The organism is Rhizobium mongolense subsp. loessense (assembly GCF_900099775.1).
GTDB lineage: Bacteria > Pseudomonadota > Alphaproteobacteria > Rhizobiales > Rhizobiaceae > Rhizobium > Rhizobium loessense.
This window is the reverse complement of sequence record NZ_FMTM01000006.1, coordinates 172755-229830: the sequence shown is the minus strand read 5'-3', so window position 1 is coordinate 229830 and position 57076 is coordinate 172755. Positions and strand designations below refer to the sequence as shown.

Here is a 57076-nt window from a genome sequence, read left to right as displayed (position 1 = left end):
GCAGTGCGACGCGTTTGACCGAACCTGGCGCCAGATGAAACCAATCGTCGGCTGCACGGTAATTCGGGACATCAACGTGTACGGACTGCGCAAGGCGATCGGCCTGCAGCTCAAGGGTCCAGCTCCCGCCATCTTCTACGGCCTTCACATCGATTGCGGCATCGTGAAACGCCTTCGACCGTCCGAGCGGGAAATGGAATGCTTCGGCAAGCAGGCCGCCATCGGCGGAGCGCAGCCGCGCGACCGTTACGTCATGGGAAGGTGGACCGAAACGGAAAGCATAGGTCGTGTCGAAAAATGCACCGAAAAGCGCGGTCGCGGCGAGCTTTTCGGTGGATCTTGGCGCAAGTATCAGTGCTTGGCTGCCGCCGACGGCTCTTTGCTTGCCGTCTCGCAGGCAGACGACTTCAAGCTCAACCGGCAGGTTTTCGCCGGTTTCGTTGATGACATGCACGTCAAGACCATTCGTGCCCTCGTCCGTCAGCAGCACTTGAATCGGGCGGAAGGCGCGGCGCATGGCGTACCAGACCGGTTTAGGCTCACCGGTGGAATCGACAACGCCCCAACCGGGACCAGGCAGAATATCCTGAAGCGTCCAGACAAGCGCACCGTTGCAGTTTGAACCCTTGCGCCGCCATTCGGCGAAGGTTTCCGTCAAAACCTCGCCTGTCACGGCGCGGGACAAATCGAGGTAGCGCTCCGGATTTTCCCGGCGCAACGCCGCTGGGTCGACGTCATAAAGTTCCTCCAGGTAGAAGTCGCGAACATCCTCGAAATCCCATGAGGCGCCGCGGTCCCGCGGAACGCGAGCTTTCCACAGCGGACTATGGACTGCCGGGACATCCAGATGCCGCTGCAATGTTTTTTGTTGCGGTGCATGGGCGAAGGCGAGGGTTTCTGCAGCAAACCGAACGTCGGCGCGGCGAGCATCCTCCAGCGGGCGCATATAGGCACCAATGCCGTAATAATGAGTGACGCCGGCATTTGGCGAGAAGGGCATGGCCCCACCGCAAGGGGAGTTCGGCACATAGGGTACGTCTGGGCGCATACGCTCTGCAATCGCCGGGATGACGTCCTCCGTCAGCGGCCCGCGCCAGAATTCCTGCGGCAACCCAAGCATCGCCGCCTGTTGATAAATCTCGCTTCCGCCGCAAAGAACCGCGAGCGAAGGAGAAGCCTGAACTCCATGGATAAATCCCTCGACTTCGGCATGAACGTGGCCCGTGAAAGCCTTGTCGCTTCGCGGATAGTCGAAATTGGCGAACATGAAGTCCTGCCAGACAAGAATGCCGAGCTCATCGCAAAGCTGGAAGAACTCTGGCGTCTCATAAGCCATCGTGCCGCCGATGCGGATCATGTTCATACCGGCGCCGGCAGCGAGGCGCAGAAAGGGCTCGTAGTCCGCGCGGGCACCCGGCAGGCGAACGATGTCGGCTGTCGTCCAGACACAACCGCGGCAAAAGACGGGCTCGCCATTCACCCGAAGGCCGAATCCGTCGCCATCGACGCCACGATCGATTTCGATCCGCCGGAAGCCGGTCTTTCCGAGCGAATATTCGGTGCCGTCCGAAACGAGCGTCAGTTCGTAAAGATGCGGAGTCCCGTGCGTATGCGGCCACCACGGCGTGACCTCCGGCAGCTTGAGGATCGCCGAATAATGATTTGCGCCGATCTTCTCGAAGCCTTGCTCCACCGCTCCGCAGCGAAGCAGCATCTGGGGATTTTCGGCATCTGCGTGCAACGAAACGCTGAGGCGGCCGATGCCATTTTCCAGCACAGCCCGGATCGAGACATTGTCGATCGACATCGCGCCGCGACGAACAAGCGTAATCGGCCGCCACGGACCGACAGCATGAATTTCCGGGCACCAGCCAGGCATGTGCCCAAGCAGCGTCGTACGAAAGTTCTTGAGCCCCTGCGGCCCGATCATCTGAGGACGCCAGCGGGCGCGAGCTCCGGGCTCGCTCAGCCGGGGAGCGAGTGCACGGCAACAAAGGACCAGATCATCGCCGCCCATCAGCGTGACCGGAATTTCATGCGCCGTAAACATGCTCTCGGAAGAGAGGATTTCCTGCCCATTCAGAAAAACATGGCAGAGCGTCGCGAGCCCTTCGAAACGAAGGATAACATCGCCAGGCTGGGCGTCGAAGAGCCGGCAGACGTACCAGGCATCTTTCGTATTCAGCGGCTCCGGATTTTCGCGATCGAAGAGACCGGCGCGCTCCAAAGCGTCAGCAACAGTTCCAGGAACAGGTGCGGCAATGAACCGCGAAGACGGCGGAATGTCATGCGGCGTCAAGCAAGCTCCCGGTTCCGTCAGAACCAGATTCCAGCCTTCGGAAAGCAGGGCCTCTTCCGCACCGACGCTCGCCAACCGCCCCCCCATGCTCAAGTCCCCGGTATCAAAGTCGATCGGAAATCGAAGTCATCATGGCATCCCATGCATCTGCCGCCGGATCAAGTGCCGCCTGCAACGCCTCGAACTTCCTGCGCGTGACGGCACGGGCAAGCTGAAACTGAACCGACTTCGCCACTTCGGAGATACGCCGGGCATTCTCTTCGGCTTGAGCGAACCTGCCCGGAGAAAGCCACGCGAGGTGGTCTGCGGCCAACTCGAAATTGGCGCCGAACTGGCGCAAGGTGTTGAAGGCATATTTGTGGAAGAAGCCGAAAGGGCGCTCGGCGACAACTTCCACCTGCTGCGGAAATTGCTTGGCAAAGGCACGGATCGGGTTTTCGGCAGGCCGGCGCGAGAAATGGACCTTGAAAAGACGGTGCGCCACATCGCCGATATAGTTCTCGCCTGCAAACGCCTCGGGAAATTTTGCAAATTCCGTATAGGGCAGGAAGGGCGAATCCCCCTCCGTCAGGTGCATCTGGAAGAGACCGTCGAAGTCCTCGCCTTCAAGCTGGAAATAGCCGGCATTGTGAAAATACTCAACGCGCTTGGCAGCAACATCCAGCCGATTGATAGCGACGGTCGTCTTGCCGTGTTCGGTACGATAGGCGGTACCGTGGGTATCCGGCATATAGAAGGAGTCCATTTCGATCAGGCAAAGTCGTCCGCGCCTGATCTGCGTTTCGACGTGGTGCTCGACGCGGTCGAAGATCGCGAGTTCGGTGACACGGATGCCGTAAAGCGCCTCCAGGTCTTCAAGCGGCACCTTGAAGAAGGTGAACTGATCGCCCTCGAAATCCTGCGTCAGGGTAAAGCCGAGCATCGCTTCAGGCGGCAGCCTGAGCGTGTTCAGCACTTCGATCCAGAGGTCGATATAGCAGTTGGTTTCCGGCCACATGCGCTCGTTGGAATGCAGCGCATGCTGGCGGTAGCCATCTGGACGGATGGCCGGGAAAACGGAGGACATCGAACCGCTCAGCCCCAGAGGGTCTTGCGAACATTCGCCGGCCATTCCGTCACGTTAAGCCCGTGATGATGGAACAGCGCAAGCGCGATGCGCTCGAGACCGAAGCCGACGCATGCAGTGTGCGCGACATCGCCGTCCTCGAGTTTCAGGTCCCACTTCAGACCGAAGGAGTCCTGATGATAGTTAAAGCTCATGCAGGCTGTCGGCTTGGCGGCCGACGTGATTGGGATCAAAAGCTCGAACTTCAGGTTCTGATCACGCTGGTTGTTGACCATCATCTTGCCGCCGCGGCCAAAAAATGGATCGTTGGCGACATCGATGAAGACTTCGAGGCCGACCTGCTTCATCATCTCGACGCCGCGATCCATCCAGCGCTGACGGAAGTCGGTCACGTGGCTTTCGGTGCCCATGCAGACATATTCGCGCATGCGGAAAAGCTGCTGGCGGGCGGGATCCTTCGACGGTTCATGGCGAAAGCAATAGGACTGCAGGTCGAAGAGGCCGCCCTTGGCGGGCAGATTGCCGCGCTTGGCGATAGTCGGATAAAGGGGATAGCAGGCGGCAGGCGTCAGCACGATATCCGTTGCTTGCTGGCCCTTCGTCCAGTCGTCGCCGACTTCCATGCACTGCAGCAGGTTCATGTGATCGAGTTCACTGCCACAGAAGCTGTGGACGGTACCCGCAAGCTGCGGGAAGCTTTTCATGTAGCCGCTCTTTTCGAAAAGCGCGCGGTTCATGCCCGGCGGGAAGCGCATGGCTTCTGCGCCATCCGCACCGCCGAATTTGTCGATCAGACGCTCGAAGGCGGTGATCACGTCTTCGAACTGCCCGCTACGGCCATAAAGACCGTCGACGCCGGTATCGATCAGTAGACCGGATTCGAAGAGTCGGTCTAGAAACGAGGTCTGCATATCCATGACTGTCACCCCAGTAGGCTAGTGTCCTGCTTGTGGACGAGAAGCATGCTCGACGTGTTGCCGAGGATGCGGTCATTCGAGATCATGAGCTGAGCGGAATGAGCGTCGCGCAAATGCCGGCCAATGCTGAAGGGCGTACCGTTCTTGTAGCCCACGATACCGCAGATCAGCATGGCGTGGTTGACGATCTCCAGGATCGTTTCCGACGAAGCGATCTTCACGTTGTTCATGGCCACCGCAAAGCCCATCGAGGAAAGCTTGTCCGGATCGGACTTGGCATCTTCGTAAGCCTTGAGACCCGCCACGACGTTCGACTTTACCATCTGCAGCAGGGTGGAGACTTCGGCGAGCCGCAGCGCACCGGGGGGCGGAACACCAGGAGATTTACGGGCGGCGGCGCGCACGAAAGCCTGCGCGCGGGAGACGGCGTCGACCGCAATGCCATACCAGACGCCGCTCCACAGCAGATGCGACGAAGCGAGCATCGACTGTGCGGCGATTTCGGCGAAAGGCTTCGGCAAGATCTGAACGGCAGGCGCTTGTCCCTTGAAGAGGAAGCCGTCGGAGCAGGTGCCGCGCATGCCCAGCGTGTTCCAGATGTGCGTGCGCTCCAGTGTGTACTGGTCCTTGAGAAACGCCGTCAGGACCTGATCTGAGGGTGCTGAGTCCGGATGGCTGCGAGAGGTTATGAGGATCGCATCGGCATGCGAGCCGTACGAGATCACGGTCGCGTCCTTTTCGAGACGGCAGCTGTCGCCGCTGACCTCGATGGCGCAGATGCTGTTGCGCAGATTGCCGCCGATCCCGCCTTCGGTCGTCGCCGATGCGATCAAAAGCTGCTCAGCGGCGATGCGCCGCATGAAACCTGCATGCCATTCACTTTCGGTGCCGTGCTCGACCAGGCTTGAAAGCTTGATGTGGTGCATGGCGAATACCATCGCACTTGCGGCGCAAGCCTGGCCAAGAACCGAGCAGAGTTCGGCGACTTCGGTCGTCGAAGCCCCCTCGCCACCAAGGTGGCGCGGCACTTGAATGCCGAGCAGGCGCTCGGCTTTCATCGCATCGACGGCCTCGCTTGGAAAGCGGCCTTCGGCGTCGACAGCGTCGGCATATTTCGCGGCGATTTCGGCAACGCGCGCGGTTCTGACGGTAAAACTCTGTTCCGTGATCTTGACCGGAAAGTTCATCACGCGACCTTCCGGTTGTCCTTGATGATATCGACGGTCTTTTCGATCGCGGAGATGCTGGCAAAGGACTTGCGATTGAGGAGATTGTCCGGGAATTCGATATCGAAGGCTTCTTCGATGCCAAGCATGAGCTGCACGGAAGCAAAGGATGTCAGGCCGGCCGCATAGAGATCGGCATCGTCGGCTAGCTGATCGATAGAAACAGGAAGCTTGCCGAATTTGGCGAGCAGTTCGCGGATAGTCTTGTTCATCCTCAGCAACCTCCAAGATTGTCATGATCCAAAGTGGCGATTATCGCCTTCATCATGAGCGTTCTTTTAGGCCGGAAAACAAAACATTCCGCTAACTTGTCTGGTTAAATATGAGGAAGGCTCGCGGTTAAAATTTTAGAGAGTACCTTGCCTCGAAGGCCTTTATCTTTTTCTTGACAGACACTTAGGCATTACTCCTGCCTCAGGAGCCAAGATTGGTCTCCCGGCTGAAAGTGCAGAAATGATACGCCACCCGTCTTCACGTCACTCGGAAGGCGGGTAGGAATGCTCTGCGCCATGGTAATCCAACACGGAAAAACAACCATCCGCCGTCTTCCGGACAGAATTTTCGCCAATCACTGCCTTTCCGTAGCCACCCGGGATATCAAGGATATAGGCCGGCTGACAAAGGCCAGAGATGCGGCCGCGCAGGGAAGAAACGATCTTCTGGCCCTCTTCGATCGTCAGGCGGAAATGGCTGGTGCCGGGAGCCAGATCGGGATGATGCAAGTAGTAGGGCTTGATGCGCGTCTCGACGAAGGTCTTCATCAGGTCCGCCAGAACGCCGGCATCGTCGTTGACGCCCTTCAAGAGCACGGACTGACTGATCATGACGATCCCGGCATCGACGAGCCGGCCACAGGCTGCACGGGCTTCGATCGTCATTTCGCGCGGATGGTTGGCATGGAGCGCGATATAAGTCGTCTTGCCGCTTGCTTTCAACGCGGCGATCAACGTCGCATCAATCCGCTGCGGATCGACAACAGGCACGCGTGTATGGAAGCGGACGATCTTCACATGATCGATGGCCGCAAGCTCCCGCATCATCTCTTCAAGCCGCCGCGGCGAAAGGACGAGCGGATCGCCGCCCGTAAGGATCACCTCCCAGATCTCCGGATGGTTGCGAATATAGGCCAAGGCAGCCATCATCGCCGTCGGATCGAGCGTACCGAGACCTTGAGGACCGACCATCTCTCGCCTGAAGCAGAAGCGGCAATAAACCGGACAGACATGCACGGCCTTCAGCAGCACCCGATCCGGATAGCGATGCACAATGCCTTCAACCGGGCTGTGCGCATGATCACCGATCGGGTCGGCGCGCTCTTCAGGTGTTACGACGAGCTCGGCCGCATCCGGCACGAACTGGCGCGCAATCGGATCGTCGACGTCGGCTCGATCGATCAGCTTGGCGACGGTCGGCGTCACGGCGATCGCATATCGTGCAGCGACCTCTTCCAGGGCCAGCCGGTCGCGATCGCCCAATAACCTGGCTTTCGACAGGTCATCGACGCTTTTGATCGGCCGGACCATATTCATCATCGATACTCCGCAACTGGCGCCCAGAGCACCTGGTCGATGCGCGAGGCTCCTGTCGCCAGCATGACCAGCCGGTCGAAGCCGAGCGCGATGCCGCTTGCTTCCGGCATGATCGAAAGCGCATCGAGGAAATCCTCGTCGATCGGATAGCGTTCGCCATAAACGCGCGCTTTTTCTGCCATCTCGAGCTCAAAGCGGCGGCGTTGTTCTGCCGCATTGGTGAGCTCGCCGAAGCCGTTCGCCAGTTCAACGCCGCAGGCATAGAGTTCGAAACGCTCCGCAACCCGCCGATCGCGTGCCGAGGGACGGGCGAGTGCCGCCTCGCAAACCGGGTATTCATCCAGAATGGTCACACGGCCGAAACCGAGGTTCGGTTCTATCTTTTCAACAAGGACGCGGCTGAAGAGGTCCGCCCAGCCGTCGTCGGCGGAAACGCGCATGCCATTCCGGCGCAGTTCGAACGCCAGATATTCTCGATCCGTCGAACCATCTGCGGCGACCGACGCCAAGAGGTCAATGTCCGCATAGCGCCCGAACGCCTCTGCGACGCTGATGCGTTCAGGCCCGGCGAAAGGGTCGGTTTCGGCGCCCCGATAGGTCAGCTTCGGCGTCTTCACGGTTTCGGCGGCCAGCGCCAGAATCCGCACGCAGTCCATCATCAGCGTTTCATAGCTTTCGCCGGCGCGATACCATTCCAGCATCGTGAATTCGGGATGATGGAATGGGCCGCGTTCGCGGTTGCGATAGACATGCGCGAAGCAGGCGATGCGCTGCTCACCGGCCGCGAGCAGCTTCTTGCAGGCAAATTCCGGCGAGGTGTGCAGGTAGAAGGATGTCGCTTGCCCGTCCGTCGTCAGCGCCTCGGTTGCAAACGCGTGCAGATGCGCCTCGTTGCCGGGCGAAACCTGCAGCGCCGCCGTATCTACCTCGATGAAATCCTCGCGCGCGAAGTAGCCACGCAGCGCCGCCTGGATCGCGTTCCGTCCAATCAGGAAGGGGCGGCGGTCCGCGTGGACGCTGGGGGTCCACCAAGGAGACGCTTTGGCGCCGGTAAGGTTCATTCTCAGCTTTCTTCACGAGGCCGGCCAACGCGAGGGCTGGCGTTTTGCCGGATTTTAGGTTAGTTGCGCCCCCAACGAAAACAATTTGCGTCATCGGGACCATCCAGACAGTCCCTCTACGACGCCAAAAGCCGAGTTACAAGGAAGTCTTATGGTCAAGGTCATCGCCTCTTCGGTCCGCAAGGGCAACGTTCTCGACGTAGACGGCAAACTCTACGTCGTTCTCACTGCGCAGAACTTTCACCCCGGCAAGGGTACGCCGGTCACCCAGGTCGACATGCGCCGCATCGTCGACGGCGTGAAGGTTTCCGAGCGCTGGCGCACGACCGAGCAGGTCGAGCGCGCCTTCGTTGAGGATGTGAACTTCCAGTATCTCTATGAAGACGGCGAAGGTTTCCACTTCATGAACCCGGCGACCTACGATCAGGTTGTCGTCGACAACGAAACAATGGGCGACCAGAAGGCCTACCTCCAGGAAGGCATGACCTGCATTCTGTCGATCCATGAAGGCATTCCGCTGGCACTCGAGCTGCCGCGTCACGTCACGCTTGAGATCACCGAGACGGAACCGGTCGTGAAGGGCCAGACAGCGTCTTCCTCCTATAAACCGGCGATGCTTTCGAACGGCGTGCGCACCCTGGTGCCGCCTCATATCAACGCGGGCACGCGCGTCGTTATCGCAACGGAAGACAACTCCTACGTCGAACGCGCCAAGGATTGATCCTTCGGACATTTCAGACAGAAAGGCCGGCCGACGCCGGCCTTGCTGTTTTGACTACAGATGCGGGTTGCGCGGCCGGTATTTTTTCACCAGCCGCTGATTGACCTCCGCAGCGCCCGGCATGTTGGCGCTGAGATAGACCGGTGCGTCGCCGGACTTCGAAAGCGCTGAGGCAACTTCAGCGAAGATTGCGTTCAGCACGGTTGCTCCGACAGCCGTCGACACCGGGCCTACCTTGAGACCGCTTCCAGCCAGATCGAGCACGGCATCGCCGGGCGGCAAGCCGTTATCCAGCACGACATCGGCGATATCCGCAAGCCGGCGGCGGCCATTGGCGATCGCGCTCGAATAGGCAACCGAGGTAACAGCGATCACCTTGGCGCCGATCTCGCGACCATAATCCGCAGCCTCGATTGGTGCGGCATTCACGCCCGAGTTCGAAGCGATGATGATAACGTCGCCTGGCTGCATGCCGTAGCGCTCCAGCACCGGCCGAACGAGGCCTTGCGTGCGCTCGTAGACCGAGCTGATGACCGCCCCCTCATGCAGCATCGCGGAGCCGATGAGAACCGGCACGGTAAACGCAAGACCGCCGGCGCGATAATGCACCTCCTCGGCCAGCATATGCGAATGGCCCGTACCGAAGACGTAAACGCGCTTGTCATGATGGGCCGCATCGAGGATGACTGCTGCGGCCTTCGCCATGGGTTCGGCAAGGCTTTTCTTCAAAGCCTCAAGACGGCCGATCAGATTGGAGAAATAGGCATCCGTAACCGCCGTCATGGCATTTCCTTTGCGTCAGGCCGCTTCGCCGTCGATCCAAGTGGCCGTGACTTCGATCGCATCCGTCAAATGCACGAAGTCGGCGCGCGCTCCCGGCGAAAGATGGCCATAACCGTCGAGCCGGAGAAACCGGGCCGGATAGAGCGTTGCCATGCGCAGCGCCTCGGCAAGCGTCAGATCAAGATAGGTGACGCCATAGCGGATGGTCGACGCCATATCGACGTCCGATCCGGCAAGTGTGCCGTCCGAAAGCACCAGCTTCGAGCAGAAGCCCCCCTGCTCACGCCGCACGGTGCGGCCGTTCAGCATGAAGCTGTCCTTCTCCGAGCCCACCAGCGACATGGCATCCGTCACGAAGAAGAGCTTGCCTTCCCCGCGCTTGGCGCGAAGCGCAGTGCGCAGCGCTTTTGGATCGACATGATGGCCGTCGGCGATTATGCCGCACCAAGTCGACGGATGGTCGATCGCCGCGCCAACCAGACCGGGTGCGCGATGGCCCATCTGGCTCATGGCGTTGAAAAGATGGGTGACGCCGCGTACTCCAGCATCGAAACGCTCTTCTGCAGCTTCGCTCGAACAATCCGAATGACCGATGCTGACGATGATGCCAGCCTCGCTCAGTTCGCGAACTTGAGCGACCGTCACCTGTTCGGCCGCCATCGTCACGAGCAGCGTACCGATCGCCTCACGGGCGCGGATGAGAGCTTTGACATCCTTGCCTTCGACCGGGCGCATCAGTTCGGCCAGATGCGCGCCTTTGCGGGCAGGCGCCAGATGCGGACCTTCCAGATGAAGACCGGCCACGCCGCGATTGGTTATAACCGCATCCTTCGCGGCCTCGATCGCAGCCGCCGTCGCATCCGCCGTATCGGTGATCAGCGTCGGAAGCAGCGCCGTCGTGCCGTAGCGGCGGTGACCGTCAGCAATGATAGACATCGAAGCTGCCGACGGCTCATCGTTCAGCATACGCCCGCCGCCGCCATTGACCTGCGCATCGACGAAACCTGCCGAAAGCACGCCGCCGGCAAGCGAGATCGTCTCGCCTTCGGGCAACCCGTTGCACGAGACAATCGCCTCGACCCGGCCATTGGTAACGATCAGCGCCTTTTCGTCGTGGAATCTCTCGCCGTCGAAGATCCGGGCACCGGTGAAAATCTTGCGGGGTATCATATCGTCTCCGTGACTTTGAGCAGGTTCGCCGGCTTGTCTGGATCGAAACCCTTGCGGCGCGTCACCGACTCGATCAGGCGATAGTAGACGAGAAGCGACACGAGCGGATCGAGTAGGCCGTTGCCCGTCGTCGGCACGAGCAGATTGACGCCGGAAAGCGGCTGCGCTGAGAACGGTACCGTCGTTGCGCCGAGCTTTTGTAATCGCTCGAGTGCCTGAACATTGTTGGCATAGGCCGCATCATCAGGCATGAAGGCGACGATCGGGAAACCCGGCTGCACGAGGCGCATCGGGCCATGCATCAGCTCTGCCAGCGAGAAGGCTTCCGCGTGAAGGCCGGACGTTTCCTTGGCTTTCAGCGCGGCCTCGAGCGCGATTGCAAAAGCTGGCCCGCGGCCTGCCGTATAAAGCGAGGTTGCATTGAAGAGGACGTCTTCTGCGGCGGCCGTATCGATACCCGCAGTCGCCGATAGAGCCTCCGGCAACCTCTCCAATGAGGCTTGCAGATCGGCCGTAGCGCCGATGGCAGCCGTCACACCGGCGAGCGCGGCAACCGAGGCGATGAAGGACTTGGTCGCGGCAACACTCTTTTCCGCGCCCGCATTGAGGTCCAGAACGATATCTGCCTGCTTTGCAAGCGGGCTGTCGGTGACGTTCACAACGGCGATCGTCGTCGCGCCGCCGCGCTTGGCGGCATCCTGAAGGGCAACGATATCTGGGCTGGCGCCGGATTGCGAAACCGTGAAGTGAACCCCACCCTTCAACTGCAAGGCCGCACCATAGACGGAAGCGATCGATGGGCCGACGGACGCCACGGGAATACCGGCAGTGATCTCGAAGAGATATTTGAAGAAGGTCGCAGCATGATCCGAAGAGCCGCGCGCTGCCGTCGTCACCACGCTCGGGCGAACCGAGGAAAACAGCTTGGCGATTTCGGCGAAAACCGGCTTCTCCTTTTGAAGGAGCGTCGCGACCACGTCCGCCGACTGGCCCGCCTCCTGCAGCATCAGCGACTGGTTCTCACTCATAGGTCATCTCCAATTTTCAGTTCGGCTACGAAGTCATAGGCATCGCCGCGGTAGTGCGAACGGGTGTATTCAACGACGCGCTGGTCTTCCAGGCGCGAAATCCGTTCGATCAAGAGCGCCGGCGCACCGGTCTTAACATTCAGCATCGAGGCTGACGAAGGATCGAGCGTCACGGCGGTCAGCCGCTGCAGAGCGCGCACCGGCTTGTGGCCGTTTGCGGCCAGCGCATCATAAAGCGATCCCTCGCCACCGGCATTGCCGCCGAGGAACTTGATCGGCACAACCGCCCGCTCGATCGCCAGCGGCAATCCATCCGCGAGGCGCAGTCGATCCAGGCGCAGAACGGCCTCATCCTGCCCAAGCCCGAGAAGGAAGGATTCTTCCGGCGATGGCGAATTGATCGTGCGGGACAATATTCTTGCCGCCGGCAAACGGCCGCGCGAGCGCATATCGGCCGAGAAAGACGAAAGACGCCAGAGCGGCTGCTCCATGCGCTCCACCTTACTGGAAACGAAGGTACCGCTGCCGTGACGCGATTCCAATGCGCCAGAGCTCATCAGATCACGATAGGCGGTTCGCACCGTCACGCGGCCGAGCTTCAGAGCTTCGGCGAGATCGCGCTCTCCAGGAAGGGCCGCACCCGGCCTGAGAAGGCCTTCCTGAATGAGGCCGGTCAACGCCAGTGCCAGCCGCTTGTAGAGCGGTCCCGTCATCGTTTCGTCGCGCAGACCGCGGGCGTTGAGCTCCGTTATCAGACTGGTTCTATCCATGGATTAACCATAGAACCTATTTAGAACCACTTTTCAAGCTGAATCTATGACGCAAAGATAAAACCCTCGTGACGCCATGAAGGTTTACGAATGACGGAATGCCCGCGAAGATCAGCTTTTCGTGAAGATGTAATCCGTTTCCTGCCGCAGCACCTCGCCGGGGCGTAGCACCGCATTTGGAAAGCCCTGATGATTGATCGCATCCGGCCAAACCTGCGTTTCGAGGCAGAAGCCGGCGAAGGGCCCGTACTTCCGACCACCTATGCCCGCTACCGCAACGTCGAGCTTGAAACCGGCATAAAACTGTATGCCCGGTTCGGTGGTCCTAACCTCCAGCGAGACCCCGGAGTTGACGCTGCGTGCCAGTACGACGGTCCGCTTGGCCGTGCGTTGGGTCGAAAGGCAGAAATTGTGGTCGTAAAGCGCCTGCTCGCCGCCGTCATCGAACCGCTTCATCGGGGCCATTTCGCGGAAATCGAAAACCGTGCCTTCGACATGTCGGATCTCGCCGGTCGGGATTTGTTTCTCGTCGGTCGGTAGATAATGATCGGCAGCGATCATGATATCGTGGCCGAGCGCATCTTCACGACCGTCGAGATTGAAATAGGCGTGCTGGCAGAGATTGGCGAGCGTCGGCTGGTCTGTGGTCGTCTCGTATGCGACCGAGAGTTCGCCGTTACCATGCACACGGTAAGTCGCCTGGACCGTGCAGTTGCCTGGATAGCCTGCGCGGCCGTCCGGGTCGACGATCTTCAAGACGGCACAGTCTGCATCGTGCTCGACAATCGTCCAGTTGCGCTTGGCGATATTGTCACTGCCGCCGTGCAGGTGCGAAACGCCCTTTTCATTGAGCTCGAGTTGGTAGGCCTTGCCGTCGAGGGTAAACTTGCCGCCGCCGATGCGGTTGGCACAGCGACCAGGCGTTGCACCAAAATAGGAGGAATGGGACGGATAGCTGGCAAAGTCGTCGAATCCGAGCAGGAGAGGCGCATCATGGCCGTCGAGCCGGAGATCCTGGATGACTGCCCCCCAAGTCATGATCTTGGCTGTAAGCCCGCCGCCCTTGATCTCGACGCGATAGACGGTTTCGCCGTCTTTCGTCGTCCCGAAAACTTCCCGTTCGAGCTTTTCCGACATAGTTCGCCATCCCAAATCTGTGTTGGTTTCAGGCCCGCGAACCTGCCTCCATTTGCCGAGGACCGCAACCATCAAACACAAAAAAGAGACGCCGCCGCAACAAGATCAGAGGCGGCTGCGGTTCAGATTTTTGTACCGATTTCGTCGAGATCATAAGGCGTGGTCTGGTAGATTTCGTTGATCCAATTGCCGAAGAGCAGATGCGCATGGCTGCGCCAGCGGTTCTGCGGTGCAAGCGACGGATCGTTATGCGGGAAATAATTATGCGGCATCTTGATCGGCACGCCGGCATTCACGTCGCGGAAATATTCGTCGGACAGCGATGTGGAATCGTATTCCACATGATTGAACATGTAGAGCCGCTTGCCTTTTTTCTCATGCACGAGACACACGCCCATCTCATCGGATTCCATGAGGATTTCGAGGCTTGAGGATTTGTCGATATCGGCGCGCCGGACCTCGGTCCAGCGCGAGACCGGCACTTCGAAGTTATCGGAAAAGCCGTTGAGGTAGACGGATGAAGGCTTGAGGTTCTTATGGCGATAGACGCCGAACGCCTTTTCCTTCAGCTCGTATTTCGGAACCTTGTGGAAATGGTAGATCGCCGCCATTGCGCCCCAACAGACATTCATGCTCGAATGAACGTTGGTCTCGGACCAATCGAAGATCTTCTTCATCTCCGTCCAATAGGTCACGTCCTCGTAAGGCAGAGTTTCGATCGGTGCGCCAGTAATGATGAAGCCGTCGAATTTGCGATGCCTTACCTCCTCCCAGGTCTGGTAGAAAGCAAGCAGGTGGTCTTCGGATGTGTTCTTGGCCCTATGGTTGCCAATGCGGATCAGCGAGAGCTCCACCTGAAGCGGCGAGGCGCCTACAAGGCGCGCCATCTGCAACTCCGTCTTGACCTTGTTCGGCATGAGATTGAGAAGCCCGATCTGCAAAGGGCGGATATCCTGACGGATGGCCGCCGTTTCGGTCATCACCCGCACGCCCTCATGAACGAGGGTCTCGAAAGCTGGCAGAGTATCGGGGATCTTGATGGGCATTGCGGTCACTCAACAAAACAAAAGGTACCGGCAAATAAAAAACCGGCGGCGAAAGAATCGCTACCGGTCCGCACGCGGCCCTTTAGCGACTTATTTAACGTGGCTGCAAGCCGGCCGGCCAAATCACCACGGAGAACACTAAATAGCGCCGGAGCCCACGCGAATCAATCGCAATTCTGAAGGGGCGCGTTGAACCAAGGTAACTCACGCGTTAATGACTGGTAGAATCTGTTGATGGACAGGGCGCGTCACCATGTTAATCAAGCATCATCATGGTCCGCATGGAAGGACATAAATGGCAGACGTCGTCGAAGGCAGACCGAGCATTCAAGGGCAGGATAGAGTAGGTTACGATCTGAGCCTCGGATACCGCCTGAAACTGATGTTCGCCGCATTCTGGGATTCCAAGGTCCGCGGAAAGATCCTGCTTCTCGCCGCGATCTTGCTCGCGGTGATCCTGGCGACGGCCTATGGCCAGGTCATTCTGAACCGCTGGAATGCGCCGTTTTACGATTCCCTGCAGCGCCGCGACGTCGGAGAATTCTTCCATCAGCTCCAGGTCTTCGCGTTGATTGCCGGTTCGCTTTTGCTCATGAACGTCGGCCAGGCGTGGCTCAACCAGATGACCGCGCTCTATATGCGCGAGGGACTTACCCGTGACCTCGTGGATCACTGGCTGAAGCGCAAGCGTGCGCTGCGTCTCGCCTCAACCGGGCTGATCGGGGTCAACCCGGATCAGCGGCTACACGAGGACGCACGCAATCTTGCAGAAAGCACGACCGGCCTCACGCTCGGCCTCATCCAGTCGACAATCCTGCTCGTCAGTTTCATCGGCGTTCTCTGGGAGCTTTCGAGCGGCTTCGTCTTCCATTTTCGCACCTACGCCTTTGCCATTCCGGGCTATATGGTCTGGGCCGCGATCTTCTATGCGGCATCCGCCTCGATCCTCAGCCAGATCGTCGGCCGCAAGCTGGTGATATTGAATGCCGACCGCTTCTCCAAGGAAGCGGAGCTTCGCTTTTCGCTGATGCATGCCAACGAGAACATGCCGGCGATTACCGTGGCCCGCGGCGAGGAAAACGAACGCCGACGGATCAATGAGGATATCACTTCGGTACTTGCCATCCTGAAGCGGCTGACGATGGCGAGCACCAACCTCACCTGGGTTTCGGCGGGTTACGGCTGGCTGGTCATCGTCGTCCCGATCATCGTCGCGGCTCCTGCCTATTTCTCGGGCAGCCTGACCTTCGGCGAACTCATGATGTCCGTCGGCGCCTTCAACCAGGTGAATACGGCGCTGCGCTGGTATGTTGCCAATTTCGCCGCGATCGCCGAGTGGCGCGCCACGCTGATGCGCGTGACCGATTTCCGCCATGCCCTGCACGGCATGGACGAACCCATCAATCCGAAGAATGCGATCACCTACGAGGATAACGCGGATACGCTGACCCTCAAGAACCTGATGATCGCCGCCAAGCTCGGCGAAGAGGTCGATCTTTGCGGCGGCTTTGCCGTCCGCGAGGCGGATGTCACGATCAGAGCCGGCGAGAAGGTCATGATCAACGGCGATCACAATGTGAACCGCAAGCTGCTGTTCCAGGCGCTTGCAGGCCTCTGGCCCTGCGGCAGCGGCAAGATAGGGCTGCCGCCCGCCGACGGCGTGCTTTTCGTTCCAGAAGTGGCCTATGTGCCCGGCGGCACGTTGCGCGAAGCGCTGTCCTTCCCGGAACCGGTGGACACCTATAAGAGCGAGGACGTCGAAGCAGCACTTCAGAAAGCCGGCCTTAGCCACCTCATTGCGCGTCTCGATACCCGGGCCCGCTGGGATAAGATCCTCGACTCCGATGAGCAGAAGGCGATCGGCTTTGCCCGCTTGCTGCTGGCCCGGCCGCGCTGGATCGTCTTCGACGAAGTGCTGGAAGGCCTTGAGCCGGAATGGCAATCAACCCTGATGGCGCTGCTGACGACGCTATCCGATTCCACGATGATTTATATCGGACGATCCGACGCCTACGTCGAAACCTTCAATCCGCGCACATTGCATTTGCATCCACTGGCGGCGAAGATCGAGCAGTCGGCCTCCCCGGCAGCAGGAACTGCCACGGCGCACGCACATGCACGGGTCGTTTGAACAGTCGCAATACCACGCGTTCGAACCAAGGACGGACAAGACCCCCGCAAGCTGACAAAGGGCAGGACGGTTTTCACCGTCAGGACGGAACCTAGCCCTCGAGCTCTTCGCGCAGCATTTCAAGCTCCAACCATTCTTCTTCCATCCTCGTCAGGCTGTCGCGCAGCTTTTCCATCTCCGCCGCAAGCCGGTTGAAGGTGGCAGTATCTTTGCTGAAGAGATCGGGATCGGTCATCTTTTCTTCGCGCCTGGCGATTTCAGCTTCTGCCTTGGCCATTTCCTTGGGCAGGGTTTCGAGCGCGAATTTCTGCTTGTAGGAGAGCTTGCCTTTGCCCTTCGAGACATCTGCCACGGACGCAGCCGACTCGGCTTTCGGTTTCTCGGCGGCCTTTTCGATTTTCTTCCGCTCCTCCATCGCGCCCTTGCGCTGGGCAAGCATATCGGAATAGCCGCCGGCATATTCGATCCAGCGCCCATCAGGCGCGTCGGGGACGGCGGGCGCGATGGTCGAGGTCACCGTGCGATCGAGGAAGTCGCGGTCGTGGCTCACGAGGATGACCGTGCCCGGGAAGCCGGCGACGATTTCCTGCAGCAGGTCCAACGTCTCGAGATCGAGGTCGTTGGTCGGTTCATCGAGGATCAGAAGGTTGGTCGGGCGCGCGAGGATGCGCGCCAGCATCAGCCGCGCCCGCTCACCGCCTGACAGGTTCTTAATCGGCGTGCGCGCCTGCTCCGGCTGGAAGAGGAATTCCTTCATGTAGCCGGTGACGTGCCGTTGCTCCCCGTTCACCAGCAGGTTCTCGCCGCGCCCGTCAGTCAGGTAGTGCGCGAGCGTATCCTCCAGATTGAGGTCTTCGCGCTTCTGGTCGAGCGTTGCAATCTCGAGATTGGTCCCGAGCTTCACCGTGCCGCTATCCGGCGAAAACTGTCCCGTCAGCATCTTCAGAAGCGTCGTCTTGCCCGCGCCGTTTGGTCCGACGAGACCGATGCAATCGCCGCGATGGACGCGAATTGAGAACGGCGCAACAATTTGACGGTCACCGAAAGTCTTGGTGATCTTTTCCGCTTCGATCACCAGCTTGCCAGATTCCTGCGCATCGGAGACCGCAGCCTGCACGGTGCCCTGCGGCCCCTTGTGGCCACGATGCTGCGAGCGCATGGTCTGCAACTCGCCAAGGCGGCGCATATTGCGCTTGCGCCGAGCGGTTACGCCGTAGCGCAGCCAGTGCTCCTCGCGTTCGATCGCCTTGCCGAGCTTGTGCTGCTCCAGTTCTTCGGCCTCGAGCACCTGATCGCGCCAGGCTTCGAAATGGGCAAAGCCACGGTCGAGCCGCCGCGACAAACCCCGGTCGAGCCAGACGGTCGCCGTCGAGACCTTTTCGAGGAAACGGCGGTCGTGGGAAATCAGGACCAGCGCGCTGCGGCTCTTCTGGAGTTCGCCTTCCAGCCATTCAATGGTCGGAAGGTCGAGATGGTTCGTCGGCTCATCAAGCAGGAGAATGTCCGGTTCGGGCGCCATCACCCGGGCAAGCGCGGCGCGTCGCGCTTCGCCGCCGGAGAGGTTCTTCGGGTCCTCTTCGCCAGTAAGGCCGAGATGCGAAAGGAGGTAGGTCACGCGATAAGGGTCATCGCCCGGCCCAAGACCGGCTTCCGCATAGGCCTGCACCGTCTTGAAACCGGCAAAATCCGGAGCCTGCTCTAAATAGCGCACCGTCGAGGATGGATGGCGGAAAACCTCGCCTGATTGCGCTTCAACGATCCCGGCCGCAATCTTCAAAAGCGTCGATTTGCCCGACCCGTTACGGCCGACCAGACAGATCTTATCGCCCGGCTCCACCTGCAGGTTCGCGCCGGCCAAGAGTGGCGTTCCACCGAAGCTTAGGAAGATACCGTCGAGTTTCAGGATAGGAGGGGCCAAAAATCAGACTCCGGAAAAATCATAAGGGCGGGCAAGGACGATCGCCCGGCCGCTGCCGAGCGTAAAACGAACCTTGCCTTCCGCGACGTTGGAAATGGTGCGCGAGGAGCCGAAGGGCAAATGAAAATCGATGAGCGGATAGCGGGCATTCTCGATGAAAAGACCATGCAGTTCGCTGAAGCCGGACACCGAAAACAGACTGTTCCTCGGCAAATCGAGCTCGATTTTACCAGCGAGAAGCGGCACGGCCTCCTCCGTTCCGGAGGTCAACAGAATGTCGAAACCCTGTTCGCCAAGGCTGACGGCGTAAAGCAGGAGCTGGAGCGCGTGGTCCGAGCGCTCGCCAGTGAGCGCACCGGCAAGGACAAGTCGCCGTGCGCCGCGCGCAATCGCCTCCGACACGGCGATTTCCCCATCTGTTGCGGACTTGGCGGCCGGGTAGGGCTGTTTCGGGACATGCGGAAATGCGCCTTTAAGATCCGGCGGCGTCGAGTCGAAATCCCCGACCCAAAGCTCCGGCACCACGCCAAGCGTTTCTGCATGCCGCATGCCGCCGTCGGCGGCGATGAAGCGGCTGCCTGAAACGGCAGAACGCAGGCGCTCGGTCAGGCTGAGTTCGCCGCCGAGCAGGATCGTGAAAGTGGATTGGCTCATGGCATTGCCCATAGCGCAAAGCAGGGGCCAAGGGAAAGGGGCTTCGGTCAGCGCGCTTCGCCCTTGTCATAAAGCCTTCATGGCGATACACCTGCCGACGCTCTAACGGGGTGCCTGGATGTCCGCAAGGATACCGGCTGAGAGGCATCGAGCCAACCCGCGGAACCTGATCCGGTTAACACCGGCGGAGGGATTAGACGCGTGACATTCGCCAACGCCCTTTTCCCGTGCAAAAGAAACTCAAGGAGGAGGCGCGCCATGTCCGGCCACACATCGATTATCTCTTCGCTGACCGCAGCATTTTTCGTCGCGACGCTCGGCTTGTCTGCCGCGCACGCCGCGGAAAAGACGCTCACCATATACACTTACGAAAGCTTCACGTCCGAATGGGGACCCGGGCCGAAGGTCAAGGACGCTTTTGAGAAGACATGCGGCTGCACGGTCAATTTCGTCAGCGTCGCCGATGGCGTCGCACTGCTTTCGCGCTTGAAGCTCGAGGGAGCTTCGACCAAGGCTGACATCGTCCTCGGCATCGACACGAACCTCGTCACCGAAGCCAAAGAGACAGGCCTCTTCGACGCAAGTGGCGTCGATGTCGGCGCGCTAAAGGTGCCGGGCGGCTTCGTGGACGATGTCTTCGTTCCCTACGACTACGGTCACTTCGCGATCATCTACGATACGCAAACGATCAAGGACCCGCCTCAGAGTATGAAGGATCTGGTCGAAGGTGATCCTTCGCAGAAGATCGTCATCGAAGATCCGCGAACCTCGACACCGGGCCTCGGCTTGCTGCTCTGGGTCAAATCCGTTTACGGCGACAAGGCGCCCGAAGCCTGGGGCAAACTCAAGAACCGCATCCTGACGGTCACGCCCGGCTGGTCCGAGGCCTATGGCCTGTTCACCAAGGGCGAGGCGCCGATGGTTTTGTCTTATACCACATCCCCTGCCTATCACATGGTGACTGAGAATACCGATCGCTACCAGGCCGCAGCCTTCTCGGAAGGCCATTATATCCAGATCGAAGTCGCGGGCCGTTTGAAGAATGCGCCGGACAAGGATCTTGCCCGCGACTTCCTGAAGTTCATGATGACACCCGGCTTCCAGGATACCATTCCGACGAACAACTGGATGATGCCGGTTTCCGCAACCTCCAAGCCGCTGCCGGATGCCTTTAGCAAGCTGGTCAATCCGGCCAAGACCTTCCTGATGAGCCCCGACGACGTCGCCAGGAGCCGCAAGGCCTGGATCGATGAGTGGCTGGCGGCGATGAGCATGAACTGATGCTGCAGACCGCAGCCGAACGACAGCGTGCATTGACCGGCGGGGCGATCAGCCTCGTCGCCGTCACGTTGTTTGTCGGCCTTGCAGCCTTCTCGTTGCTTTTTGCCGGAGGCGGCGCGGCCATCGTCGGCATTCTTCTCGATCCTTATATTCTGCGTGTGCTGCGCTTCACGCTGCTGCAGGCGCTGCTTTCGACCGCACTTTCCATTGCCTTCGCGATTCCGGTTGCACGCGCGCTCGCCCGCCAGCCGCATTTTTTTGGGCGCATCTGGATCATCCGCCTGATGGCGGTTCCTATGGGGCTGCCGGTACTGATCGGCGCACTTGGCTTGATCGGGATATGGGGCAGGCAGGGATTGTTGAACTCGCTTATGATGAAGGTCGGGCTTGACGAACCGGTAAGCATCTATGGGCTAACCGGCATCCTTCTCGCCCATGTCTTCTTCAACCTGCCGCTTGCCTGCCGCCTGATGCTTGCAGGTCTCGAACGCGTGCCCGCCGAATACTGGCTGATGGCAAGCGGGCTCGGCATGCGGCCCCGCTCGGTCTTCCGCTTCATTGAATGGCCGGCGATCCGCCCGCTCATTCCCGGGATAGCCGGATTAATCTTCATGCTCTGCGCCACCAGCTTCACGTTGGTGCTAACCCTCGGTGGCGGCCCGGCAGCAACCACGATCGAGGTTGCGATCTACCAGTCGCTCCGTTTCGATTTCGACCCCGGGCGCGCAATCGCCTTGTCGATGCTGCAGATCGCGCTGACGGCGATGATCCTCGGCGCGATGGCACTTTTTCCGCCTGCCGCAGATGAGGGCCTGACCGAAGGCAGAGACATCAAGCGGCTTGATGGCAACGGGCCATATGCCAGAATAGCCGACGGTCTGCTCTTGCTAATCGCCGTGCTTTTCCTCGGCCTGCCGCTTTTGTCGGTCATCACCGCGGGGTTGCACGCCGATCTCATAAAGCTGCTGCAGGAGCCGATCTTCTGGCAGTCAGCCGGGATGAGCTTGGCGATCTCGCTTTCGGCCGCGCTCCTCTCGATCGTCCTGTCGATGGCGATGATTCGCGCCCGGCATGCAATCTTATCGAAGCGGCGGCGCGGCGTTACCGACAGGTCCTTTTTCACAGCCATGGGCGGTGCTTCATCGATGGTCCTACTCGTGCCGCCAATTGTGCTCGCAACCGGGTGGTTCATGGCACTGCGGCCTTTCGGCGATGCGACGCGCTTTGCAGCCGTCCTTGTCGTTCTCATCAATATGCTGATGGCACTTCCTTTTGTCATGCGCGTACTTGAGCCGGCCTATGTTGTGCATCAGCGCCGGACGCAGAAACTCGCCGCAAGCCTGGGTATTGAGCGCGCGGCTCGGTTGAGGTTCATCGATTGGCCGGCCTTGAAGAAGCCGCTGCTCACCGCCTTGTCGTTCGCCATGGCGCTTTCGCTCGGCGATCTCGGCGCCGTCGCTCTCTTCGGCTCTGAAGGTTTTGTCACATTGCCCTGGCTCGTCTACAGCCGCATGGGCAGCTACCGGACGAACGATGCCGACGGCCTTGCGCTGATCCTCGGCATCATTTGCCTGCTGCTGACAATTGCCGGAACAGCAGGCCAACCGAGACGGGAGAGTGTCGATGGCGATCGCTGATCAAGACGAGATCGACATGCAGGACGTGCGCCTGATGCTCGGCGTGCACGCGTTCCATTTCGATTGCCGTCTGCCGGCCGGCCGGATCGTCGCGGTGAGCGGCCCTTCGGGCGCCGGGAAGTCAACTTTTCTCAATCTGCTTGCCGGTTTTGAAAGACCTGACAGCGGCCGCATTCTGATGCACGGCGCCGATGTAACGGCCGCCTATCCGGCGGAACGTCCGGTCTCTGTCGTCTTCCAGGACAACAATCTCTTTGCCCATCTTGATATCTTCACCAATGTCGGCCTGGGGATCGATCCGGCGTTGAAGCTTGCCGCCGAAGACCGGAGAAAAATTTTCCAGGCGCTTGAGAAGGTCGGCCTTGCCAATTTCGAAAGGCGCATGCCAGCAACGCTTTCCGGTGGAGAGCGGCAGCGAGCCGCATTTGCGCGGGCGCTCGTGCGAAAGCGCGCCGTTCTGCTGCTCGATGAACCTTTTGCAGCACTTGACCCGGGTTTGCGCGCAGGCATGGCCGAACTGCTGCTTGGTTTGCATATGGAAACCAAAAACACGGTGATCATCGTTTCGCATGATCCCGACGAGGTGCGCCGGATCGCCGATTACGGTGTCTTCATCGATAAAGGCGCGATCTCTCTTGCCGCGCCACTCACCGAATATCTCGCGCGGGAAGACATGCCCGCGCTAAGGCGATTTCTGCACGGTTGACGAATTTCACATTCGCGATGGCACTTTCGCCACATTTTCATCCGAGCGAAAGATCGCCTTAACGACGCCACGCTTGCTAAAATACAACGGCGCTACAATTAAACAGAGTCTCGCTATGCAACCGATGCGGAAATCAGTTACAGCAATGGCTTGTGTCTTCCCGCTGTGCAGTGCGAGAACCGGGATGGACGACTGTTGAACCCCGTTGGAAGCGGCCGGATCGGACAAGCGGCGAACCGGCCGAAAAGCAAGATGACTCGGAGAGCCAGACTGGACAGCATGACGACGTGGAAACGCCCCGCGCCCTCCAGTAACGTGCTTTCTGCGCCATACCGGTGGAGCCGCCATGCGTTGCTGGTGTCTGCAGCCGCAGTCGCGCTCAATGGCTGCCAGTCGATTCTCGAGCAATCCTACCAGCCGACGGTCTCGCCCTCTGCCAGCCCGCAGATCGTCGATGAAGTACAAAAGAACGATCCGCGTGCCGCCATGGGCGCGCGCGAACATCCGCGTATCGTTGCAAGCTACGGCGGCGAATACAAGGACGCCAAGACTGAACGCCTCGTTGCGCGCATTGCCGGTGCGCTAACGGCGGTTTCGGAGAATCCGAGCCAGTCCTACCGAATCACGATTTTGAATTCACCGGCAATCAACGCTTTCGCGCTACCGGGCGGCTATCTCTATGTGACCCGTGGTCTGCTGGCGCTTGCCAACGACGCTTCCGAAGTCGCAGCTGTGCTGTCGCATGAAATGGGTCACGTTACGGCCAATCACGGAATCGAACGCCAGAAGCGCGAAGAGGCGGAGGTTATTGCGAGCCGCGTGGTCGCCGAGGTTTTGTCGAGCGACATCGCTGGCAAGCAGGCGCTTGCCCGCGGCAAGCTGCGTCTCGCCGCCTTCTCGCGCCAGCAGGAACTGCAAGCCGATGTGATCGGCGTCCGCATGCTTGGCGAAGCGGGCTACGATCCTTACGCGGCCACTCGCTTCCTCGATTCCATGGCGGCCTATAGCCGCTTCATGTCCGCCGATCCTGAGGCCGACCAAAGCCTGGACTTCCTTTCGAGCCACCCGAACTCGGTGCAGCGTATCGAGCTTGCGCGCGATCACGCCCGCGCCTTCGGCCAGGAAGGGACGGTCGGTGACAAGGGCCGGGGCTATTATCTCGATGGCATTGACGGTCTTCTCTATGGCGACAGTCCGGAGGAAGGCTATGTTCGTGGCCAGACCTTCCTGCACGGTGGTCTCGGCATTCGCTTCGACGTGCCGCCGGATTTCAGCATCGACAATAAAGTCGAAGCCGTCATGGCAACCGGTCCGGGAGACGTGGCGATCCGCTTCGACGGGGTTGCCGACAACGACAACCAAAGCTTGACGAACTACATATCGAGCGGCTGGGTCACCGGCCTCGATCCTTCGACGATCCGGCCGATCACCGTCAACGGCATGGAAGCGGCTACGGCCCGTGCAACCGCGGATCGATGGGATTTCGACGTGACTGTGGTACGCAATAATTCGCAGATCTTCCGCTTCCTGACCGCCGTTCCAAAGGGCAGCGCCGTCCTGCAGCAGACAGCAGACGTGTTGCGCGCCAGCTTCCGCCGCATGACACCGCAGGAGGCGGCAACGCTGAAGCCTCTGAGGATCCGCGTCATCAGCGTCCGTCCCGGCGAAAACGTCGCAACGCTGGCGGCGCGAATGCTGGGCACGGATCGTAAACTCGACCTCTTCAAACTGATCAATGCCCTGCCAACTGGCGGCACGGTCTCGCCCGGCGACCGCGTGAAGATCATCTCCGAATAAAAAAAGAACCCGGCTTTCGCCGGGCCAGTTTGTGCTGCTGGAAGTAAGAGATTTCAGGCGTGAGCCGCCATATGGGGATCCGCACTGACAAGCGCGCTGCGCAATTTTTCCATGGCGCGGCTTTCGATCTGGCGTACGCGTTCCTTCGAAATTCCAAGATCGGCGCCGAGTTCCTCGAGTGTTGCGCCTTCTTCGGCAAGGCGGCGTGCCGCAATGATCTTCATTTCGCGCTCATTGAGATGTTTCAGCGCCGATGTCAGCCAGATACGGCGACGTTCGCCATCAATCATGTTGGAAACCTGCTCGTCCGGCAATGGATCGTCGCTGACAAGGAAATCCATCTTCTCCGCGCTGTCGGCATCGCCGGAAACCGAGGGCGCCTGCAGCGAGGCGTCATTGCCGGAAAGGCGCGCATCCATCGTCTGGACGTCGGCAAGGCTGACACCCAGGGCAGCCGCGATCTCCTGATGGATGGACTGAAGGGTAAGATGCGAGTCGCCTCTGGCAAGTTTGGCGCGCAGGCGACGCAGATTGAAGAAGAGAGCCTTCTGGGCGGAGCTCGTGCCGCCGCGGACAATCGACCAGTTGCGCAGGATGTAATCCTGGATCGACGCGCGAATCCACCAGCTTGCGTAGGTAGAGAAGCGCACCTCGCGCTCCGGCTCAAAGCGGGCGGCCGCTTCCAGCAGGCCGACATAACCTTCCTGGACAAGATCGCTCATCGGCAGACCGAAATTGCGAAACTTGCCCGCCATCGAAATGACGAGACGCATGTGAGCCATCGCGATCTGATTGCGGGCGCCGCGATCCTCGTTGTCCTTCCAGCGAATAGCGAGATCATGTTCTTCTTCGCGAGCAAGATAGGGAGCCGCCATGGCGATTTTGATCATGCGCCGGTCTGCAGACATGTTCTTCATATCGGTCTCCTAAAAATCAGGCCTCGTGCCCTTGAAAGAAAACAATCAGGTTACTCCCGGACCAAAGCTGCCCGGATCAATCCAGCGTGTGAATGCATAAAGGCCCCGCTCCTGGATTTTTCAGGAGGAGGCCCTATCTCTTCGTCATATGCAGGTAAGGTTGGACCCGTTTCTTCAAGTTGCCGGCCTGGCAAGTTGTGGAAGGCATGATCCGCTCCTCATCGAACGTTGACAGGAATGCGAACGTTCGATCAGGCAGATATTTCCCGATGCAATCCGCACGTACAGTGTCTAAACGCGGCTGACCGGAAAAAGTTCCACAAAAAAACCCGGCACGCTGGCCGGGCTTTTTGTTAAGGAAAACAATGCAGTATTAAGCGGCTTCGTCCTGCGAATCGTCTTCTTCGATTGCCTTGCCGCGCTTCGGACCCTTGTTGAGATTCATCTCGACCAGACGGACGGCTTCGGTTTCCGACATCTTGTTCACTGCGGCGATTTCGCGCGCCATGCGATCGAGTGCCGCTTCATAGAGCTGACGCTCGGAATAGGATTGCTCCGGCTGATTTTCGGCGCGATAGAGGTCGCGAACGACTTCTGCGATGGAAATCAGGTCACCGGAGTTGATCTTGGCATCATATTCCTGCGCGCGGCGGGACCACATGGTACGCTTGACACGTGCCTTACCCTGCACGACCTTCAGGGCGCGCTCGACGAAATCGGTTTCCGAAAGTTTGCGCATGCCGATGCTCATTGCCTTGGCAACGGGAACTTTCAGGCGCATCTTGTCTTTCTCGAAATCGATAACGAAAAGCTCGAGCTTCATGCCGGCGACTTCTTGCTCTTCGATAGCCGTGATGTTACCGACGCCGTGAGCGGGGTATACGATCGATTCGCCGGTCTTGAAGCCATGGCGTGCTGCTGAAGGTTTTTTCTGCTGGGTCGTCATACTAATCAAAAACTCCCTGTTACGCGTCCGGCAGCGGCCGGAGCCGGGTCAGTCAGGCCCGGATGAGACGGATCAGCTCCGTCGGGTGACTTCACTCTGGTCCCACCAGACAGAAGCAAAAGATCTCCTTGCGCGCGATCAATGATCGAACAGCTCAAGGCGTTGATATCTCACGGGGAACCGCGTACGGATTTCTTTTGCTTTCGTGATGGTTTTGGGCACGCTTCGTGCCTCAAATGGATCAGTGTGGCAAACCTATCATAAAAATATGAGGAAATCAATAATTTGCTTAACGTGAGTCATGTGGGCAACACATGGCACCCATATGAGCAACGCATTCTATAAACGTTTACGCCCTGCTTCGGCCCCGATTTCGAGGCTACGCCGGCAAGTAATCATCAATCGCCGGAACCGGGTTTTTCGCTGAAGTATTTCTCGAACTTGCCGGCCTCTCCGTCCATTTCCTTGGCTTCCGCCATCGGTTCTTTCTTGACGGTGATGTTGGGCCAGCTGCTGGCATATTCAGCATTGATCTTGAGCCACTTGTCGAGCCCAGGCTCGGTATCCGGCTTGATGGCCTCGGCGGGACATTCCGGTTCGCAGACGCCGCAGTCGATGCACTCATCCGGGTGGATGACGAGGAAATTTTCGCCCTCATAGAAGCAGTCGACAGGGCAGACTTCCACGCAGTCGGTATATTTGCAGCGAATGCAATTGTCGGTCACGACATAGGTCATGAAGAACTCCAGGATTTTCACGCAAGCGGGGCCGGGCAACCTGGAACGTCGCGCCTTTCCCCTGGCCGGAGGACAGCGTGGACAGGCTTGGGAGGCAAGCACACTGTCCGGCAAGTTGACTGTCACGTATCGGCTTTGTGGTCGAATTTCAAGAATAAACGATCTGTCGATCAAGGCCTGACGGACAGAGTTTTCTAATCCTCGTCCGACATCAGCCTGTCGACTGCGCGCCGCTCCTTTTTCGTCGGCCGGCCAGCGCCCGTGGAACGGATGGCTTGCTCGTAGGGCGTGAGACGTTTTGTCTCACCCTGGGGCGGCGTCAGATCCTCGTAAAGTAGTTTTGCCTCTTCGAAAGGCCCGCGCCTCTCGCCTGATGCCTTCACGATCAGAACCACATCCCGGCGATCCAGCGTCAGCTCGACACGGTCACCCGCCTTCACGGTCTGGCTGGGTTGTTGGACGCGCTCGCCATTGATGCGAACGTGGCCTGACTGGATGTGGCCTTGCGCCAGAGAGCGTGACTTCACCATGCGCGAGAAAAACAGCCACTTGTCGATGCGCTGACGCGAACCGCTTCCTGGCTGTGTCTCCCTGCTCATCGGCTACTTCTTCATCTGCTCCTTCAAGGCAGCGAGCTTTGCGAAAGGAGAATCCGGATCGATCGGCTTTTCCTTGCGCGGCGGCTTTGCCTCGAAGCGCAGCGGCTGCGAGCCGTTGCGATTGTTGTTGCGGTCGTTGCGATCCTTGCGCTCGCCGCGATCCTGACGATCACCCCGCGGCTCGTTGCGATCGCCACGGGCCTGGTGCGGCTTGCCGCCGTCGCGGCCCCGTTCGTGGCGTTTGCCGTCCCGGCCTTCGCCACGATTGCCTTCTGCGCCTTCACCGCCGCCGTGACGGCGGTTGCCCTGCTGCTGACGGTCACCGCCGCGGCGGTCCCCAGGGCCGCGTGCTTGGCGATGGTTGTCGTTGCGTCCGCCAAGACGCCACAAAAGGACAGGTTTCGGTTCGACAGGTTCAGCGGCTTCCGCAGATTCAGCCGCGGATGCTTCGCTCGCCGCGGCCTCGACAGCAGGTTTTTCTTCTGCAACCGGCGCCACGGAAGCAGCTTCTTCCGAAGTGCTGTCAGCATCGTCATGATCGGCTTTCTCGCCGGTCTCTTCCCCAGAGGGTTCGGCTGCCGGGGCAGCGGAAGCATCCTGGGCAGCAAGATGAGTTGCCGCATCCTCGGCCGTCACGGCATCGGCGCGATAGCCGAGGCCCTTGAGGATCTCTTCCATGTCCTCCAGCGTCGCGCCGAGGATCGAAAGCATCGCGGTGGTGGTCGTGAAGCGGCGGCCATCATAAGCGCCTTCCGGCCGGTTCGCCTGACCCGGCTTCCACTGCAGCAACGGACGGATGATATCTGCAAGCCGCTCGAGAATATCGATGCGAACGGCACGCTTGCCGAGAAAACGGAAGCCGGCGAGCTTATAGAACGTGCGCTCGAAGCCCGGATCGGTCACGACGGACGTGCGGCCGGCAGCCAGCACCGGAATGAGGTCGCCATAGCCCGGTTTTTCGAGGCCGTCATTTTTCAAGGCCCAGAGCAGCGTGATGAGTTCAGCCGGTGCCGGCTTCAAAAGCGCGGGGACGAAAATGTGGTAGGCGCCGAAGCGAACACCATAACGGCGCATGGAAGCGCGCGCGTCCTGATCCAGCGACTTCACCTCTTCCGTCACATCGCGGCGGAAGAGCACGCCGAGATTTTCGACCAGCTGGAAGGCGAGGCCCTTGGCAAGGCCCTGCAGGTCTTCAGCACGCGAAAGGTCGTCGAGCGGCTTCAAAACCGTGCTGATATGGTGATTGACGAAGCGCTCGACGCGAGCTGCAACGTGCTCGCGCGCGTTACCCGTCAGCTGTTCGTCGGCAAGCAGGATGACGCGAGGGCGCATGACGTGCTCGCTGCCGGCAAGGCGCGCAACCGGATCGCCGATCCACCGGATGAGGCCGTCGGCGCTGATCGCCAGATCGCTGTTGCCTGCAGCATGGAGGCGCGCGGCGCGTGCCTCGAACTCCAGGGCAAGCGCCTTTTGCGATGCCGTTTGGATCGCCTTGGCGTCCGATCCGTCCGCACCCGAAATTGGGGTAAACCGGAACCCGGACAACTGCCCCACATGATGTCCTTCAACAAAGACATCGCCATTCACACTGATTTCAGCTTCCAGCATCGCATTCTCTCTCAGGCGCTTCATGAGCACAGATGTCCTGCGATCAACAAAGCGTTTCGTCAACCTTTCATGTAACGCATCGGACAATCGATCCTCGATTTCCCGCGTCTTTTCCTGCCAGTGTGTCGGATCGGCAAGCCATCCGGGCCGATTCGACACATAAGTCCATGTTCTTATCTGCGCGATTCGCGCCGAAAGCGTGTCAATTTCGCCATCCGTGCGATCGGCTCGCTGCACCTGCTCCGCGAGAAACTGCTCTTTCACCGTGCCATAGCGCACAAGATCGGAAAAGAGCGTCGAGATCAGGTCAGCATGCTGTGCAGGGGTGATACGCCGATAATCAGGCAGCGCGCAAGTTTCCCAAAGCTTCTCCACGCGCTGCGGATTTGTAGCCAGATCAATGATTTCCGGATAGCGCGTCAGATGTTCAAGCGCTTGCTGGTCGACGGCGGGCAAAGCCCGCGTCAAACCTTCAGCGCTCGGCGGACGTTCAAGACTCGCCCGCAATGATTGTATTGACGAGAAATCGAGCTCTTTCGTGCGCCACTGCAAGACTCTGACATTGTCGAATTCGTGCGCTTCTATGCGCTGTGCCAATTCATCGTCGAACGGCTGCACTTGGCCTGTTACCCCGAATGTACCGTCACGCACGTGACGGCCGGCACGCCCGGCAACCTGACCAAGTTCGGCAGGATTGAGATTTCGGAACTGATAGCCGTCGAACTTGCGGTCCTGCGCGAACGCCACGTGATCGACATCGAGATTGAGGCCCATGCCGATCGCATCGGTTGCGACGAGATATTCGACATCGCCGGCCTGATAAAGCGCAACTTGAGAATTTCGGGTGCGGGGGCTGAGGGCACCGAGAACAACCGCAGCCCCCCCTCGCTGGCGGCGGATCAATTCGGCAATGGCGTAGACCTCATCTGCCGAAAAGGCGACGACAACCGATCGTTGAGGAAGACGGGTGATCTTCTTTTGACCCGCGTAGAAGAGGTGCGAAAGCCGCGGTCTCTCAACGACCGTGATGCCCGGCAGGAGTTGCTGCAGGATCGGCCGCATCGTATCGGCGCCTAGAAGCAGCGTTTCGTCGCGGCCGCGCAAATGTAAAATACGGTCAGTGAAGATGTGGCCGCGCTCAAGGTCGCCTGCAAGCTGGACCTCATCGATCGCGACAAAGGCAGCCTTGGTTTCGCGCGGCATGGCTTCGACCGTGCAAACCGAAAAGCGCGCAGTCGGCGGCGATATCTTCTCCTCGCCGGTCACGAGGGCGACATTCGGCACTCCCACTTTTTCGACGACACGCGTATAGACTTCACGGGCCAGCAAACGCAGCGGCAGGCCGATCACGCCGGTGCCGTGGGCTACCATGCGCTCGATGGCGTAATGGGTCTTGCCCGTATTGGTGGGGCCGAGCACCGCGGTCACGCCGCGCCCGCTCAGTATCATGGGCTGCGATGTCAGTGTCATTGTCCATGCAAGTGAGGCGTGGGAGCCTCGGGGTCAAGTGCGCTCCGTTGCCGAAGCAGACAACACATGGACAGCCGCCCGGCTAAACGCAAGACCTGTCTTCCAAAATGAGCTGCAAACTTGATTCAGGAAATGCCGCTAAGTGACTGTTTTAAGATTCGGAACAGCGTGAGAACGAATCAGCGACGAATCGGTGACGCGCGATGATTCAGCTTTTGTTCACGGCTAAGTATTGGTTTTGAATCAGTTTTTCCTACTAGATGCTGAATCGGCATCAGGCGCTGGGTAGCTCCAAATGCTCTTCGAGTTAACGTTCTTACCGAGAGCGAATACGAACGAGAAAATAGCCGGGAAAACTGCCGGGAGTTGATGCTTCGGCCAAAGCCGGAACCATCGGCGGCGAATCGCAAAAGGCAAGGTTGCTTTCGGTTTCGGAAGCCGGATTCCTATTCAAGCAACGCCTTCATGCGATCGCATTAACATTTCGATCAAACCCGGAACGAATCGCTTACGAATCAGCGACATCGCGATTTTCCCGGTTCGTTCACCGCAACATGTTGTATTATAATCGAATTTTAACCATAGGACCACCGCAAAGCGCCGGTCGTTCGGCACTGCCGCCGACAGTCCTTTCAACGATTAACGCTTCTGTTGATCACCGTTCTTGATTTTAGTCCAAAGCAGAAAACCGGCGCCGTTTGCATATTGCGGAGCTTAGCCGGGAACAAAAATCGCGGATGCGTGTTTATTGTCCATTCGGACTCACGATGAGTTGAAGGAATCGCAACATGCTCGGAACGATACTTCTCATTATCCTTATTCTGCTTTTGATTGGCGCCCTCCCGAATTGGGGATACAGCCGCGGTTGGGGCTATGGACCTTCCGGTGGTTTGGGGCTAGTTCTCATCATTATAATTATCCTTGTCTTAATGGGCCGGATTTAACGGCCAGGTAACTGGGAGTGAAACTCATGATGAAAAAAATTGCGATTGTAGCTGCCCTTGTAGGCGCCCTTGCATCCTGCACGCCGACGGAAAGAGGGACGGCCATTGGCGCTGGTACCGGCGCAATCATTGGTGGTGCTGTCAGCGACAGCTGGGGTGGCGCTGCAGTCGGTGCAGTTGCCGGCGGCCTTGCTGGTGCTCTAATCGGCCAGTCTGTGGAACGCCGCGGCTACTGCGTCTATCGCGACCGCTACGGCCGCCGCTACGAAGCACGCTGCCCGCGCCGCTACTAAGAAGTGTCGTTTAAATGAATGGAAACGGGCGCGTCGGCGCCCGTTTTTTTGCGCGTCGTCAACAAGCTGTTGACGATCGGTCGTGAAAGTCAAATCTACTCGCCTATAGGGATGAGGCGCATATTCCTTCCATAACGCGGCAACGAGTGCCGTTTACGCAAGGAATGCTTCCATGGTTCAGATCATTTTGAATGCCGCTGTCGCCGTTCTTGTTGCGGCAGCGTTTTTCACCACCGCCTCTGCTACGCTTTGCGGCGGCGACAGGCGTCCGCAAAGAGTAGCAGTCAGGGCAAATACCAGACGTCCGCGCGGCAACTAAACGACGAACTGGCCACCGTTCGCCGAAATCGTCGAGCCGGTGATAAAGCCGGCATCGTCGGAGATGAGAAAGGCAACGCAGCGCGCGACTTCCTCCGGCTCACCAAGGCGCCCGACCGGAATCTGGGGAATGATCCGCTCGTTGAGCACTTTCTCCGGAACGGCGAGGACCATTTCCGTGCCGATATAGCCTGGGCACACGGCATTCACCGTAATGTTCTTCGCTGCCCCCTCCTGGGCAAGCGCTTTCGTAAAGCCGAGATCACCCGCCTTGGCAGCCGAATAGTTCACCTGCCCCATCTGACCCTTTTGGCCATTGATGGATGAGATGTTGACGATGCGTCCGAAGCTGCGGTCGCGCATCCCGCCCCAGACGTGGTGCGTCATGTTGAAGAGGCCGGAAAGGTTTGTATTGATGACCTCGTGCCATTGCTGCGGCGTCATTTTGTGAAACATTGCGTCGCGGGTAATGCCGGCATTGTTGACCAGCACCTCGATGCCGCCGAGCTCTGCCTCCACCTTTGCGACACCTTCGCCGCAAGCGACGTAATCGGAAACATCCCACTTGAAGACCGGGATGCCGGTCACGTCATGGAAGGCCCTCGCCTTCTCGTCGTTGCCGGCATAATTGGCGGCGACCTTATAGCCTGCATTCCTTAGTGCCATCGAAATGGCGGCACCGATGCCGCGCGTACCACCGGTGACCAAAACCACTCTGCTCATGCTTCGCTCCCCTCTCGGTCATTCGCCTTTGATCAGGCGTTCTCGAACCATCAATCGCATACTATTCAAAGTGCCTCGAAGCACATGGCGACACCCATGCCGCCGCCGATGCAAAGTGTCGCAAGACCCTTCTTGACGCTGCGCCGCTTCATTTCGAAAAGCAGCGTGTTGAGAACTCGCGCTCCGGACGCACCGATCGGATGACCGATCGCGATTGCCCCGCCATTGACGTTGACGATCGCCGGATCCCAGCCAAGATCCTTGTTCACAGCGCAAGCTTGAGCGGCAAAGGCCTCGTTCGCCTCGACCAGGTCGAGATCGCCGACGGACCAGCCAGCCTTCTCGAGCGCCCTGCGCGAGGCAGGGATCGGGCCAGTACCCATGACTTGAGGATCCACACCGGCCGTCGCCCAGGAAACGATGCGTGCCAGCGGCTGGATGCCGCGCCTGGCGGCCTCCGCTTCCGTCATCAGGATCGCGGCTGCCGCGCCGTCATTGAGGCCCGACGCATTGCCGGCCGTCACCGTGCCCTCTTTGTCGAAAGCCGGACGAAGCTTGCCCATCGCATCGAGTGTTGCCCCGTGACGGATATACTCGTCCGCATCCACCGTCACATCGCCCTTGCGTGTCTGGATGACGAAGGGAACGATCTCATCCTTGAAGCGGCCTTCCTTCTGGGCCGCTTCCGCCTTGTTCTGAGAGGAAACCGCAAACTGATCCTGATCGTCGCGGGAAAGTTGCCACTGGCGGGCGACGTTCTCGGCGGTGATGCCCATGTGATAGCCGTAAAAAGCGTCTGTCAGGCCGTCCTTGATCATGGTGTCGACCATCTTCATGTCGCCCATCTTCGTGCCGCCACGCAGATGCGCGGCATGCGGAGCCATCGACATGGATTCCTGGCCGCCGGCGACGATGATCTTTGCATCCCCCAGCGCGATCTGCTGCATTCCGAGAGCGACTGCTCGAAGGCCCGAACCGCAAAGCTGGTTGACGCTCCAGGCGGTAGCCTCGTTCGGAATGCCCGCCTTTTTGGCCGCCTGGCGCGCTGGATTTTGGCCCTCGCCTGCTTGCAGCACCTGGCCAAGGATAACCTCGTCGACCTCGGCTGCGTCGACGCCTGCCCGTTCGAGCGCAGCTTTGAGGGCGGCAGCCCCAAGCTCATGCGCCGGAACCGTAGCGAATGCACCATTGAAAGAGCCGACCGCTGTACGGGCCGCGCTGGCGATGACGATGGATGAACTGCTCATAAAGGCCTCCTCGTTTTTCCTTCAGCTTACATAGGTCGAAACTGGCAAAGCTTCAGCCCTAAGTCAAACGGGAAGGCGATCGCGGCAATTTTCGCTGCGGCTTGCGAATATGCGAATTATCCCTTTTCTCAAAGGGGTTGCCGCATCGCACAAAGAGATTGTCACCAGGCTTCTTTTGCGTCTACAGTCTGTTACGGAGGAATATCCATGACAATCAGACGGGGTTCAGGAGACTGATATGGCGAAGAATGAGGGTCAAATAGTCATCAAGAAATACGCCAACCGCCGCCTCTACAATACAGGCACCAGCACCTATGTGACGCTGGAAGATCTGGCGGAGATGGTGAAGAAGGGAGAGGATTTTACGGTACAGGACGCAAAGAGCGGTGATGACATCACACATTCCGTATTGACCCAGATCATTTTCGAGCAGGAGTCTAAAACCGGGAATACGCTGCTGCCGATTTCCTTCCTGCGTCAGCTCATCACCTATTACGGCGATCAGATGCAGATGGTCGTTCCGAGCTTCCTCGAACATTCCATGCGCGCCTTTACCGAACAGCAGGCGCAGATGCGCGAACAGGTGAACCGCGCCTTCGGCGAATCACCGCTCAGCAAGAACCTGCAGCTGCCGATGCAAATGGTCGAGGACCAGGTCCGCCGCAACACCGAGATGTTTCAGAAGGCGATGCAGATGTTCTCTCCCTTCATGACCCCTCCCGCCAAGGAAACGAAGAAGGCCGAGGCGAAGGATATCGACGAGTTGAAGGAACAGCTGCGCGCCCTGCAGAACAAGCTCGACAATCTCTAGGGTTCAAAGCCCGATCGAAACATCGCGCCCAGCACTTCGGATCGAGACTGCAAACCCGCCGATTACGTCGATCAGTGCAATCGTCATCAAGATGAAGAAGACCTGTGTTGCCGCGTCCTGGACGAGTAGGAACTCGACCAGGAAGGCGATGAAGACCAGCATCGACAGCATGTGATTGACAAGGTTGCCGGATCCATTGCGGGTCGCCTTCAATATCTCGAAGAACAGGATGACCAGCGCCACGACGATGAATAGATCGCCGAGCGCCATGCTCCAGATCGCACCGGAGATCATCGAAAGCACGATGATGTCATGCTGGAGCGCGGGAATGCCTCCGCCGCCCATCAAACCGGCCATCGTCATATTGTAAAGAAGAAACGGGATTACCATCAGCGGCAGTACAGCGATCATTTGAGCTATGTCCCCCTATTTCGACGGGAATACTGCAGCAGAGCACCACTTCAAGACATCGAAAATACAATAGTGCTCAAAGCAAAAAAAGGCCGGCGTTTGAAGCCGGCCTTTTCAATCCTGGCTGTGCCAGAATTTTAAAACTTATGCGCTTTCCTTCGGCGTCAGAACCTGGCGGCCACGATACATACCGGTCTTCAGATCGATATGGTGCGGGCGGCGCAGTTCGCCGGAATTCTTGTCTTCCACGTATGTCGGAGCCTTCAGTGCGTCTGCAGAACGGCGCATACCGCGCTTGGACGGGCTCGTTTTTCTCTTCGGTACAGCCATTTTACGTACTCCAATTCACAAGCAACACATTCCCGGCCAAGCTGGCGGCCGAAACGGACGTATCGCGATTTCGGAAATTTTGCGCGCTTATACATGCCTTGAGGGTGGTTGACCAGTCCCCAAACAGATTTTTTGCGATTCTCGCGAATTGAACCTCAGACCTCATCGTCCGACACGATCCAGGGTTCGACCCGGGCCCCAGCTTCCCACTTCAGCCAGGCAGGATGTGCCTTTAGCGCCGACATGTAACTCAACGTGTCGCTGGCAATCACAAGATCATAGGTATCGAAGCGGCTGACGACCGGCGCAAACATCGCGTCGGCTGCCGAAAATCCGCCAAAGAGAAACGGTCCGCCCGAGCGGCCGCGCAACTCGCGGAAAATGGTTTCGATCCGCAGCACATCAGCCATCACGCCATCGGCAAGTGCGATCTTGCCTCGCTCACGCCGGATATTCATCGGGCATGCGCCTCTGAGCGCTCTGAAACCCGAAAGCATTTCCATCGAGACCGAACGCGCCACCGCGCGCTGTGCGCGATCCTTCGGCCAAAGCCCCGCCTCGGGATAAAGCTCAGAGACGTAGTCGATGATCGAAAGAGATTCCCATACCCGCAGGCTGCCGTGGAGCAGGACCGGCACCCTGCCCGTGGGAGAGATTTCCCTGATTCGCGGATTGCCTGCGGGAAAATCAAAGGGGATCAGAATTTCTTCGAACGGAATGCCCGTTGCTTCCATCGCAATCCATGGCCGAAACGACCATGAGGAGTAGTTCTTGTTTCCGATATAGAGGGTAAGGTTATCCATGAAACATCCGCAAATTGATTTCGAGGCTGAATTTAGCGGCGCCAGGACAAAGCGACCAATGAATAATTCATGCCTCAATCATAAAGGCATCTGATGTAATCGCCGGAACCTTGAGCCCGGCGCTCGATGACCGAGGCGAGCGTGCGAAGGCCGCGGCGGGGCTTTCCGGCGTTACGGTCGATCGGGTTCGGAAGAGAAACGGCCAAAAGCGCTGCCTGGCGTCGCGAGAGTTTGGAAGCCGGCACCTTGAAATGATAGCGCGCTGCCGCCTCGATGCCGTAGATGCCCGGTCCCCACTCGGCGATGTTGAGATAGATCTCCATCAGCCGGCGTTTGGTCCAGACGAGGTCAGAGGCGACCGCCAGGGGCAGTTCAAGTGCTTTGCGCACAAAGGAGCGGCCATTCCACAGAAACAGGTTCTTGGCCGTCTGCATGGGGATTGTGCTGCCGCCACGGGTCGCTTCGCCGTCGAGGGTCTCTGCGACCAGCTCCTGCATTTCACCCCAGTCAACGCCGCCGTGGAAACAGTACTGACCATCCTCGGACATCATCACGGACTGAACGAGAACCGGCGAGATGTCGTCCAAAGAAACCCATTGCCGGTCGTAGCCGCGCAGGAGCACGATGTCGCGCAGCATCAGCGTGGAGACGGGATGAATAAAAGGGATCAGATAAACAAAGATCAGAACATAAGGCAGGATCAAAAAACCAGCGATCGCAAGGACGATGCGCGTCATGATCGACCGGCTGCGCAGCCAAGCGAACAAACGGCGATGAGCCGGCATCGCAATGCTGTCCTCTCTTTCCGGCGATATGTCCAATATGCGCAAGCCCAACACCTGTTCCCTCCGCTCTCATAGCGTTTGCTGGTCGTGAAGGCCAGATGCAAAGGAAATCTTGCTGTGATCATTGACAATTCCGTTGCAACGGCGCCACTGCTCATGCCAAAGAGCGCGCATGGTCGCGAGCTCCGAAGCCTTCGATATCCGTTTGAAGACCAACGCCCAAGAGATCGAGGCGTTGCTGGACGCGCTGCTTTCCGATGACACGCGAGAAGATGAGATAGCCCGCCCTGAAAGCCTGAGGGCGGCGATGCACTATGCGGTGCTGAACGGTGGCAAGCGGCTTCGCCCGTTTCTCGTCGTGGAGAGCGCGCTGCTCCTCGGCGGAGACAAAGAGGCGGCCTTGAGAGTGGGTGCAGCACTTGAATGCATTCACTGCTATTCGCTCGTTCATGACGATCTTCCAGCGATGGACGATGACAAGCTACGCCGCGGCAAACCGACGGTGCACATAGCCTTCGACGAGGCGACCGCGATCCTTGCAGGCGACAGTCTTCTAACCTACGCCTTCGACATTGTCGCCGCCGACGAGACGAGACTTCCAGAGCAAAGCAAGGTGGCGTTGATCCTTGCGCTTGCGCGCAGCGCTGGCCTGGGCGGAATGGCTGGCGGACAGGCACTCGATCTCGCTGCGGAAAAAAACACACCGGATGAACGCGGCATCGTTACATTGCAGGCTATGAAGACGGGAGCGTTAATCCGCTTTGCTTGCGAAGCGGGCGCAATGATCGCCGGCGCTTCGAGCGATGATCGCAAGCGCCTGCGCGCTTTCGGCGAAAAGATCGGCCTTGCCTTCCAGCTCGCCGACGATCTTCTTGATGTCACATCAGACGCCGCCACCATGGGCAAGGCGACCGGTAAGGACGTGGGCCGCGGCAAAGGTACCCTTGTCTCTCTTCGTGGTATCGCATGGGCCGAAGCCGAGCTTCGGCGGCACGTCGGGGATGCGACACAGCTGTTGGCGCCTTACGGCGATGCCGCTGCGACGCTCGCCGCCACCGCGCATTTTGTTGCCGCTCGAAAAAGCTGACGCAGCAGCGGCAGGCCTGATGCCTCTTGGCGTCCAGCGGCTGAGCTTATTCGGCAGCAGTCTTTTGACCGAAGCGCTTTTCGATGTAGTCGATGACAAGCGCCTCGAAATCCGAAGCAATGTTCGGCCCGCGCAACGTCAGCGCCTTCTTACCATCAATGAATACGGGAGCGGCCGGCGTCTCGCCGGTGCCAGGCAGGGAAATGCCGATATCGGCATGCTTGCTTTCGCCCGGCCCGTTGACGATACAGCCCATCACCGCGACGTTCAGGGCTTCCACGCCCGGATATTTCTCCCGCCAGACCGGCATGTTCTTGCGGATATCGTTCTGAATATTCTGCGCCAGTTCCTGGAAAACCGTCGATGTCGTGCGGCCGCAGCCGGGACAGGCGGCGACCACCGGCACGAACTGCCGGAAACCCATAACCTGCAGCAGTTCCTGTGCCACCTGCACTTCGCGTGTGCGATCGCCATTCGGCTCCGGCGTCAGCGAAACGCGGATCGTATCGCCGATGCCGTGCTGCAGAACGTAGCCCATGGCAGCCGACGAAGCGACGATGCCCTTGGTGCCCATTCCTGCTTCGGTGAGTCCGAGATGCAGCGCATGGTCCGAGCGCTCGGAAAGCATGGAATAGACTGCAATCAGATCCTGGACCTGGCTGACCTTGGCCGACAGGATGATGCGGTTTCGCGGCAGGCCGATTTCTTCGGCAAGGGTGGCCGAGATCAACGCCGATTGCACGATCGCCTCGCGCGTCACCTGACGTGCCGAAAGCGGCGAGCCTGCCTCGGCATTCTTGTCCATCAGCGCCGTCAGCAGGTCCTGGTCGAGCGAACCCCAGTTGACGCCGATACGCACCGGCTTGTCATAGCGGACCGCTGTCTCGATGATTTCGGCGAACTGCTTGTCCTTCTTGTCCTTGAAACCGACATTGCCTGGATTGATGCGGTATTTCGCCAATGCTTCGGCACAGGCCGGATGATCTGCAAGCAGCTTGTGGCCGATATAGTGGAAGTCGCCGACTAGCGGCACATCCATGCCGAGGCGCAGGAGCCGCTCGCGAATCTTCGGAACGGCAGCAGCGCTTTCGTCACGATCGACAGTGATGCGCACGAGCTCCGAGCCCGCCTTGAAGAGGGCTGCGACCTGCGCAACAGTGGAATCGATATCCGCCGTATCCGTGTTTGTCATCGACTGCACGACAACCGGCGCACCGCCGCCGACGATCACGCCGCCCACGTCGACCGCGACGGAAGCGCGGCGCGGTTTCGGATCAAAATCGGTAGGTGAAGACATAGACAGAGCTCTTGAACCCTTGAATTCGTGCCTTTCAGGTGGATCATACCCGCTTTCTTGTCAACGCCCAAAGCATCACTTTTAGTTGGCTGTCCTAGTGGCCGCCGCCGGAGATGCCGTCCGCGTAGCGGGCAAGCTTCGAAAAGATCAGCACCACGACCAGCAGGACGGGCAGCGCCATGAAGACGGCGCTAAAGCCGACATGCTCGGCTGCAAAGCCAATTGCAGAGGGTGCAACCAGCATGCCGGAATAGCCCATGGTCGTGACGACCGAAAGGCCGATCCCAGCCTTCAGGCCAGGGACATTGCCTGCCGCGGAAAAAGCGATCGGCACCATGTTCGAAATGCCGATGCCGCAGAACGCGAAACCGACAATGGCAAGCTCGGCATTCGGCGCAAGGGCTGCGATCAGCATGCCGGCGATAGCAAAGAGGGTGCAGACGCGCAGCGTCTTGACCCCGCCGAGTTTGTCGCGCACCAGATCGCCGGCGAAACGCATGATTGCCATCGTCAGCGAGAAGGCCGCAAACCCGAAACCGGAAAGAGCCACGGATGCATTCATTTCCTGGCGGAGATAAAGCGCACCCCAGTCGAGCACAGCACCTTCCGGAACCATCGAAAAGAGCGCCATGAGCCCAAGCAACCATGGCAGAGGCGTCATCGGCAGGCGTGTTTTTTCTTTCTTCTCATCCGGATGCGGCGGATCGGCAAGGATCATCGGCCAGGCGATCACGAGGAAAATCAACGTGAGCACGGTGGCGAGCTGCGCATGGCCAAGAACACCGAGCTTGGCGATGACGAAGCCGCCAAGGCCAGAACCGATCAGGCCGCCAAGGCTCCAGAAGGCATGGCAGGACGACATAATCGCCCGACGCATCGACTTTTCGACGGCAACCGCGTTGGCGTTCATTGCGACGTCCATTGCGCCGATGAAGCCGCCAAACAGGAAGAGCGCGATTGCGCCGGTCACAATATTCGGCGCCAGCGTCAGCGCCAGCAGAATTGGCAGTACGCAGGCCGCAGTTGCCCGCGACACCACGTGCGAGCCATGCTTGGCGATCTGTGCGCCGGCAATCGGCATTAGGGTCAACGACCCAAGGCCGAACACCAGGATCATCAGCCCGAGCTGGAATTTCGTCAGTTCCAGACGCTCCGCGAAATCCGGAATCTTCGGAGCCCAGCAGCCGACGACAAAGCCGTTCATCAAGAAGAGCAGCGACACCGCAACCCTGCTCTTCGGCAGGAAGCCACGCCGGACCCCCTGGGCCACATTCATCGGATTATCCATTGTTGCCCGTCTCCTCCTGCAGACTCAAAGATTATTCATCGCGCCTTGCGCGCCTTGACAGTGCGGCAGCCCCGCTCGCGATAGGCCGCAAGCAGCGCCTCGTCGGCATCGTGCTCCACGACGAGGCATTCGCAATGCGCGACAGGCAGGACGCCGTGCGGCGCCGCAGTACCGAATTTATCCGAGGTCACAGCAACCAGCACCTTCCGGCTTCGCGACGTCGCGAACCGCTTGAACTCCGCGTCCTCGAAACCGAATGTCGTGACGCCCGCTTCCAGATCGATGCCGCAGGCGCCGAGAATGCAAAGGTCTGGCGAGATCTGCTCCATGTCCCGCATCGCCTTGGCGCCCAGCGTGCCGCCCACCTGCCGGTCGACCATTCCGCCGATCAGGATGACATCGACACCGCCGTTGTCTATCAGCGCTGCGGCAATTGCCGGAGCATTCGTCGCAGCCGTCAGCGTTATGTCTGATGGAAGGGCTTTGGCAATCGCCAGATTGGTGCTTCCGGCATCAAAGAATACCGTCGACCCGGCCGCGATCTGCGAGACGGCGGCCTGGGCCAGCAGTTGTTTGCGATCGAGGGCAATACCCATTCGCTGCTTGAGGCTCCCGCCGGCAGGCGAAACCGGCAGCGCACCGCCATAGACCCGCTCACAGAGCCCGGCAGCTGCCATCTCGCGCAGATCGCGGCGGATCGTATCTTCGGAGACCCCGAATTCCAGCGCGAGTTCAGCCGCAAGCACACGGCCGTTCGCCTGAAGCTTGCCGGATATGATGTTCTGCCGCTCCCTTAACAGCATCTCGGTCGTATTCATGCCTGTTTAGCTCGCAATTGGCGCTCGTTTTCTGGAAACGTGCATAAACGTATATGAACGTGCACACAATAGGTATTGGCCACACGTTTTCTGACGCCCTGAAACAAGCCGCGTCAAAAGCCAGATAAATGAGAAAAATATTCGCAGTTGCCCAATTTCTTTGCAGTTTTCTACGCTTCGCCACGCCCTATTTTCTGCGATCTATCTGTCGTCGAATTCCTCCCAAATGGACCCGCAAACATGAAGCTCCTCAAGACCATCGCTGCCGCGGCCTTTATCTCGGCCGCTGCCTTCGTCGCCGCCCAGGCCGGCGAAAATCTCAACGCCATCAAATCCGCAGGTGTTTTCAAGATCGGTACGGAAGGCACCTATGCGCCGTTCACCTACCATGACGAAAGCGGCAAGCTCGTGGGCTTCGACGTCGAGATCGGCGAAGCGGTTGCCGCCAAGCTCGGCGTCAAGGCCGAGTTCGTTGAAGGCAAGTGGGACGGCCTGATTGCCGGCCTCGATGCCAAGCGCTACGATACCGTCATCAACCAGGTCGGCATCACCGAAGCCCGCAAGCAGAAATACGACTTCTCCGAGCCCTACATCGCCTCCAAGGCGGTGCTCATCGCCCGTGCAGACGACGACAGCATCAAGAGCTTCGCCGACCTGAAGGGGAAGAAATCTGCCCAGTCGTTGACGAGCAACTTCGGCAAGCTCGCCGAGCAATCCGGCGCAGAGCTCGTCGGTACCGAAGGCTTCGACCAATCGATCCAGCTCGTGCTGACCGGCCGCGCCGATGCGACGATCAATGACAGCCTCTCTTTCCTGGACTTCAAGAAGCACAAGCCGGACGCAAATGTGAAGATTGCGGCAGAGCAGGAAAACGCCGACTACTCCGGCATCATCATCCGCAAGGGAGAGCCGGAACTGCTCGAGGCGATCAACAAGGCACTGGCAGACATCAAGGCAGACGGCACCTACAAGAAGATCGCTGATAAGTATTTCGGCCAGGACGTATCGAAGTAAGCGCTTCGAAAGGGCGGTTTCCTGCCGCCAGCACATCCTCTATATCTGCCGAAGAGCGTCCAGCGAAAACCCGCTGGACGCCCTTTCATTAAGGAACACACCCGTGCCGCACTGGCTTCAACTGATGGCGGAATCGCTCCCCACGCTTTTGTGGGCCGGACTGATCTTCACCATACCGCTGACCCTGCTCTCATTCGTCTTCGGCCTGGCGCTCGGGTTGGTGACTGCCGTAGCACGCCTCTTCGGCCCGGCTCCCATCGCCTCAATCGCGCGGTTCTACGTCTGGGTCATCCGCGGCACGCCGCTGCTCGTGCAGCTTTTCGTCATCTTCTACGGCCTTCCGAGCCTCGGCATTCTGCTCGACGCTTTTCCGGCGGCTCTGATCGGCTTCACGCTGAACATCGGCGCCTACAGCTCCGAAATCATCCGGGCGGTCATCTCCTCCGTTTCGAAGGGACAATGGGAAGCTGCCTATTCGATCGGCATGAACTGGCGGCAGGCGATGAGCCGCACGATCCTGCCGCAGGCCGGTCGTGTCGCTGTGCCGCCGCTCTCAAATACCTTCATTTCATTGGTCAAGGATACATCGCTGGCGGCAGCAATCACCGTGCCGGAGCTTTTCCAGGCTGCACAGCGCATCGTTGCGACAACCTATGAGCCGCTGATCCTTTATATCGAGGCAGCGCTGATCTACCTCGTTTTGAGCTCCGTTCTTTCAGCGCTGCAGGTACGGCTCGAGCGCCGCTTCGCGCGCTACGGCGGCATGCTGGAGGCAAATGCATGATCGAGCTTTCCAATATCGAGAAGCGCTTCGACGATGTCATCATCCTGAAGGATATCAGCATCCGCATCCCAGAAGGCACCGTCACTGCTCTCGTGGGTCCCTCCGGCGGCGGCAAGAGCACGCTGCTTCGCTGCATCAACCTGCTTGAGATCCCGACCGCTGGCTCGATCAGGATCGGCGAAGAGACGCTCGATTTTGTGCCGGGAAGGCGGGTTGGTTGGCAAGCGATCCAGAAGATCCGCCGCCAGACGGGCATGGTCTTCCAAAATTTCCAGCTCTTCCCACATCAGACCGCGATCGAAAACGTCATGGAAGGCCTGGTGACGGTCCTGAAATGGCCGAAAGAAAGGGCGCACACCCGCGCCATGGAACTGCTGACAAAGGTCGATATGGCACATAAGGCGGATGCTTGGCCTTCGACACTTTCCGGCGGCCAGCAGCAGCGCGTCGCGATCGCCCGTGCGCTGGCGCCTTCGCCGCGCGTCCTGCTCTGCGACGAGCCGACCTCGGCACTCGATCCCGAACTTTCGGCGGAAGTCGTCGATGTTCTCGGCCGGCTGGCCAGCGAAGGCACGACCATGGTCATGGCGACACATGATCTGCGGCTCGCCTCGAAGATCGCCCACAACGTCGTGTTCCTGGAAGCAGGAAACGTCGTCGAAACCGGCACGGCGAAGTCCATCTTCACGGCGCCGGAACGCGAGCGCACCAAACGCTTCATCTCGACGATCAACGCCGCGCATACCTACGATATCTAGGCTCAATGTTCGCCTGGGACCGGTGGACCCGTCTCACAACATGCAGGTATCGAGGGGGGCTTTCATCAAGCGGGTGAGCAATCGCCTCGCGGCCTTGTGATTGCTGCGGCCTTCGTGTGGAAATGAAGCAGGCTAGTTCTCGCGAAGGCCTCGCCGTCCGCTGTTGAGTATCGGTGCAAGGAGGTACGTAAACAGGCTTTGTTCGCCATCCATGAGCATCACCTCGGCAGGCATGCCTGGGAGAAGTTGCACTTTTCCGCCCAACGCTGCGAGATCTTCGGGAAGGACCTCAACCTTGGCAAGGAAGTAGGTGGTTCCTGTTCGTTCGTCAGCCAGTGCGTCCGCCGAGATCGAACGCAGCCTTCCATGAATCTGCGGCAGATTCCGTTGCCGATAGGCCGTCAGGACCACCCGGGCAGGCATGCCTGGCCTGACACGCTCGATGTCGGTCGGCCGAACCCTCGCGTCGATGATGAGTTTGCTGGCGTCCGGCACAATGTCGAGAAGAGGCTGGCCGGGACTTACGACGCCGCTTTCGGTCGTCACCCGGATGTCCATCACTCTGCCGGCGATCGGCGCGCGAACCACGGTGCGCGCAAGAATGTCCTCGCGCGATGGCAATTGGCCCTTGAGCTCGCCCAACGCCCGGCGAACGTCGGCCAACTCTGCGGCGACCTTTTCCTGGCGTTCTTCGGCCATCGTCAGCAGTTGCAACCGCGTTTCTCCGATTGCTTGCTCGTTTTCGGCGATTTTCGCGCGGCCGGTCGCCTTCGTGGCGGCGGCATCGGCGCGCCAGCGCTTCAAGGCCAAGACCCTCGGCTTGCGTTCGAGGCCCTTCTCGAGAAGCTCCTGCGCGGATAATAATTCCTCCTCGATAAGCGTGAGTTGATCGTTACCTGCAGCAATCACCTCTTTCAGGCCGGTATTTTGCTCTTCGAGCTGGCGAATGCGGGCCTGGAGGACTTGCGCCCGACCTTCATGCGCGGCGCGCCGGATGGAAAATAATTGCCGCTGACCTTGCATGATTTGTTGCGGCTCCTTCGAGCCTTCCCGCAGAAGGATCTCCGGGAAGCTGATCTCGGCGGCATCGCCACGCTCGGCCTCGAGGCGTGCCTCTGTTGCCAAGAAATGCAAGAACCGCTCGCGGACCTCGGCATCGAGGGCCTTGGCTTTCGTGTCCACGAGCGTAATTAGCGGGTCACCTGGCTTGATCGCATCCCCCTCTCGCACGTGGATCGTTCGGATGATGCCGCCTTCGAGATGCTGGATGGTCTTGCGGCGTCCATCCAGGCTGATCACCCCCGGCGCGAGTGCCGCGCTTGCCAAGGGGGCAAGAACGGACCAGCCGCCGAAAACCAGAATGAACATTGTTATTGCCAAAAGCCCCAGGCGGCGCGGATTCCTAACGGCAGTCGCAAGCCCGTCTGTTGATTTTTCGGCGCTGCGTCGGATGTTGATGCGAAGCATGCACGCAAGCGCGAATACGGCAACCGCTGCAGTCGCCAAAACGATGAATGCAACGGTTGTTTCGCTCAATTCGATGCCGGCAAGCGCCAATTGATCACGGATTGAAGCGATCATCGCAGCGCTACCTGACCGCAGTCCTTCCATGGCGCGGGAAAACTGCGTTTCGACCCAGTTAACGGCAAAATCCATCAGATCCAACCTGTCAGCCATATTTCATTCCCCTGCGGAAAGGCGGGTCTCACGACCAGGAACCTGCGATGGCTCCTCTGGAGGACAAGCAGGTAAGGGTCTCGCGACCGCTGGTCCGGTCGGCTGTACCGGCCGCACCATTTGCTCGCGCGGGCCGAAGGCTGCAACGGCGCCGCCGTGCAGTGCCAGCACCTTATCGGCGCATTTCAGAACCGAGGCTCGGTGAGTGACGATCAACACGGTCGTTTGAAGCTGCTTGAGCGTTGTCAGCGCCTCGATCAGAGCTCGGTCTCCCGCCTCGTCCATATTTGCATTCGGTTCGTCCAGTACGACGAAGGCCGGATCGCCGTAAAGCGCGCGTGCGAGACCGAGGCGCTGCCGCTGGCCCAGCGAGATACGCTGTGAATGCAGCGCGATCTCGGTTTCGTAGCCGTTCGGCAGTGAGAGGATCAGATCATGAACGCCGGCGATCTGCGCTGCCCGGATCAACGCGTTGCTGTTTGCCTCACCGAAACGTGCGATGTTCTGAGCCACCGTGCCAGGCAGGAGCTCGACCTGCTGCGGCAGATAGCCGATATGCGGGCCGAGATCCTCCGAATCCCAGTCGAAAACGTCCGCTGCGTCGAGCCGAACATGGCCCTTGGTCGGTTTCCAGGCGCCCACGGCAAGACGGCAAAGGGTCGATTTGCCGGCGCCGGATGGACCGACTACGACACAGTTTTCGCCCGGTTCAAGCGCGAAGCTGATCGCAGTGAGGAGCGGTTCCTGAGTGCCTGGAGGAAGATAGAGGACGTTATCGAAGACAAGCCCGCCTTTCGGGCGGGGAAGCGAGACGCGGTCGCGTTCATCGCGTGACGTGCCGGCGAAGAGCTCCGTCAGGTTCGCAAGCGCGCTTCTTGCTGCGACCAAGGAACGCCAGGCGCTGGTCGCCCGTTCGATCGGGGCGAGCGCGCGGCCCATGACAATTGAGCCTGCAATCATGGCGCCTGCGGTTATCTCCCCGAGAAGAACGAAGTAGGCGCCGACAGTCAGGATGGCAATTTGCAGGATCATCCGAAGGCTGCGCGAAATCGATAGGATCGTGGTCGTCCGATCGCCCAATAGCTGCTGCTCGGCCACCACCTCGGCCTGCCGGCGGCGCCAGCGGTCGAAGACTGCCCGCGCCATGCCGAGAGGCGCGATCGTCTCGCCGGCATCGACATAGCGCATGGCATTCTCCTGGTGGGTTTTGGTGACGGCTGCGACGCGCTTCTGCCGGCTCCGGGTCAGCGCGTCGTTTGCCAATGCGAGGGCCAGCAGGATGACGGCACCGGCCGTGGCGACCACCCCCAGTGCCGGGTGCAGAGCCCAGATAAAGACGAGAAAGATCACGCTCCAGGGCATATCGAAAAAGGCGAGGACAGCATCGCCCCCGTAGAAGGCCCGAAGATCGGCCACGTCTCGGGTGCCGGCGGGACCATCCTTGCCCGCGAGCCGCACCTCCATGGCGCGCTTCAGCATCGGCGCGTTGAGCTCGGTGTCGAGCCAGCCGGCCGCGCGGCCGAGCACCATTCGCCTCGCCTGCTCGAGCATGCCGTAGACGGCAACGGCAAATATCGCGATCAGCGTCAGCCACATAAGCGTGTCCAGCGACCCGCTCGACAGCACCCTGTCATAAACCTGCAGCATGTAAATGCTGGTGACGAGGAGCAGCAGGTTGAGAAGGCAGCTCAGCACGATCAGCAGCGGGAACTGCCTGCGTATGGCGCCCATGACCTCCGCGAGACGGGTGGTACTGACCTGAGGAAGCATCGACTACGCACCGTGATGGAACAGCATTGTTGGCAAGGGTGCAGGCCCGCCCGGGTGGGCGAGCCCGCAGTGCGTTCAGACTGTCGCATCGGCCAGATCGATCGCGAAGGCGTCCTCATCGCTATCGCCATCGCCATCGAACAGCGACGCCGTGAAGTCGAGGTGGAGGGGCTCCGGATTGAACTCCTGCTCGATGGTCCACTGGATCACCGGGATCTTGACGGTGCCTGCGCCCATTGTGAGCTGGATCGCATCGATCTGCTTGGTGCCGCCATCGATCTCGAAGAACTTCCCGCCCTCGGCCACGTCGGGAACGGTAGGATCCTTGCGGGGTGCATTTTGCAGATCGGCCGCCGAGACCAGGTTATTGCTGCTGATGGTCCCGTCGGTATAATAGATCGTATAGTACAGTTGCTCTGCTGGCGGGCTATAGCCGCCGACGGAATTGTCGATGTAGACCCTCACCTTGTCGACGACTTCCTCGGGGTTGAAGACGAAACTCTCGTCGCCCGCCTGGATCCCCAGCGTTCCGTTGCCGTCAAGGTTGTTGTTGTTGATCCCTATCCCCGCAGTCGACACGTTCATCTTTGTGTCGGCATTGATCAGCGTCGGGATCTGGTTCGTCGGGGACAGAAACGCCTGGATCTGGTCCTCATTCAGGTCCGTTGCACCGGTCACGATCAGATCAAGAAGGTCGTTGGGGGGCGGGTCGCCCGCCACGCCCGATTGGGGCGCGGTCGCGACAGCCCCGAAGAAGACGACGTCGTCAGCTCCCGTCTCGCTGCCGCCGAAGAGCAGCGTCTGCACCGGATCAGGACCGCCGGCCTTGAGCGCACCCTGCGTGCTGTCTCTTTGGATGATCGTCGTCGGCGGGTTCTCCATCTGGAACGTGTACGCGTCGGTGTCCGGATTGAAGATCAGCGTGAATGGCACCGTTTCATCGACATTATCGCCGTTGAAGTCGTCCGTGATAGATCCGTCGAAGGTGAAACCGCCCGTCTTCGTCAGCGCGGCGTCGACGACGACGGCAGGATGGGCGTCGATCTGGTAGCCATCGAAGTTCACGTTCAGCGAGTTTAAGTCGTCTTCGCTATTCGTGTGATCCCATATGCCGCCGGTCTGGACAGCATCGGTAAAGGTTCCGTCGAGGTCCTCCACAGTGACAGTCGGTCCGTCATCCTCGAACTTGACCTTCGAGCCGACCTCTTCCACGTCGCTCGAGACCTGAGTGATCGTAAAGCCGCCGAGATCGAAGGACACGTTGCTGCCAGAACCCTTTTCCGGCTGGTCGTTGCGCACCAGCACGCGATTGTGGTCGGCATCGGTTGTGTACTCGATGATGTCGTCGTCCTTCACGCCCGTGATTACGGCCGTGTTGCCATCGTAATTCACGCTCAAGGTGCCGGTGACGTCGACCCCTGCGCGGATAACGTTCACGTCCGTGATATTGATTTCGGTGTCGCCGGTCACGAGCGGGTCATCGTTGATATAGCTGTCCCCCGCCGCGTCTGTCGTGAAATAGGCCGCGAGCTCGACGGTCGCGGTCGTCGTGCTACCGCCTGGGGTCATCTGCGAGATGGTGATCGAGGCGCCCCGAACGTGCTCAGCATAGCCGGTGAAAGCGATGCTGGTCTCATCGGTTGCCTCGCCGGGGGTAAGGTCCGGAACGAGGAACTGGGAATCAGCGCCCGTGACGAAGGTGACGACCATCGCCTTTTGGGCCTTGATCTGCTGACCTTCAGTGCCGAGCGTGGTGGCACCGCCGCCCTGGCCCGTATTGACGGTGTCGCCGTCATTCGAAACCTGCTGGCCGGCCGACTCGTTGGCCGGATCCTCGCCGGTCACGAGGATCGCCAGCGACGTGTTTCCGAACATCATGAAAAGGTTCTGGCCCGAAGGCGCCTTTTCGAAGGAGAAGGAGTCCTCCCCGACGGCGGCGACGAACAGCTTGTTCGTCAGGTCGAGGGAGTCGTCATGATCAGTAACGGTTGTGCCATCCGTGTTGTGTGCCAGCGTGTAGCCGTCGGCGAGCGCGGTCCACAGCTTGGTGCCGGTCGTGATGCCGGACGTCTTAACCTCGTCGAGATAGACCGCGAACACGATGGGATCGGTACCGCCGTCCCCGGCTACGCCGTAGACGATGTTATTGTTGGTCGGATCGGTGAAGAGAAAGATTTCCGTGGTAGTCCCGGTTGCGTCGTCGAGCGCGAACAAACCGCTGCTGAAGCTGGACGTGCCTGCCCCGTAATCCGGGAACGCAGCTCCACCTTCACCGGTGAGCGCAAAATCGCTATCCAAGGTGGCGCCGGTGACGTTGAGGATGTTGTCGCCGGTGTCGCCGGCAGCGCCGCTGTAGCCGCTCAGCGCCGCCTCATCCGGCGCCACTCCATAAAACGTCAGCCGGCTCGACAATGCCGTCGGCACGACGCCGCCGAAATCGTTGTCGTCGGCGTCGCCGGCTGGGGACGCTGTTGCGGTTGCGTTCTGCAGGCCGTCTGTCTCGTCGAGGACGACGAGTTCGCCTGTCGGTGTGATCGTGATAGCCATTGTTCTAGCTCCCTGATTGCCTGCCCTCACGGCCGGCGGTTGCGGCCTACCTGCGGACTAACCACGACTAGAGCCCCTCAGGAGACCTCAGGAGAAGAGTAAGATAAACATGACGGGGCGATTTCGAGGGAGCGCGATGCGCTCGTACGCAACAATCCAGAATCTCACCGGAACAAAGAATTCCCCGCGCGTGCTTTCCGCACCCCTGCGACTGGCTTACCAGCCCAGGGCTTCTCCCACTTCGGATCGCAGTTCGTCACCGTACAAGTGAACCGTGACGGCGCTGGAGTGCCGCCTCCACGGCACTCTCGGAACTCAGGGTGCGTAACGCGTCGCGGATTTTTTCGTTGACCGCGTCCGCTCCTCTTCATGTTTGTCGGTGCAATTCCTGCCAGCCTAGCAAGGCGCCGCTTCCTTTTGTCCTGCAAGCTAACCTTTAGTCTACTCGTTACTCTTAAAGGGGTATGGAGGTAGCAGAGGTCATTCTGCCGTGGGTCTCGCAGGGCTTGAGAAGGCTCGGACCGGAGCCGATCTGTGAGCTCCGCCCTTCTGCAGGCTTCCTGGCAATGACGACGATACGCCGATGAGCAGTGTCGCAGGCGAGCGCTTCCGGCTACAAAAACACGGTCTGAGAGTAGTCTGTGCAGTCGGGAGGACGCGATGACAGTTCGAGGATTGGATCGTGTGTTTGGCCGTGTGGCTTTCGGGACCGATCCCTCCAACTATCATGCTGCCCGCCCGCGCTATCCTGAAGAAACGTGGGAGCTGTTGCGCGGGCGTTCTGACCTTGGACCCGGCATTGATATTCTGGAGATCGGCGCTGGTACTGGGCTTGCAACGGCGGAATTGCTGGCGCACAAGCCGCGGCGGTTGGCAGCAGTTGAACCTGACATGAGGCTGGCAGACTTCCTGCGAACCTCGATTGCGGTTGACTGCCTGCAGGTGTTCGCGCTGCCATTTGAAGACGCAAATCTGGAGCCTGCCTCGTTCGACCTGGTTGCAAGTGCGACGGCTTTTCACTGGCTGGACGCTGGGTCTGCTCTGAAACGAATTCATGGATTGCTGCGACCGGGCGGCGGCGTCGCCCTTTGGTGGAACGTCTTTGGCGATGAAAGTCGGCCCGATCCCTTTCATGATGCCACCGCGCATTTGTTCGTTGGCCATCGTGCCAGCCTGTCAGCGGGTGGGCGCGACAGTCCTCCTTACGCGCTTGATGCGGATGCACGAATTCGGGAGATGACGGATGCTGGCTTCGTACCCGATCCTCCTGAATTTATCCGCTGGACATTGAGACTTGATGCGTCCGGCGTGCGCAGCCTCTATGCCACGTACTCTAATGTTTCCGCCTTGCGCCTACAGAACGGGCCAATCTGCTCGATGCCTTGGCCGAAGTTGTCACAGGGCAGCTTGCGGGCCGCGTAGATCGCAACATGACAACTGCAATCTATACCGCCCGGCGCGCGTAGCTCCAGCCAAGCGCTGCCGGTCGCTTTCCGGGTTGAAAAGATAGGACTTCGTGCGCAAGCCAGCTCAAACGCTTGTCCGCTTGAGGGCCTCGAAATGGTTTTTCGGCTCCGGTTCTAAGCGGAGCTCTCGTTTACTTCGATCGCGCAGCTTTCAGCGCATTGCCCCACCAGGCCAGCTGATCGAGCTGCTTGCCGGCGGCATCGATAAGGTGCTGGTAGTCGTTGAGGCTTTTACCTTCCCTGGCAACGCCGATATATTCGGGCAGAGAAATATGGACGCCCGTCTTCACCGAAGCCGCGCCCATTTCTACGAAGATCATGCGAAGCTGTTCGACGGCACGCGCAGCGCCGACACCGCCATACCCAACGAAGGCAACCGGTTTGTGGATGAATTCGCCGAGGTCGATCGCATTCTTGAGCACGGCCGTCGGGCCGTGATTGTATTCGGCAACGGTGAAGATAAAGGCGTCAAATTCGCGCAGCTTCTTCTTCCAGCGCTCTGCCGCCTCGCTCTCAGCTTCCAGCGCACGTGCTTCACCGAAGAAAGCCATGGGGTAGTCGAGGAGATCGAGCACCTCGACCTCAAAATCCGGCCGCTGCGCGGCAATCTCGGCAATCCACTTCGCCGGATGATCGGCAAAGCGACCGATGCGCGTGCTTCCAACGATAACTGCAATCTTGAGGTTGCTCATTTTCGGCCTTTCCTGTCCATTACACGCAAGGGCGGCCCGGTGGCCACCCTAGCCCTTCGATTTCCAATTAGCCCGCATAGCTTACCAGCAGGTCCTTGGCGTCGATCTGGTCGCCGGCCTTGACGAGAACTTCGGCGATCGTGCCGTCTTTCTCCGCGTGGATCGCCGTCTCCATCTTCATGGCCTCGATCGACACAAGCACGTCGCCGGCACTGACTGCCTGGCCCGGCGAAACAAAGACGCGAGAAATAACGCCCGGCATCGGCGCGCCGACATGGGCGGCGTTTCCAGGCTCGGCCTTCCGGCGAGCAGCAGCACCGGAAGCGCCATGCGCACGATCCGGCACCTTGATGCGGCGCGGCTGGCCATTGAGCTCGAAAAACACCGTCACCATACCCTGGCTGTCCGTGCCGCTCATCGCCTGATTGACGATGACCAGCGTCTTGCCCTTTTCGATATCGGCAAAGAGTTCCTCGCCGTCCGCCAGACCGTAGAAATAGGCGGGCGTCGGCAGGACGGAGACCGGGCCATAGGTATCGGAGGCAAACGCAAAGTCGGTGAAGACCTTGGGATACATGAGGTAGGAGGCAAATTCGAAATCATTCACCGAGCGTTCGAGTTTGGTCTCGATCTCCCGGCGCTCGGCATCGAGATCGGCGTCCTCGAGCAATGAGCCCGGACGAACCGTGTAGGGCTTCTCGCCCTTCAGCGCCTTCTTCTGCAGCGCTTCCGGCCAGCCGGACGGCGGTTGGCCGAGATCGCCCTTCAGCATCGAAACGACCGATTCCGGAAACGAGACCTCCTTCTCCGGACTGACGACATCGGCAACCGTGAGGTCCTGGGAAACCATCATCAGCGCCATATCGCCGACCACCTTGGAAGACGGCGTCACCTTGACGATATCGCCGAACATCTGGTTGGCGTCGGCATAGGCCTGCGCCACCTTGTGCCACTTCGTCTCCAGCCCAAGCGAGCGGGCCTGTTCCTTGAGATTGGTGAACTGGCCACCCGGCATTTCATGCAGATAGACTTCCGATGCCGGCCCCTTGAGGTCGCTTTCGAAGGCTGCGTATTGGTTGCGCACCGCTTCCCAGTAGAAGGAGATGCGTCGGATCCATTCCGGATCGAGCCCCGGATCGCGCTCGGAGCCGGAGAGCGCCTCGACAATCGAACCGAGACAGGGCTGCGAGGTGTTGCCGGAAAGCGCATCCATGGCGGCATCGACCGCGTCGACGCCGGCATCGACGGCTGCAAGCACGGTCGCAGCCGCAATGCCGGACGTATCGTGCGTATGGAAATGGATCGGCAGGCTTGTCGCGTCGCGGAGCGCCTTGAAGAGTACCTTTGCAGCAGCAGGCTTCAGCAGACCCGCCATATCCTTCAGTGCAATGATGTGAGCTCCGGCCTTTTCGAGCTCAACGGCAAGGTCGGTGTAGTATTTCAGATCATATTTCGGGCGCGCCGAATTCAGGATGTCACCGGTATAGCAGATCGCCGCTTCGCACAGCTTGTTCTCTTCGGCAACCGCATCCATCGACACGCGCATGTTTTCGACCCAGTTCAGGCAGTCGAAGACGCGGAAGAGGTCGATGCCGCCCTTTGCGGCCTGCCGGACGAAGTATTTGACGACATTGTCCGGATAATTCTTGTATCCGACGCCGTTGGCACCGCGCAGCAGCATCTGCAGCAGCAGGTTCGGTGCGCCTTCTCGGATCAGCGCCAGACGCTCCCATGGATCTTCCGTCAGGAAGCGCATGGAAACGTCGAAAGTCGCACCGCCCCAGCATTCGAGCGACAGCAGATTTGGTAGCGCATGGGCATAGGTCCCGGCGACGCGGGCGATGTCGTAAGTGCGCATGCGCGTCGCCAGAAGCGACTGATGACCATCGCGCATCGTCGTATCGGTTATCAGCACGCGCTTTTCGCCTCGCATCCACTCGCCGAACTTCTTCGGGCCGAGCTTGTCGAGACGCTGCTTGGTGCCGTCCTTAACCTTGCTGCCGTTGGCATAGGGAACGACCGGCTCTGCAGCGTTTTCCAGTGGCCGCGGCCTGTCCTTGGCTTCGGGATGGCCATTGACGGTCACGTCGGCAAGATAGGTCAAAAGCTTCGTCGCGCGGTCCTGACGCTTGACCTGCTGGAAAAGCTCCGGCGTCGAGTCGATAAACCGGGTTGTATAGCTGTTGTCCTTGAACTTCGGGTGTCCGATGATCGCTTCAAGGAAGGTAAGGTTGGTTGCCACGCCGCGAATGCGGAATTCACGCAGCGCCCGGTCCATGCGCGAGATCGCCTCGAGCGGATTCGGCGCCCAGGCCGTCACCTTGACGAGCAGCGGATCGTAATAGCGGGTAATGATTGCTCCCGAATAGGACGTGCCGCCATCAAGACGGATGCCGAAACCCGAGGCCGAGCGATAGGCAGTGATGCGGCCGTAGTCCGGGATGAAGTTATGTTCCGGATCTTCCGTCGTGATGCGGCACTGCAGTGCGTGGCCGTTGAGCTTGATATCCTGCTGCTTGGGAACGCCTGATTCTGGCGTACCGATCGCGTAGCCATCGAGGATATGGATCTGTGCCTTGACGATATCGATGCCGGTCACGACTTCGGTGACCGTGTGCTCGACCTGGATACGCGGATTGACTTCGATGAAGTAGAATTTTCCGGTATCGGAATCCATTAGATATTCGACGGTGCCGGCGCCGATATAGTTCGTCGCCTTGGCGATCTTCAGCGAATAGGCGGCAAGCTCCTGGCGCTGCGCTTCCGAAAGATAGGGTGCCGGCGCACGCTCGACGACCTTCTGGTTGCGGCGCTGGATCGAGCAGTCGCGCTCGAAGAGGTGCACGACATTGCCGTGCGTATCGCCAAGCACCTGGCTTTCGACGTGGCGGGCGCGCTCGACGAGCTTTTCGAGATAGACCTCGTCCTTGCCGAAGGCGGCCATCGCCTCGCGCTTGGCTTCAGTCACCTCGCGGGCAAGGTCCTTCGGGTCGCGAATGGCGCGCATACCGCGCCCACCGCCGCCCCAGGAAGCTTTCAGCATGACCGGATAGCCAATCTCCTCGGCCATGCGGGCGACTTCCTTCATGTCGTCCGGGAGCGGGTCGGTTGCCGGAACCACTGGCACGCCGACCGAGATCGCCAGATTGCGCGCGGCGACCTTGTTGCCGAGCTGGCGCATCGTATCGGCCTTCGGGCCGATAAAGGTGATGCCCGCCTTGTTGCAGGCATCTACGAATTCAGGGCTCTCCGACAGCAGGCCATAACCCGGATGGATGGCATCGGCGCCCGATAGCTTGGCAACGCGGATGACCTCATCGATCGAAAGGTAGCTTTCGATCGGCCCGAGATCGCGTTCAAGGTGAGGCCCGCGGCCGACCTGATAGCTTTCGTCCGCCTTGAAGCGGTGCAGTGCCAGTTTGTCCTCTTCCGCCCATATCGCGACCGTTTTTATCCCCAGCTCATTGGCCGCGCGGAACACGCGGATGGCAATTTCGGAACGATTGGCGACGAGTATCTTGGATATGGGCAATGCGCTCTCCTCACGGCATCGAAACGGGCAATGCTGCACCCGCGAAGAAAATTCTTAACGCGCCGTTACAGAAAGTTCAATTTCCCTTGCGAAATAGAATTTCCCAAATGCGAGGGTCGCGAGCAAACTAGGTGACGAGCCCGTGCCGGAAAGCCAGCGCCACCGCCTGCTGGCGGTTCTTGGCCTTCAGCTTGTCCTGCAACCCATTCATATACCAATCGACCGTGTGGTTCGAGATGCTGAGCACCTTGCTGATCTCCATCGAGGTCAGGCCGTCGGCCAAGTAATGCAGGATTTCGAGCTCACGGCGCGTTAGCGGCATATTGACCGATGAAGCGCTTTCGAGTGACTTTGCTTCGCCTTTGAGATCAAGCAGCCGCCAGAACGCTTTGCGGGCAACGGTTTCGAACAATGACATCTCGACCGGCGACAATTCGACGGGCCCACCGCCGACGCTCAAGTTTCCGAGCACGCCGCTTTTGCCGTGAATGGGGAAGATGTAGCCGTCGCGGAGGCCGTGGGCATGG

Annotated in this window: 49 protein-coding genes, 1 pseudogene and 2 riboswitches (2 of these 52 only partly in view); of the genes and pseudogenes, 15 read left to right on the top strand and 35 right to left on the bottom strand. The window is 59.6% G+C overall.

Annotated elements, in window-relative coordinates; all coding sequences use genetic code 11:
* From BLP23_RS20400 to epmA, 7 genes are all read right to left on the bottom strand, one after another.
* On the bottom strand, positions 1-2386 hold the 5' portion of the coding sequence (locus tag BLP23_RS20400) for a glycoside hydrolase family 2 protein (RefSeq protein WP_092586656.1). Its footprint begins 83 nt before the window's first position; the window shows 2386 of its 2469 coding nt (coding positions 1-2386); its start codon is at positions 2384-2386; its stop codon lies beyond the left edge, outside the window.
* A gap of 16 nt (positions 2387-2402) precedes the next feature.
* On the bottom strand, positions 2403-3365 hold the full coding sequence (locus BLP23_RS20395) for a DUF1839 family protein (RefSeq protein ID WP_092586655.1): 963 nt from the start codon (positions 3363-3365) through the stop codon (positions 2403-2405).
* Positions 3366-3373: 8 nt separating this feature from the next.
* Positions 3374-4282, bottom strand: a complete 909-nt coding sequence (locus BLP23_RS20390; RefSeq protein WP_092586654.1) for an amino acid--[acyl-carrier-protein] ligase — start codon at positions 4280-4282, stop codon at positions 3374-3376.
* Between the two features lie 5 nt (positions 4283-4287).
* Positions 4288-5469: an acyl-CoA dehydrogenase family protein gene (locus BLP23_RS20385; protein ID WP_092586653.1), complete on the bottom strand. Its 1182-nt coding sequence runs from the start codon at positions 5467-5469 to the stop codon at positions 4288-4290.
* Positions 5469-5720, bottom strand: coding sequence for an acyl carrier protein (locus tag BLP23_RS20380; RefSeq protein ID WP_022717455.1), 252 nt, complete (start codon positions 5718-5720; stop codon positions 5469-5471). Before BLP23_RS20380 ends, BLP23_RS20385 begins: the two co-directional genes overlap by 1 nt.
* Before the next feature lie 264 nt (positions 5721-5984).
* On the bottom strand, positions 5985-7037 hold the full coding sequence (locus tag BLP23_RS20375) for a lysine-2,3-aminomutase-like protein (RefSeq protein ID WP_092586771.1): 1053 nt from the start codon (positions 7035-7037) through the stop codon (positions 5985-5987).
* On the bottom strand, positions 7037-8098 hold the full coding sequence (epmA, locus tag BLP23_RS20370) for an EF-P lysine aminoacylase EpmA (protein ID WP_092586652.1): 1062 nt from the start codon (positions 8096-8098) through the stop codon (positions 7037-7039). Before epmA ends, BLP23_RS20375 begins: the two co-directional genes overlap by 1 nt.
* A gap of 151 nt (positions 8099-8249) precedes the next feature.
* On the opposite strand from epmA, the gene efp reads away from it, so the two are divergent.
* The gene (gene efp, locus BLP23_RS20365) at positions 8250-8819 is read left to right on the top strand and encodes an elongation factor P (protein ID WP_022717458.1); all 570 of its coding nucleotides are present in this window, start codon (positions 8250-8252) and stop codon (positions 8817-8819) included.
* A gap of 54 nt (positions 8820-8873) precedes the next feature.
* Here efp and BLP23_RS20360 read toward each other — a convergent pair whose 3' ends face one another.
* From BLP23_RS20360 to metA, 6 genes are all read right to left on the bottom strand, one after another.
* Complete coding sequence (locus BLP23_RS20360; RefSeq protein ID WP_092586651.1) at positions 8874-9602, bottom strand: SIS domain-containing protein; 729 nt, start codon at positions 9600-9602, stop codon at positions 8874-8876.
* 15 nt (positions 9603-9617) lie between these two features.
* Positions 9618-10769 carry an N-acetylglucosamine-6-phosphate deacetylase gene (gene nagA, locus BLP23_RS20355; RefSeq protein ID WP_092586770.1) on the bottom strand — a complete coding sequence of 384 codons (1152 nt, stop codon included), beginning with the start codon at positions 10767-10769 and terminating at the stop codon, positions 9618-9620.
* Positions 10769-11800 (bottom strand): SIS domain-containing protein, encoded by a 1032-nt coding sequence (locus BLP23_RS20350; protein WP_092586650.1) that lies wholly within the window; start codon positions 11798-11800, stop codon positions 10769-10771. The genes nagA and BLP23_RS20350 overlap by 1 nt, the downstream gene beginning before the upstream one ends.
* Entirely contained in the window at positions 11797-12570 is a 774-nt protein-coding gene (locus tag BLP23_RS20345) for a GntR family transcriptional regulator (RefSeq protein WP_092586649.1), read from the bottom strand. The genes BLP23_RS20350 and BLP23_RS20345 overlap by 4 nt, the downstream gene beginning before the upstream one ends.
* Before the next feature lie 111 nt (positions 12571-12681).
* Positions 12682-13707 carry an aldose epimerase family protein gene (locus BLP23_RS20340; RefSeq protein ID WP_092586648.1) on the bottom strand — a complete coding sequence of 342 codons (1026 nt, stop codon included), beginning with the start codon at positions 13705-13707 and terminating at the stop codon, positions 12682-12684.
* A 122-nt stretch (positions 13708-13829) separates the two neighbouring features.
* Positions 13830-14753 carry a homoserine O-acetyltransferase MetA gene (gene metA / locus BLP23_RS20335; protein WP_092586647.1) on the bottom strand — a complete coding sequence of 308 codons (924 nt, stop codon included), beginning with the start codon at positions 14751-14753 and terminating at the stop codon, positions 13830-13832.
* A gap of 62 nt (positions 14754-14815) precedes the next feature.
* Positions 14816-14893, bottom strand: a riboswitch (SAM riboswitch).
* A gap of 155 nt (positions 14894-15048) precedes the next feature.
* Here metA and BLP23_RS20330 point away from each other — a divergent pair.
* Positions 15049-16884: an ABC transporter ATP-binding protein/permease gene (locus BLP23_RS20330; RefSeq protein ID WP_092586646.1), complete on the top strand. Its 1836-nt coding sequence runs from the start codon at positions 15049-15051 to the stop codon at positions 16882-16884.
* Between the two features lie 91 nt (positions 16885-16975).
* Here the strand turns inward: BLP23_RS20330 and BLP23_RS20325 are convergent, their stop codons facing one another.
* The gene (locus BLP23_RS20325) at positions 16976-18802 is read right to left on the bottom strand and encodes an ABC-F family ATP-binding cassette domain-containing protein (RefSeq protein WP_092586645.1); all 1827 of its coding nucleotides are present in this window, start codon (positions 18800-18802) and stop codon (positions 16976-16978) included.
* A gap of 3 nt (positions 18803-18805) precedes the next feature.
* Positions 18806-19456, bottom strand: a complete 651-nt coding sequence (locus BLP23_RS20320; protein WP_092586769.1) for a thiamine diphosphokinase — start codon at positions 19454-19456, stop codon at positions 18806-18808.
* 96 nt (positions 19457-19552) lie between these two features.
* Positions 19553-19666: riboswitch (TPP riboswitch) on the top strand.
* 48 nt (positions 19667-19714) lie between these two features.
* On the opposite strand from BLP23_RS20320, the gene thiB reads away from it, so the two are divergent.
* The 4 genes from thiB to BLP23_RS20300 all read left to right on the top strand — a co-directional run bounded on the left by thiB (position 19715) and on the right by BLP23_RS20300 (position 24877).
* Positions 19715-20737 carry a thiamine ABC transporter substrate binding subunit gene (thiB, locus tag BLP23_RS20315; protein WP_092586644.1) on the top strand — a complete coding sequence of 341 codons (1023 nt, stop codon included), beginning with the start codon at positions 19715-19717 and terminating at the stop codon, positions 20735-20737.
* The gene (thiP, locus tag BLP23_RS20310; protein ID WP_092586643.1) at positions 20737-22374 is read left to right on the top strand and encodes a thiamine/thiamine pyrophosphate ABC transporter permease ThiP; all 1638 of its coding nucleotides are present in this window, start codon (positions 20737-20739) and stop codon (positions 22372-22374) included. Before thiB ends, thiP begins: the two co-directional genes overlap by 1 nt.
* Entirely contained in the window at positions 22361-23080 is a 720-nt protein-coding gene (locus BLP23_RS20305) for a thiamine ABC transporter ATP-binding protein (protein WP_092586642.1), read from the top strand. The genes thiP and BLP23_RS20305 overlap by 14 nt, the downstream gene beginning before the upstream one ends.
* A gap of 252 nt (positions 23081-23332) precedes the next feature.
* Positions 23333-24877, top strand: a complete 1545-nt coding sequence (locus BLP23_RS20300) for a M48 family metalloprotease (RefSeq protein ID WP_092586641.1) — start codon at positions 23333-23335, stop codon at positions 24875-24877.
* 53 nt (positions 24878-24930) lie between these two features.
* Here BLP23_RS20300 and BLP23_RS20295 read toward each other — a convergent pair whose 3' ends face one another.
* The 5 genes from BLP23_RS20295 to BLP23_RS20275 all read right to left on the bottom strand — a co-directional run bounded on the left by BLP23_RS20295 (position 24931) and on the right by BLP23_RS20275 (position 31154).
* A complete protein-coding gene (locus BLP23_RS20295; RefSeq protein WP_022717472.1) occupies positions 24931-25794 on the bottom strand; it encodes an RNA polymerase factor sigma-32 in 864 nt (287 codons plus the stop codon).
* A gap of 373 nt (positions 25795-26167) precedes the next feature.
* The gene (locus tag BLP23_RS20290) at positions 26168-26740 is read right to left on the bottom strand and encodes a CarD family transcriptional regulator (RefSeq protein ID WP_022717473.1); all 573 of its coding nucleotides are present in this window, start codon (positions 26738-26740) and stop codon (positions 26168-26170) included.
* A gap of 398 nt (positions 26741-27138) precedes the next feature.
* The gene (gene fdxA, locus BLP23_RS20285; RefSeq protein WP_028739996.1) at positions 27139-27477 is read right to left on the bottom strand and encodes a ferredoxin FdxA; all 339 of its coding nucleotides are present in this window, start codon (positions 27475-27477) and stop codon (positions 27139-27141) included.
* Positions 27478-27671: 194 nt separating this feature from the next.
* Complete coding sequence (locus BLP23_RS20280) at positions 27672-28076, bottom strand: RNA-binding S4 domain-containing protein (protein WP_092586640.1); 405 nt, start codon at positions 28074-28076, stop codon at positions 27672-27674.
* Positions 28077-28079: 3 nt separating this feature from the next.
* Positions 28080-31154, bottom strand: a complete 3075-nt coding sequence (locus BLP23_RS20275; protein WP_092586639.1) for a helicase-related protein — start codon at positions 31152-31154, stop codon at positions 28080-28082.
* A 788-nt stretch (positions 31155-31942) separates the two neighbouring features.
* Between BLP23_RS20275 and BLP23_RS20270 the strand changes: the two genes are divergently transcribed.
* The 3 genes from BLP23_RS20270 to BLP23_RS33755 all read left to right on the top strand — a co-directional run bounded on the left by BLP23_RS20270 (position 31943) and on the right by BLP23_RS33755 (position 32710).
* Positions 31943-32098 (top strand): DUF3309 family protein, encoded by a 156-nt coding sequence (locus BLP23_RS20270; protein WP_022717477.1) that lies wholly within the window; start codon positions 31943-31945, stop codon positions 32096-32098.
* A 26-nt stretch (positions 32099-32124) separates the two neighbouring features.
* Positions 32125-32391, top strand: a complete 267-nt coding sequence (locus tag BLP23_RS20265) for a YMGG-like glycine zipper-containing protein (protein ID WP_039846458.1) — start codon at positions 32125-32127, stop codon at positions 32389-32391.
* A gap of 172 nt (positions 32392-32563) precedes the next feature.
* Positions 32564-32710: a hypothetical protein gene (locus BLP23_RS33755; protein WP_167363947.1), complete on the top strand. Its 147-nt coding sequence runs from the start codon at positions 32564-32566 to the stop codon at positions 32708-32710.
* Here the strand turns inward: BLP23_RS33755 and phbB are convergent.
* Positions 32707-33432, bottom strand: coding sequence for an acetoacetyl-CoA reductase (phbB, locus tag BLP23_RS20260; protein WP_092586638.1), 726 nt, complete (start codon positions 33430-33432; stop codon positions 32707-32709). The two genes, BLP23_RS33755 and phbB, sit on opposite strands and share 4 nt — an antisense overlap.
* 65 nt (positions 33433-33497) lie before the next feature.
* Positions 33498-34679, bottom strand: coding sequence for an acetyl-CoA C-acetyltransferase (locus BLP23_RS20255; RefSeq protein ID WP_092586637.1), 1182 nt, complete (start codon positions 34677-34679; stop codon positions 33498-33500).
* A 238-nt stretch (positions 34680-34917) separates the two neighbouring features.
* On the opposite strand from BLP23_RS20255, the gene phaR reads away from it, so the two are divergent.
* A complete protein-coding gene (gene phaR, locus BLP23_RS20250; protein ID WP_092586636.1) occupies positions 34918-35490 on the top strand; it encodes a polyhydroxyalkanoate synthesis repressor PhaR in 573 nt (190 codons plus the stop codon).
* Positions 35491-35493: 3 nt separating this feature from the next.
* Here phaR and BLP23_RS20245 read toward each other — a convergent pair whose 3' ends face one another.
* From BLP23_RS20245 to mtgA, 4 genes are all read right to left on the bottom strand, one after another.
* Positions 35494-35901, bottom strand: coding sequence for a hypothetical protein (locus BLP23_RS20245; RefSeq protein ID WP_092586635.1), 408 nt, complete (start codon positions 35899-35901; stop codon positions 35494-35496).
* 144 nt (positions 35902-36045) lie between these two features.
* Positions 36046-36231 (bottom strand): 50S ribosomal protein L32, encoded by a 186-nt coding sequence (gene rpmF, locus BLP23_RS20240; RefSeq protein ID WP_003543812.1) that lies wholly within the window; start codon positions 36229-36231, stop codon positions 36046-36048.
* A 155-nt stretch (positions 36232-36386) separates the two neighbouring features.
* Positions 36387-37034 carry a glutathione S-transferase family protein gene (locus BLP23_RS20235; protein WP_092586634.1) on the bottom strand — a complete coding sequence of 216 codons (648 nt, stop codon included), beginning with the start codon at positions 37032-37034 and terminating at the stop codon, positions 36387-36389.
* A gap of 74 nt (positions 37035-37108) precedes the next feature.
* On the bottom strand, positions 37109-37855 hold the full coding sequence (mtgA, locus tag BLP23_RS20230; protein WP_208603182.1) for a monofunctional biosynthetic peptidoglycan transglycosylase: 747 nt from the start codon (positions 37853-37855) through the stop codon (positions 37109-37111).
* Positions 37856-37991: 136 nt separating this feature from the next.
* On the opposite strand from mtgA, the gene BLP23_RS20225 reads away from it, so the two are divergent.
* On the top strand, positions 37992-38906 hold the full coding sequence (locus BLP23_RS20225) for a polyprenyl synthetase family protein (protein WP_092586633.1): 915 nt from the start codon (positions 37992-37994) through the stop codon (positions 38904-38906).
* A gap of 46 nt (positions 38907-38952) precedes the next feature.
* Here the strand turns inward: BLP23_RS20225 and ispG are convergent, their stop codons facing one another.
* The 3 genes from ispG to BLP23_RS20210 form a co-directional block, all read right to left on the bottom strand.
* Entirely contained in the window at positions 38953-40203 is a 1251-nt protein-coding gene (gene ispG, locus BLP23_RS20220; protein WP_092586632.1) for a flavodoxin-dependent (E)-4-hydroxy-3-methylbut-2-enyl-diphosphate synthase, read from the bottom strand.
* Positions 40204-40297: 94 nt separating this feature from the next.
* On the bottom strand, positions 40298-41491 hold the full coding sequence (locus tag BLP23_RS20215) for an MFS transporter (protein ID WP_092586631.1): 1194 nt from the start codon (positions 41489-41491) through the stop codon (positions 40298-40300).
* Between the two features lie 35 nt (positions 41492-41526).
* Entirely contained in the window at positions 41527-42309 is a 783-nt protein-coding gene (locus tag BLP23_RS20210; protein WP_092586630.1) for a DeoR/GlpR family DNA-binding transcription regulator, read from the bottom strand.
* Positions 42310-42549: 240 nt separating this feature from the next.
* Here BLP23_RS20210 and BLP23_RS20205 point away from each other — a divergent pair, with 240 nt between their 5' ends.
* From BLP23_RS20205 to BLP23_RS20195, 3 genes are all read left to right on the top strand, one after another.
* Positions 42550-43323: an amino acid ABC transporter substrate-binding protein gene (locus BLP23_RS20205; protein WP_092586767.1), complete on the top strand. Its 774-nt coding sequence runs from the start codon at positions 42550-42552 to the stop codon at positions 43321-43323.
* Positions 43324-43426: 103 nt separating this feature from the next.
* Positions 43427-44107 carry an amino acid ABC transporter permease gene (locus BLP23_RS20200; RefSeq protein ID WP_074070024.1) on the top strand — a complete coding sequence of 227 codons (681 nt, stop codon included), beginning with the start codon at positions 43427-43429 and terminating at the stop codon, positions 44105-44107.
* Positions 44104-44865: an amino acid ABC transporter ATP-binding protein gene (locus BLP23_RS20195; protein WP_092586629.1), complete on the top strand. Its 762-nt coding sequence runs from the start codon at positions 44104-44106 to the stop codon at positions 44863-44865. The genes BLP23_RS20200 and BLP23_RS20195 overlap by 4 nt, the downstream gene beginning before the upstream one ends.
* A gap of 132 nt (positions 44866-44997) precedes the next feature.
* Here BLP23_RS20195 and BLP23_RS20190 read toward each other — a convergent pair whose 3' ends face one another.
* From BLP23_RS20190 to BLP23_RS20180, 3 genes are all read right to left on the bottom strand, one after another.
* On the bottom strand, positions 44998-46542 hold the full coding sequence (locus tag BLP23_RS20190; RefSeq protein WP_092586628.1) for an HlyD family type I secretion periplasmic adaptor subunit: 1545 nt from the start codon (positions 46540-46542) through the stop codon (positions 44998-45000).
* A 3-nt stretch (positions 46543-46545) separates the two neighbouring features.
* Positions 46546-48312 (bottom strand): type I secretion system permease/ATPase, encoded by a 1767-nt coding sequence (locus BLP23_RS20185; RefSeq protein WP_092586627.1) that lies wholly within the window; start codon positions 48310-48312, stop codon positions 46546-46548.
* A 75-nt stretch (positions 48313-48387) separates the two neighbouring features.
* Entirely contained in the window at positions 48388-50859 is a 2472-nt protein-coding gene (locus BLP23_RS20180) for a hypothetical protein (RefSeq protein ID WP_092586626.1), read from the bottom strand.
* A gap of 660 nt (positions 50860-51519) precedes the next feature.
* Between BLP23_RS20180 and BLP23_RS20175 the strand changes: the two are divergent.
* Positions 51520-52325: pseudogene (locus tag BLP23_RS20175) on the top strand (class I SAM-dependent methyltransferase).
* A 131-nt stretch (positions 52326-52456) separates the two neighbouring features.
* Here BLP23_RS20175 and BLP23_RS20170 read toward each other — a convergent pair.
* From BLP23_RS20170 to BLP23_RS20160, 3 genes are all read right to left on the bottom strand, one after another.
* The gene (locus tag BLP23_RS20170; protein WP_092586625.1) at positions 52457-53017 is read right to left on the bottom strand and encodes an NADPH-dependent FMN reductase; all 561 of its coding nucleotides are present in this window, start codon (positions 53015-53017) and stop codon (positions 52457-52459) included.
* A gap of 67 nt (positions 53018-53084) precedes the next feature.
* Entirely contained in the window at positions 53085-56549 is a 3465-nt protein-coding gene (gene pyc / locus BLP23_RS20165; RefSeq protein ID WP_092586624.1) for a pyruvate carboxylase, read from the bottom strand.
* A 127-nt stretch (positions 56550-56676) separates the two neighbouring features.
* Positions 56677-57076: the 3' portion of an autoinducer binding domain-containing protein gene (locus BLP23_RS20160; RefSeq protein ID WP_092586623.1), read on the bottom strand. Its footprint extends 341 nt past the window's final position; 400 of the gene's 741 nt are visible here — the last part of the coding sequence; the start codon falls outside the window, past its right edge; it ends in the stop codon at positions 56677-56679.

What these genes read in the sequence shown, in the direction of transcription:
- BLP23_RS20205 (WP_092586767.1), top strand. Translation starts at nt 42,550, where the DNA reads ATGAAGCTCCTCAAGACCATCGCTGCCGCGGCCTTTATCTCGGCCGCT.
- BLP23_RS20350 (WP_092586650.1), bottom strand. Translation starts at nt 11,800, where the DNA reads ATGAGTGAGAACCAGTCGCTGATGCTGCAGGAGGCGGGCCAGTCGGCG.
- metA (WP_092586647.1), bottom strand. Translation starts at nt 14,753, where the DNA reads ATGCCCATCAAGATCCCCGATACTCTGCCAGCTTTCGAGACCCTCGTT.
- BLP23_RS33755 (WP_167363947.1), top strand. Translation starts at nt 32,564, where the DNA reads ATGGTTCAGATCATTTTGAATGCCGCTGTCGCCGTTCTTGTTGCGGCA.
- BLP23_RS20210 (WP_092586630.1), bottom strand. Translation starts at nt 42,309, where the DNA reads ATGAATACGACCGAGATGCTGTTAAGGGAGCGGCAGAACATCATATCC.
- epmA (WP_092586652.1), bottom strand. Translation starts at nt 8,098, where the DNA reads ATGAACCTTACCGGCGCCAAAGCGTCTCCTTGGTGGACCCCCAGCGTC.
- fdxA (WP_028739996.1), bottom strand. Translation starts at nt 27,477, where the DNA reads ATGACCTATGTCGTGACCGACAATTGCATTCGCTGCAAATATACCGAC.
- BLP23_RS20305 (WP_092586642.1), top strand. Translation starts at nt 22,361, where the DNA reads ATGGCGATCGCTGATCAAGACGAGATCGACATGCAGGACGTGCGCCTG.
- BLP23_RS20225 (WP_092586633.1), top strand. Translation starts at nt 37,992, where the DNA reads ATGGTCGCGAGCTCCGAAGCCTTCGATATCCGTTTGAAGACCAACGCC.
- BLP23_RS20385 (WP_092586653.1), bottom strand. Translation starts at nt 5,469, where the DNA reads ATGAACTTTCCGGTCAAGATCACGGAACAGAGTTTTACCGTCAGAACC.
- phaR (WP_092586636.1), top strand. Translation starts at nt 34,918, where the DNA reads ATGGCGAAGAATGAGGGTCAAATAGTCATCAAGAAATACGCCAACCGC.
- BLP23_RS20195 (WP_092586629.1), top strand. Translation starts at nt 44,104, where the DNA reads ATGATCGAGCTTTCCAATATCGAGAAGCGCTTCGACGATGTCATCATC.
- rpmF (WP_003543812.1), bottom strand. Translation starts at nt 36,231, where the DNA reads ATGGCTGTACCGAAGAGAAAAACGAGCCCGTCCAAGCGCGGTATGCGC.
- BLP23_RS20280 (WP_092586640.1), bottom strand. Translation starts at nt 28,076, where the DNA reads ATGAGCAGGGAGACACAGCCAGGAAGCGGTTCGCGTCAGCGCATCGAC.
- BLP23_RS20275 (WP_092586639.1), bottom strand. Translation starts at nt 31,154, where the DNA reads ATGACACTGACATCGCAGCCCATGATACTGAGCGGGCGCGGCGTGACC.
- BLP23_RS20255 (WP_092586637.1), bottom strand. Translation starts at nt 34,679, where the DNA reads ATGAGCAGTTCATCCATCGTCATCGCCAGCGCGGCCCGTACAGCGGTC.
- BLP23_RS20290 (WP_022717473.1), bottom strand. Translation starts at nt 26,740, where the DNA reads ATGACGACCCAGCAGAAAAAACCTTCAGCAGCACGCCATGGCTTCAAG.
- BLP23_RS20340 (WP_092586648.1), bottom strand. Translation starts at nt 13,707, where the DNA reads ATGTCGGAAAAGCTCGAACGGGAAGTTTTCGGGACGACGAAAGACGGC.
- BLP23_RS20300 (WP_092586641.1), top strand. Translation starts at nt 23,333, where the DNA reads ATGACTCGGAGAGCCAGACTGGACAGCATGACGACGTGGAAACGCCCC.
- BLP23_RS20390 (WP_092586654.1), bottom strand. Translation starts at nt 4,282, where the DNA reads ATGGATATGCAGACCTCGTTTCTAGACCGACTCTTCGAATCCGGTCTA.
- BLP23_RS20360 (WP_092586651.1), bottom strand. Translation starts at nt 9,602, where the DNA reads ATGACGGCGGTTACGGATGCCTATTTCTCCAATCTGATCGGCCGTCTT.
- BLP23_RS20295 (WP_022717472.1), bottom strand. Translation starts at nt 25,794, where the DNA reads ATGAAGAACATGTCTGCAGACCGGCGCATGATCAAAATCGCCATGGCG.
- BLP23_RS20330 (WP_092586646.1), top strand. Translation starts at nt 15,049, where the DNA reads ATGGCAGACGTCGTCGAAGGCAGACCGAGCATTCAAGGGCAGGATAGA.
- BLP23_RS20265 (WP_039846458.1), top strand. Translation starts at nt 32,125, where the DNA reads ATGATGAAAAAAATTGCGATTGTAGCTGCCCTTGTAGGCGCCCTTGCA.
- thiP (WP_092586643.1), top strand. Translation starts at nt 20,737, where the DNA reads ATGCTGCAGACCGCAGCCGAACGACAGCGTGCATTGACCGGCGGGGCG.
- BLP23_RS20270 (WP_022717477.1), top strand. Translation starts at nt 31,943, where the DNA reads ATGCTCGGAACGATACTTCTCATTATCCTTATTCTGCTTTTGATTGGC.
- thiB (WP_092586644.1), top strand. Translation starts at nt 19,715, where the DNA reads ATGTCCGGCCACACATCGATTATCTCTTCGCTGACCGCAGCATTTTTC.
- efp (WP_022717458.1), top strand. Translation starts at nt 8,250, where the DNA reads ATGGTCAAGGTCATCGCCTCTTCGGTCCGCAAGGGCAACGTTCTCGAC.
- BLP23_RS20345 (WP_092586649.1), bottom strand. Translation starts at nt 12,570, where the DNA reads ATGGATAGAACCAGTCTGATAACGGAGCTCAACGCCCGCGGTCTGCGC.
- BLP23_RS20375 (WP_092586771.1), bottom strand. Translation starts at nt 7,037, where the DNA reads ATGAATATGGTCCGGCCGATCAAAAGCGTCGATGACCTGTCGAAAGCC.
- phbB (WP_092586638.1), bottom strand. Translation starts at nt 33,432, where the DNA reads ATGAGCAGAGTGGTTTTGGTCACCGGTGGTACGCGCGGCATCGGTGCC.
- BLP23_RS20180 (WP_092586626.1), bottom strand. Translation starts at nt 50,859, where the DNA reads ATGGCTATCACGATCACACCGACAGGCGAACTCGTCGTCCTCGACGAG.
- BLP23_RS20185 (WP_092586627.1), bottom strand. Translation starts at nt 48,312, where the DNA reads ATGCTTCCTCAGGTCAGTACCACCCGTCTCGCGGAGGTCATGGGCGCC.
- BLP23_RS20235 (WP_092586634.1), bottom strand. Translation starts at nt 37,034, where the DNA reads ATGGATAACCTTACCCTCTATATCGGAAACAAGAACTACTCCTCATGG.
- BLP23_RS20170 (WP_092586625.1), bottom strand. Translation starts at nt 53,017, where the DNA reads ATGAGCAACCTCAAGATTGCAGTTATCGTTGGAAGCACGCGCATCGGT.
- BLP23_RS20190 (WP_092586628.1), bottom strand. Translation starts at nt 46,542, where the DNA reads ATGGCTGACAGGTTGGATCTGATGGATTTTGCCGTTAACTGGGTCGAA.
- ispG (WP_092586632.1), bottom strand. Translation starts at nt 40,203, where the DNA reads ATGTCTTCACCTACCGATTTTGATCCGAAACCGCGCCGCGCTTCCGTC.
- BLP23_RS20380 (WP_022717455.1), bottom strand. Translation starts at nt 5,720, where the DNA reads ATGAACAAGACTATCCGCGAACTGCTCGCCAAATTCGGCAAGCTTCCT.
- BLP23_RS20320 (WP_092586769.1), bottom strand. Translation starts at nt 19,456, where the DNA reads ATGAGCCAATCCACTTTCACGATCCTGCTCGGCGGCGAACTCAGCCTG.
- BLP23_RS20215 (WP_092586631.1), bottom strand. Translation starts at nt 41,491, where the DNA reads ATGGATAATCCGATGAATGTGGCCCAGGGGGTCCGGCGTGGCTTCCTG.
- BLP23_RS20395 (WP_092586655.1), bottom strand. Translation starts at nt 3,365, where the DNA reads ATGTCCTCCGTTTTCCCGGCCATCCGTCCAGATGGCTACCGCCAGCAT.
- BLP23_RS20245 (WP_092586635.1), bottom strand. Translation starts at nt 35,901, where the DNA reads ATGATCGCTGTACTGCCGCTGATGGTAATCCCGTTTCTTCTTTACAAT.